The sequence below is a fragment of the Streptomyces sp. NPDC001027 genome (assembly GCF_040299045.1).
GTDB lineage: Bacteria > Actinomycetota > Actinomycetes > Streptomycetales > Streptomycetaceae > Streptomyces.
Genome location: NZ_JBEPBI010000021.1, coordinates 1 through 56,284, shown reverse-complemented (window position 1 = coordinate 56,284; position 56,284 = coordinate 1). Strand labels below are relative to the sequence as shown.

Below are 56,284 nucleotides of genomic sequence, written 5' to 3'. Positions count from 1 at the left end.
TGCGGCACGGGCGTCGTGCCGGATGTCAGAACAGTCGCAGCTTGTCGTCCTCGATGCCGCGCATCGCGTTGTAGTCGAGGACCGTGCAGCCGATGCCGCGGTCCGTGGCGAGGACGCGGGCCTGGGGCTTGATCTCCTGGGCGGCGAAGACGCCGCGGACCGGGGCGAGATGCGGGTCGCGGTTCAACAGCTCGAGATAACGGGTGAGTTGCTCGACGCCGTCGATCTCGCCGCGACGCTTGATCTCCACCGCGACGGTCTGCCCGTCCGCGTCCCGGCACAGGATGTCGACCGGACCGATGGCCGTCATGTACTCGCGGCGGATGAGGGTGTAGCCCTCGCCGAGGGTCTCGATGCGGTCCGCGAGCAGTTCCTGCAGGTGCGCTTCCACGCCGTCCTTGATCAGGCCGGGATCGACGCCCAGTTCGTGCGACGAGTCGTGGAGGATCTCCTCCATCGTGATGATGAGCTTCTCACCGCCCTTGTTGACGACGGTCCAGACGCCCGCCACGCCGTCGGAGTCCCCCGCGTCCTCCTTCAGAGTGCAGGGCGGCGACATCCAGTTGAGGGGCTTGTACGCCCGGTCGTCCGCGTGGATGGAGACGCTGCCGTCCGCCTTCACCAGGATGAGACGGGGGGCGGAGGGGAGGTGGGCGGTGAGCCGGCCGGCGTAGTCGACGGAGCACCGGGCGATGACGAGACGCATGGTCGGCAACGCTATCCGACGCCCCGCGTCGCCCGCGATCCGCCCGCCCCGTCTCGCCGCCACGCGCGCAACGGGCGACCCTTGGGCCCCGCCCCTTTTGATCAGGAAAACCTCTGTTCGACAGTGGCCGATTGTGTGCCCAACAGGGGTTCCCTATGTGCTCATTCTCCTGGTGCGGTCACCGTCCGTTGCCTACCGTAGTGAACGGGAGGTCGCGATGCGTGTACTCAGCGTGTGCGGTATTTCGGCATGGCGGACTCCCTTTCCCTGTCCGTCAACCCTCGTCCTACTCGGGGGTGCGAGAGGAGTACCCATGTCGCTCGACGTCTCACCGGCCCTACTCGATCAGGCCGAGCGAGGCGAGGTCGACGAAGCAGAATTCGTCGACTGCGTCCGGACCTCCCTGCCCTACGCATGGGAGATGGTCAGCTCCCTGGTGGCCCAGCTGAAGGTGGACGGCGGAGACTTCGCCGACAACCAGACGCCCCCGCCGGACGAGCAGGCACGCGGGCAGCTGCTGCGCGCGCTCGCGAGTGACGCCATACGCGGCGCGCTGCAGCGGCACTTCGGTGTGCGGCTCGCCTTCCAGAACTGTCACCGGGTGGCGGTGTTCCCGTTGGACTCGGCTGTCGACGAGAAGCTCGACCGCTTCACCTCGATCCGCAGCCAGGTGCTCAACCAGTCCCCGGAGTTCCGGGACTGCTGACGGCGAGACGATGTCGCTTGCCGCTCCTGACGCGGGAGGTCTCCGGCGTTGCGGGAGCATCACGGGAGCGGCAGGCTCCGCGGCCGGCTGGGCCGCTCACCGGAGGTGGGGGAGCACCTCCGAGCCCAGCCGCCGTACGTTGTCCTCGGTGGCCGCCAGGTCGCCGGAGCCCTCGACGAGCAGGGCGAAGCGCGAGATGCCCGTCCGCTCGCTGGTGGCCGCGAGGCGGTCGGCGCAGAGCCTCGGGGAGCCCACCGGGTGCAGCCCGCAGAGCAGTTCGGTGTACGCCACCGGGTCCCGCATGGAGCGGGGCCGTCCGTCCACCGTGACATGGGCGTCGAGTCCCTGCTTCAGCCAGCCCGGCATGGCCTTCACCAGGGTCTCCACCGCGTCCGTGCGTCGGTCCGCGATCTGGCAGACGCCCGCCGAGACGTGCGCCGCGCCGCGGATCTCGTCCTCCGAGCGCCCCGCCGCACGGGCCGACCGTCGCCACTGGGCGACCATCTCGGCCTTCTCCTCGTCCCCGACGTGCATGCCGAGCAGCATCGGCAGGCCGCGTTCGGCGGCCAGCCGCACGCTCGCCGGGGAGGTGCAGGCGACGACGACCTCCGGCCCCGCCGCCTCCGTCAGGGCCTCCGACGGCCGGGGCACGACGGGGACTTCACGGAACCGGAAGCGCTCGCCGTCGGCGCCCACCGAGGGTTCGCGCAGCCAGCGCACCAGCAGATCGAGTGATTCCGGGAACCCCTTCTCGTACGCCTCCAGGCCGGAGCCGAACACCTCGAGGTCGACCCACGGCCCGCCGCGGCCCACGCCCAGGGAGAACCGGCCGCCGCTGGCCACGTGCAGCAGCGCGGCCTGTTCGCCGAGGGCCACGGGATGGACGGTGGGCAGTACGCTGACCGCTGTGCCCACCCTGATGCGGCGGGTGCGGCCCAGCAGCAGAGCGGCGAGCGTGACGGCCGACGGGCACGTGCCGTACGGCACGAAGTGGTGCTCGGCCAGCCAGACCGAGTCGAGCCCCGCCTCCTCGGCGACCTCGGCCGAGCGGACCGCGCGGTGCAGCGCCTCGCCCTGACCCTGGCCCGGGAACTGGGCCCCCAACACAAAACTTCCAACGCGCATGGACTTTCCTGCTTCCTTGGCTCCGACCCGGAGCTCCCCCACACGGCATAACCGTCCGACACGTGCCGAGGACACGGCCTGGCGGAGAGATTTGCGGATTGTCTGCCGAATGCGGGTTCCGGGAAGGGGTCTGCGGGTCCGCCGCCCCACGGGTGCCCGGGCTCGCGCCGCGTACGCTGGAGAAGGCCCTGCCCCCTGTATAGCCCCGTGAGGTGTCCTGTGTCCCCGCGTCGCAACCGACCCAAGGATGAGGGCTCGTCGGGCCGGAGCGCCGAGGACGACCGCGCGAGCCGCTACGGCGGCTGGGAGTCGGCGCAGGACTGGCACGGCGAGCAGTGGAGCGTACGGCATGTGGCCGGGGCGAGCGCCCAGGGCAAGACGTACCGGTGCCCCGGCTGCGACCAGTTGATCCCCGGCGGCGTCCCGCACGTGGTGGCCTGGCCCGAGCACGCGGGCGTCGACGACCGGCGGCACTGGCACAAGGCGTGCTGGAACGCACGGGACCGCCGCACCCCGGGGATGCAGCGGTCCCGTAACGCACCCAGGTTCTGACCCGGGCTTTTTCCGTGTCCGTGGACGCGACGGCCTACACGTCCCGCTGCTCCAGCAGCGCGAAGGCGGCGCCGAGCACGACGGCGGCCATGCCCAGCGCGATCCACAGCGGGTCCCAGCCGGTCGGCCCGGTGTCGCTGAGCGATGCCGCGTAGAAGACGCCGAGCTGGCTGGGGATCGAGTACTCGAAGAGGGCCTGGCGCAGGTCCTCCAGCGAGGACGAGAACATGAAGATCGCGATGACCAGCGGGGCCAGCAACAGACCGATCATGATGGTGATGGCGCCCGCCGAGTGCCGGATGATCGAGCCGACGGCCAGCGAGACCAGCCCGAGCAGGGCCATGTAGAGGGACACGCCCACGGTGGCCTTCAGCCACTCCTCGCCGCTCGGCGAGCGGGCTTCGGACAGCATCGCCACGTGCGCCATGGCCACGAGGCCCGTGGACACGAGCGTCACCGTGAAGGCGACGACGAAGAACACGATCGCCTTCGCCGCCAGCACCCTGCCGCGCGAGGGGCAGGCCACCATGGTGGTGCGGATCATGCCGGTGCCGTACTCGGAGGCGGTGGTCAGCACGCCGAGCGTGATGACGCACATGCTGCCCAGCAGCAGTCCGAAGAAGCCGAACGACAGGGCGGTGTTGCCCGCGAGGTCCTGCTCGGTGGCGTTCGCGGAGACGATCGCTCCGGCCAGCAGCCCGATGCCGACGACGAGCAGCACGTACACGCCGAGCGTCCACATGGTGGAGCGCACCGACCGGATCTTGGTCCACTCCGAGGCGATGGCGTGCCCGAGGTGCGTGCGCACGACCGGGATGGGCGAGGTGTAGACGGGGCCGGCCGCGGTGTACGAGGCGCCGGGCGCCGTCTGCCAGGCGGGTGCGGCCTGCGGCGACGGGGGCTGCGGGGTGCTCATCGGGCGTCCTCGGACTCGGTCGGGGCGTCGGCGTTGGGGGCGGGGGCCGGCGCGGCTTCGGGCGCCGGTGCGGACGGCGCCGCGGGCGCGGGCGGAGCGGCCGGGGCCTGTGCCGCCGGGGCCTGTGCTGTCGGGGCCTGGGCGGGCGGCTGCGCATACGGGTTGGCGACGCCCGGGCCGGGAGCCGCGCCGGGCGCTCCCGGAGCGCCGTACGCCCCGTACGAGGCCGCCAGAGGCGCCTGGGCCGGCTGGCCGGGCGCGTAGCCCGCTTGCGGGGGCGGCGGGGCGTACCAGCCCGGCTGGCCCTGGCCCGGCACCGGCATCGGCGGCTGCGCGCCGGGCGGCAGCTGCTGCTGCAGGCCGGCCTTCTGGTCGATGGTCGACCGGTAGTCCACGGCGCCCTGCGTCATCCGCATGTACGCCTCCTCCAGGGAGGCCTGGTGCGGGGACAGCTCCCACAGCCGGACGTCGCTGTCGTGGGCGATGTCGCTGATCCGCGGCAACGGCAGTCCTGTCACCCGCAGCGCGCCGTCCTGCTCGGGCAGGACGTGGCCGCCCGCCTCGGTGAGCGCCGAGGCCAGCTTCTCCCGCAGCTGCGGCTCGGTGTGCGGGGTGCGCACGCGCGCGAAGTCGGCGGAATTGGCCGAGATGAAGTCCGTCACGCTCATGTCGGAGAGCAGCTGGCCGCGCCCGATGACGATCAGGTGGTCGGCCGTCAGCGCCATCTCGCTCATCAGATGGGACGAGACGAACACCGTGCGGCCCTCGGCGGCCAGCGCCTTCATCAGGTTGCGCACCCAGAGGATGCCCTCGGGGTCGAGGCCGTTGACCGGCTCGTCGAAGAGCAGCACCTGGGGGTCGCCGAGCAGGGCGGCCGCGATGCCCAGCCGCTGGCCCATGCCCAGGGAGAAGCCCTTGGAGCGCTTGCGGGCCACGTCCTGGAGGCCGACCACGCCGAGCACCTCGTCGACCCGTCGGGCCGGGATGCCGGACAGCTGGGCCAGGCTCAGCAGATGGTTGCGGGCGTGCCGGCCGCCGTGCACCGCCTTGGCGTCCAGCAGGGCGCCCACCTGGCGGGCGGCGTTGGGCAGCCGACGGTACGGGTAGCCGCCGATCGTCACCGAGCCGGCCGTCGGGTTGTCCAGTCCCAGGATCATCCGCATGGTCGTGGACTTGCCCGAGCCGTTCGGTCCGAGGAAGCCCGTGACCGCCCCAGGACGGACCTGGAAGGAAAGGTTGTACACAGCGGTCTTGTCGCCGTAGCGCTTGGTCAGGCCGACTGCTTCGATCATGCTCCGCACCCATCGAAAGGATCAGGACAGCAGGGCATACGCCCCCGTAAGGGTTAGGAGACTATCCGGGCGCTGACGGTTCCGCTCAAATGAAAGCAAAGCCCAAGGCGTCACGCGTCGCGTTTCTTCAGCAGGAGATAGCCGCCGGCGAGCGCCGCCGCCGTCCACAGCGCCATGATCGCGAACCCGCCCCAGGGCCCGTACGGGGTGTCGTCGTCGATCCGGGTGACCACCTGCATCACCCTGCTGCCCGCCTGGTCGGGCAGGTACCGGCCGATCTTCTTCGTGGCGGAGACGTTGCCGAGGATGTTGGAGATCAGGAAGAAGAACGGCATCAGGATGCCGAGCGACAGCATCGGCGAGCGCAGCATCGTGGCCACGCCCATCGAGAACACGGCGATGAGCGTCATGTACAGGCCGCCGCCGATCACCGCCCGCAGGACCCCGCTGTCCTCGAGCGACGCCCGGTGGGAGCCCAGCATCGCCTGCCCCAGGAAGAACGTGACGAAGCTGGTCACGAGCCCCACGGCCAGCGAGAGCCCGGTGGCCACCGCGATCTTGCTGAACAGGAAGGAGCCGCGCTGCGGCACGGCGGCCAGCGAGGTGCGGATCATGCCGGTGCTGTACTCGTTCGACACCACCAGCACGCCGAACACGATCATCGCGAGCTGACCCAGGGTCATACCGGCGAAGCTGACGAAGGTGGGGTCGAAGGACAGCCGGTCGTTGCGGCTCATGTTGTCGAACTCGTGGTTCGACAGCGCCGAGATCAGCACGCCGAGGGCGACGGTGACCACCACCGCGAGGGAGAGTGTCCACACCGTGGACGCAACCGACCGGATCTTGGTCCATTCGGACCGGATGACCTGGGTCGCCGCCATCGTCAGCTCCTCGTCCAGTCGTCGCCCCACTGATGCCGGGGCGCCACGGCGGGCTCACCCGCCGGCACGTCCAGGGGCATGTCCATCGGCACGTCCGTGTGCGCGTGGTACTCCACCGACTCCGCGGTGAGCTGCATGAACGCCTCCTCCAGGGAGGCCCTCTGGGGGCTCAGCTCATGCAGCACGATCTGGTGCCGCGCCGCCAGCTCGCCGATGTGCTCGGGCTTTCCGTCGTCGACCTCCAGCACCCCGCCGCCGGTCTCGACGACCGTCGTCCCGGCGTCGTGCAGCACATCGAGCAGCCGCTCGCGCTGCGGGGTGCGGACACGGACGTAACTGCGCGAGTTCTGCGCGATGAAGTCGGCCATGGAGGTGTCCGCGAGCAGCCGGCCCTGTCCGATGACGACGAGATGGTCCGCGGTGAGAGCCATCTCGCTCATCAGGTGGGAGGAGACGAACACCGTCCGCCCCTGCGAGGCCAGGGATTTCATCAGGGTGCGGATCCAGTGGATGCCCTCGGGGTCCAGGCCGTTGACCGGCTCGTCGAACATCAGGATCCCCGGGTCCCCGAGGAGCGCGCCCGCGATGCCCAGCCGCTGGCCCATGCCCAGCGAGAACCCCTTGGCCTTCTTCCGCGCCACCGAGGTGAGCCCGACCGTGTCCAGCACCTCGTGCACCCGGCTCCGCGGGATGCCGTTGCTCTGCGCCAGACACAGCAGATGGTTGAAGGCACTGCGTCCGCCGTGCATGGCCTTGGCGTCCAGCAGGGCGCCGATACGGGTGAGGGGGTCCTTGAGCCGGTCGTAGTGCTGCCCGTCGATGCGGACGTCCCCGGCGGTCGGCCGGTCGAGACCGAGCATCATCCGCATGGTGGTGGACTTCCCCGCGCCGTTGGGACCGAGGAAGCCCGTGACGATGCCCGCTCTGACGGTGAAACTGAGGTTGTTCACCGCCACCGTGTCGCCGTACCGCTTGGTCAGTCCCGACAGCTCGATCATGCGGCCACGCTAAGACGCGGCAAAGCCCCCTGCCACCGGAAGTGGCAGAGGGCTCGACCGATGCCCTTCGCGGTCCCCGTGCCCGCGGACCTTACCGGGACTGCTGCGCCGGGACCCCGCGCGAGATCGGCTCGTCGTCCGTGGACGGCGCACCGGCCGCGGCCACCGCCGCGCCGGTCAGCGTGGCGAGCATCTCGCGGACGTTCGTCAGCTGGGCGTTGATGCTGTCGCGGCGGTTGGTGAGCGCCGCCAGCTCGCGCTCGGACTCGGAACGGATCCGGTCCGCCTTGGCGTTCGCGTCGGCCACGATGTCCTCGGCCTGGCGCTGCGCCGTCTCGACGGTCTGACGGGCACGACGCTCGGCGTCGGTCCGCAGCTTCTCCGCCTCCAGACGCAGCTGCTCCGCGCGGTGCTCGATCTCCGCGAGACGCTTCTCCGCCTTCTGCTGACGGGACGCCAGGTCGCGCTCCGACTGCTCGCGGCGCTTGGCCAGGTTGGTCTCGAAGTCGGCGGCGGCCTGCGCGGCCTTCGCGCGGGTCTCCTCGAAGAGGGCGTCCGCCTCCTCACGCTTCGACTGCGCGTCCTTCTGCGCCTCGGAACGCAGCTGCGACGCGTCGCTCTTGGCCTTCTCGACGATCCGGACGCCCTCGTCCTCCGCCTTGGCCTTGCGCTCCGCAGCGAACGATTCTGCATCGTTGCGGACCTGCTGAGCGGCCGACTCGGCGAGCTCCCGGTGCTGCTCGGCCGCGCGACGGGCCTCCTCGCGCAGGTCCTTGGCCTCTTCCTCGGCGAGGCGGAGGATCTTCTCGACACGCGCGCCGAGACCGGCGTACGACGGCTCCGCGTCGCTTACCTGGGCCTGGGCGTTCTGCGTCTCGAGGTGGAGCTCCTCGATGCGCTTTTCCAGAGCAGTGATACGAGCCAGAGCGCTGTCACGGTCGGAGACGAGCTTCGAGATGCGTTCGTCCACCTGAGCGCGGTCGTACCCACGCCGCACAAGCTCGAAGCCGTAGGGGGAAGTGTCGCTCATGGGGTTCCTGTCGAATGAGACCGGTGAGGTGATAGGTGGAATCCTAGGGGCCTGAGCGGTGTGTCATCGAGCGTATGCGTGTTTGATCTGGAGAATGACACCCCTTTTGGGTGGCTGAGCGGCACAGCCCTTGCCAAAGGTCCGGTCAAACGCCCCAGACTTTAACCCAATCCACACATTCCGCTAGCCGTCCGAGGGCTTCCCACCCGATCGGGGAGCTCCGATGGCAGCGCCCGCCTTGACGCCCCCGTCCTTGCTCCCGGGCGGCGCCTCGAAGGACTCCAGCGCCTCCAGCACGTCCTGGACCCGGGAGATCTCGGCGTTGATGTCCTCACGCCGGCGCACCAGGACCTCGAGCTCCCGCTTGCCCTCCTCGACCGTGCGCCGCGCCTCGCGGATCGCCTCGGCCTTGAGCTCCTCGGCCTCCCGCACCAGCGCCGACTTCTTCTGCTCGGCCTCCTTGAGGAGTCCCTCCGCCTTCTTCACGGCGGCGATACGGACCTTGCCGGCCTCGGAGTTGGCGTCCGACACCAGCTCCCTCGCCTTGGCCTGCGCCTTCGCGAGCTGCTCCTCGGCCGCCTTGATGAGCGCGTCACAGCGGTCGCCGGTCGACTTCATCGTCTCGGCGGCCTCGCGGCGGGCCCGCTCGTGCAGCGACTCGATCTCGCTGGTGATGCGGTCGCGCAGCTCCTCGGCCCGCTCCCTTATGGCCGTCGCGTCGCGCCGGGCCCCGATGAGCAGCTCGTCCGCGTCCGTACGGGCCTTCTCCACCCGGGAGTTGCCCTCCACCGTCGCCTCGGAGACCAGCCGGTCGGCCTCGCTGCGGGCCGCGCCGACCATCGAGTCGGCCTGCGCCTCCGCGTCCGCGGTGGTCTTCTGCGCCTGCGTCTGCGCCTCGGCGATCAGCTTGTCCGCCTCGGCCGCGGTCTCCGTGATGAGGGTGTCGACCTGCTCGGCCGCCTCGGAGCGCCGCTTGTTGGCCTCCTTGCGGGCCTCGTCCAGCGTCGAGTCGGCCTCCTCGCGGGCCACGCTCATCAGACGGTCGGCCTCCGCGGCCGCCTCCGTCCTGACGCGCTCCGCCTCGGCCCGGACCCGCTCGGCGTGCTGCTGCGCGGACCCCACGGTCTCGGCGGCCTCGGCGCGCAGCCGCTCCGCGTCCCCCGACGCGTCCGAGATCAGCTTCTCGGCCTGGGCGACCGACTCGGCGCGCAGCCGCTCGGCCTCCGCGATCGTCTCCGACTGCAGCCGCTCGGCCTCGGCGATGGTCTCCGTCTGGAGCCGCTCCGCCTCGTTGCGGGCCTCGGTGATGAGAGTGTCGGCCTGCGTCGCCGCGTCCGAGCGGATGCGGTTGGCGTCGTCGCGGGCGTCGGCGCGGGTGCGCGACGCGTCCTGCTCGGCCTGGGCGATGGTGTCCGACGACTCGGTGCGCACCCGCTGGGCGTGCGCGGACGCCTCCGAGCGCAGCCGCTCCGCCTCGGTGATGGCCTCGCCTACGGTCTGCTCGGCCAGCGCCTGCGCCGCCTGCGCGGCCTCGCTCGCCTCCCGCCGGACCCGGCCCGCGTCCTCGGCGGCCCGCTCCCGCTCGGCGTAGGCGTCGGAGCGGACCCGGTCCGCCTCCTCCTCGGCCTCGCGCCGGACCCGGTCCGCCGCGTGCTCGGCGGCCGAGCGCAGCCCGGTGATCTCCTCCTGCGCCTGCTCGTGCAGCCCGGCCACGGAGTCGCGTACCTGCTGCGCGTGCTGCTCGGCCGCCGACACCATCTCGGTGGCCCGCCGGTCCGCCTCCTCGACCAGCCGGACGGCCTCGGTCTGCGCCTCCTCCACGCGCTTGCGCGCCGAGGCCAGCAGCTCCTCGCTCTGCTCGCGGGCCCGCTCGCGCTCCTGGCCGGCCTCCTGGCGTGCGGAGCCGAGCAGCTCCTCGGCCTCGCGCCGACGCCGCAGGGCCTCCTCCTGGGCGGCGGCCAGCGTCTCGGACGCCTCGTCGGCCAGCCGCTCGGCCGCGGCCTGCGCCTCCGCGCGGACCCGGTCGGCGGTGTCCTGCGCCTCGGTCTTGAGCCGTTCCGCCTCGGCGGCGGCGTCGGAACGCAGTCGGACGGCGACGGCCTCGCCCTCGGCGCGCGAAGCGGACGCGTCGGCGGCGGCCTCGTTGCGCAGCCGCTCGGCCTCGGCGTCGGCCTGCTGCTGCAGGCTGCGGATCCGCTCGGCGGCCTCGGAGCGCAGCCGCTCGGTCTCCTCGACGGCCTCGCGGCGGATCCGCGCGGCCTCCTCGCGGGCGTCGGTGAGCGCCTGCTCGGCGGAGGCCAGCCGGCTCTCCGTCTCCGCCTGCAGCCGGGTCAGCTCCTCGGCTGCCTCCGTCCGCCGGGCCTCTATGCCGCGCTCGGTCTCCTCGCGCAGCTCGCGCGCGGCCTGCTCGGCGTTCGAGGTGATGGTCTCGGCGAGCTCCACCGCCTCCTCGCGGGAGCGCTCGGCCTCCGCGCGGGTGCGCTCCAGGGTCTCCGCGGCCTGCCGGCGCAGCGCCGTGGCGCGCTCGATGGCCTCGGTGCGCACCTTCTCGCTGTCCGCGGTGGCCTTCTGCCGCAGCTCGTCCGCGTCGGCCTTCGCCTTGGACAGCAGCTCCTCGGCGGTCCTGGCCGCCTCCTCGATCTGCTGGACGGCCTCCTTGCGGGCCTCCGCGCGGATCTTCTCGCCCTCGGCGACGGCGTCGGCGCGCAGCTGCTCGGCCTCGCCGCGCAGGCGACGGGCCTCCTCCTGCAGCTCGACCGTCTTGGCGCGGTACTCCTTGGTGTCGTCCTTCGCCGAGCCCTTGAGCTCCTCGGCGATGTCGTGCGCCTCGGCGCGCAGCCGGTCCGCCTCGGTCTCCGCCTCGCGGCGGATCCGCTCGGCCTCCTCGGCGGCGGCCCTGGTGGTGCGCTGGGCGTCCTCCTGGGCCTTGATGAGGACGTCCTCGGCGGTCTTCGCCGCCTTCGACAGCTGGGTCGCGCTCTCCTCGGCGGTGAGCGTGCGGGCCTTCTCGGAGGCCTCCGCGACGATCTTCTCGGCCTCGGCGCGGGCGTCGGCGACGAGCTGCTCGGCGTCCGCCTTGGTGGTCTCGGCCTCCTTGGTGGCCTCGCTGACCAGCCGGGCGACCTGCTCCTTCGCGGTGCGGGTGCGCTGCTCGTTGGCCGACTCGGCGCCCGCGAGCGCCTTCGACGCGGTCTCCTTGGCCTCGGCGAGCACCTTGTCGGCCTCGGCCTGCGCCTTGCGCAGCGCCTCCTCGGCCTCGGACATGCGCTGCTCGGCGGCGCGGCTGAGCTCGCCGGCCTGCCGACGGGCGGCGTCGGACTCGGTGACGGTGGAGGTGCGCAGCTGTTCCGCGTGGTCGCTGGCCTCCTGGGCCTGCGTGGACGCGGCGTTCAGCAGCCGCTCGGCGTCGGCACGGGCCCGCAGCAGCAGCTGCTCGGCCTCGGCGCGGGCCGACTCGGCGTCGGCCTGGAGCCGCTGGCGGGCCTCCGTCGCCACCCGTTCGGCCTCGGCGCGGGCGGCCGTCAGGGCCTGCTCGGCCTCGGCCCGCGACTCGTCGAGCAGCCGGCGGGCCTGCGCCTCGGTACGGGCGCGCAGCTGTTCGGCCCACGCCACGTTCTCGTTGACGTGCGACTCGACGTTCTGCCGGCGCTCGGCGAGTTCCTGGTCGAGCTGCTGGCGGCGGGTGACGGCCTCCTGGTGGAGCTCCGCCTGGAGGCGGGCCGCCTGCTCGGCGTGCTCCTGGAGGATCCGCTGGGTCTGCGCCCGGGTCTGGCTCAGCTCCCGTTCGGCGTCCTGCCGCAGCTGGTCCGCCTGCATCTGCGCGTTGCGCAGCAACTGCTCGGCCTGGTAGCCGAGATCGCCGCCGTCGAAGGCGGGCCGGGACATGATGGTGCGCCGCGCCTCGTGCAACTTGGCGCGCAGCACCTCGACCTGGTAGCCGAGGTCCTCGGCATGCTGGATCGCCTTTTCCCGCTCGGTCTTCAGCCGCTTCATCTCGGCTTCGAACCGAGTCAGGTGGTCGACGTCAGCCGCCGGCTCCCGCTCCTGGCTCTCATAGCCCCGCACTGCGCGGTCCCATCCGTCCCTGGTCGCAAGCTTCCCGAACGAGCTCCGTCCATCCGCCGGACGGGGCCCCCGGGGAATGGTGTCAGATCAACGACGGAGCATGGGCTGCTGCCCCGACGCTCGTCCCCCGAAACCCGGACCCCGGCTGCGTCCCGCCGCTCACGGCAGGACCGGGTCGCCCCGGTGTGAGCGGCGACCGAGCCCAACCCTACCGGCCCATATGTACGGGGGTCAGTGCTCAGGTGACTCAACAGGGGCCGATGTGACCAGTTCTGTCAGCACTCCGTGGCAATCCTTGGGGTGCAGGAAGGTGATTCGTGACCCCATGGAGCCGCGTCGGGGCTCTTCGTACAGAACGCGTACGCCCTTGGATCGGATGTCCGCGGCCTCGCCGTCGACGTCCGACGTACCGAAAGCGATGTGGTGGACGCCCTCGCCGTTCTTGTCGAGCCACTTGGCGACGGTCGAGTCGGGGCGGGTCGGCTCCAGAAGCTGCAGGTAGGAGGCGCCGCCGTCGGAGGTGTCGTTGATCTTGAGCATGGCCTCGCGCACGCCCTGCTCCTCGTTGACCTCGGAGTGGAACACCTCGAAGCCGTATGTGGAACGGTAGAACTCGACGGTCGCGTCGAGGTCGTGGCAGGCGATCCCGATGTGGTCGATTCGCGTCAGCATGGTGCTAGTGCAGCGCGACCGAGGTGGTTACGCAACGTGCGCGCGATCACACTGACGGCCCGATGACGGCACGGAGTGCCACTCAGTACATTCGAAGTAAACCCTCGTTCACTCCTCGGCCTGTGCGGGCCGGTAAGGGGAATCGCAGCTCATGACTGACTCGACTGGCTCCAACGGCACGACCTCGGTGATCGTCGCGGGCGCGCGTACGCCCATGGGACGGCTGCTGGGCTCCCTCAAGTCCTTCTCCGGAGCCGACCTCGGCGGCTTCGCGATCAAGGCCGCCCTCGACCGCGCGGGCATCGGCGGCGACCAGGTGCAGTACGTGATCATGGGCCAGGTGCTGCAGGCCGGGGCGGGGCAGATCCCGGCCCGTCAGGCCGCGGTCAAGGCCGGCATCCCGATGAACGTGCCGGCGCTCACGATCAACAAGGTGTGTCTCTCGGGCCTGGACGCGATCGCGCTCGCGGACCAGCTGATCCGCGCCGGCGAGTTCGACGTCGTCGTGGCCGGCGGCCAGGAGTCCATGACCAACGCCCCGCACCTGCTGCCGAAGTCCCGCGAGGGCTTCAAGTACGGGGCGATCGAGATGCTCGACGCGATGGCGCACGACGGTCTCACCGACGCCTTCGAGAACATCGCGATGGGCGAGTCCACCGAGAAGCACAACACGCGCCTCGGCATCGCCCGCCCGGAGCAGGACGAGATCGCCGCGCTGTCGCACCAGCGTGCGGCCGCCGCCCAGAAGAACGGCGTCTTCGAGGCGGAGATCACCCCGGTCGAGATCCCGCAGCGCAAGGGCGAGCCGGTCGTCTTCAGCAAGGACGAGGGCATCCGCGCCGACACGACCGCGGAGTCCCTCGGCAAGCTCCGTCCGGCCTTCGCCAAGGACGGCACGATCACCGCGGGCTCGTCGTCGCAGATCTCCGACGGCGCGGCGGCCGTGGTCGTGATGAGCAAGGCCAAGGCGCAGGAGCTCGGCCTGGAGTGGATCGCGGAGATCGGCGCCCACGGCAACGTGGCCGGGCCGGACAACTCGCTGCAGTCCCAGCCCTCCAACGCCATCGCGCACGCCCTGCAGAAGGAGGGCCTGCAGGTCTCCGACCTCGACCTCGTCGAGATCAACGAGGCCTTCGCGGCCGTCGCGGTCCAGTCAATGAAGGACCTCGGCGTGTCCACGGAAAAGGTGAACGTCAACGGCGGCGCCATCGCCCTCGGCCACCCGATCGGCATGTCCGGCGCCCGGCTGGTGCTGCACCTGGCGCTGGAGCTCAAGCGGCGCGGCGGCGGCGTCGGCGCGGCGGCGCTGTGCGGCGGCGGCGGGCAGGGCGACGCGCTGATCGTGCGGGTGCCCAAGGCCTGAGACGCGTCGTGCGACGTCACTCGCTGAACGCAACCGAACGGATCTGAACGGAGCTGTGATGCAGGACGTCTCCTCGCTGGTCGCCCAGGCCAGGGAAGGCCGCCCCCGGGCCGTGGCCCGGCTGATCTCCCTCGTGGAGGGGGCGTCCCCGCAGCTCAGGGAGGTCATGGCGGCCCTGGCGCCGCTCACCGGCAACGCGTACGTGGTGGGACTGACGGGATCGCCGGGCGTGGGCAAGTCCACCTCGACGTCCGCGCTGGTCACCGCCTACCGCAGGCAGGGCAGGCGGGTCGGGGTGCTGGCCGTCGACCCGTCGTCCCCGTTCTCCGGGGGCGCGCTGCTCGGCGACCGGGTCCGGATGTCCGACCACGCCTCCGACCCCGGCGTCTACATCCGCTCCATGGCCACCCGCGGCCACCTCGGCGGCCTCGCCTGGTCGGCGCCGCAGGCGATCCGGGTGCTCGACGCGGCCGGCTGCGACGTGATCCTGGTCGAGACCGTCGGCGTCGGCCAGTCGGAGGTCGAGATCGCCTCCCAGGCGGACACCAGCGTGGTCCTGCTGGCCCCCGGGATGGGCGACGGCATCCAGGCGGCCAAGGCCGGCATCCTGGAGATCGGCGACGTCTACGTCGTCAACAAGGCCGACCGGGACGGCGCCGACGCCACCGCCCGCGAACTGAACCACATGCTCGGCCTCGGGGAGGCCCGCGGCCCCGGGGACTGGCGGCCGCCGATCGTGAAGACCGTGGCCGCGCGCGCCGAAGGCGTCGACGAGGTCGTCGAGGCGCTGGAGAAGCACCGGGCGTGGATGGAGGAGCACGGCGTCCTCGCCGAGCGCCGCCGCGCCCGCGCCGCCCGCGAGGTCGAGACGATCGCCGTCACGGCCCTGCGCGAACGCATCGGCGACCTCCACGGCGACCGTCGGCTGAGCAGCCTGGCGGACCGCATCGTCACCGGCGAGCTCGACCCCTACCGGGCCGCCGACGAACTCGTGGAGGGCCTGACGAAGGGCTGAGCCGGGCCGAGGGCACGCCGGGGAAAACGGCGTGCGGGGCGTGCGCGACCGCTGATACGTTCGTTCTCGTGTTTCTCCTCTTGGCATAGGGACCGCCCAGGTCCGTGATCGGTGAGCGGCAGCAGGCCGGACCGGTCACGGCGATCCGGCGTCCCCTTTTCCGCGCTGCCTCGAGTCGAGGACTCCCTCATGTCCGCTTCACCCTCCGTGCGGCCCTCGTACGCCGCCGTCCTGCGGGTCCCGCATGCCCGCCGCACCTTCGCCGCCGCTCTGACCGGCCGGTTGTCCTACGCGGTCGTCCCGCTGTCCGTGATGCTCGCCGTGACCGGGTCCTCGGGCTCGTACGCGGTGGCCGGCGCCGTGATGGCGCTGTTCGGGGCCACCGCCGTCTTCCTGTCGCCCGCGCGGGCGGCCCTCGTCGACCGCCACGGGCCGCGCCGGACGCTCGCGCCGATGACGGCCGGGCACACTGCGCTGCTCGGTCTGCTGGCCGCGGCGGTCTCCCGGCCGGACGCCGCTCCGGCGCCGGTGCTCGGCGCCCTCGCCGCGGCCGCCGGAGCCTGTGTGCCGCCGCTGGGGCCGACCATGCGGGCCGTGTGGACCCGGCTCGCCCCCGACCGGGCCCTGCTCCAGCGCGCCTACAGCCTCGACGGCGTCGCCGAGGAGCTGCTGTTCGTGACCGGACCGCTGCTGGTCGGCGTTCTGGTCGGCTTCGCGCCGCCGGCCGCCGGGATCGTGGCCGGTGCGGCCCTGATGGCCGTGGGCACGGCCGGGTTTCTGTCGTCCCCCGCGCTGGCGGCGGCGCCGGCCGGGGCCGTCGCCGTGCGGCGGGGCGGCGTCGGGCTGCGCGGCCTCGGGCGGCCCGTGGCCGCCGTCGCCGGCGTCGGGCTGGCGCTGGGCGTCGTCGACCTGCTGGTCGTGGCGTTCTCGGAACGGCACGGACACGGCTCCGGCGGGGCGGCCGTGGCCTGGGTGCTGGCGGCGCTGTCGGCCGGCAGCGCGGTCGGCGGGCTGCTCAACGGCGCCGTCTCCTGGCGGACGCCGGCCCCGGGCCGGCTGCCGTGGCTCACGGCCGGCCTCGGACTGGCGCTGTGCGGCGCGGCCCTCGCGCCGGGGCTCGGCGCCCTGGCCGCGGCGGTCGCGATCGCCGGGTTCTTCGTGTCGCCGGCGCTCACCACGGCCTACCTCGTCGCCGACGAGGTCGCGGCTCCCGAGGCCCGGGTGCGGGCGGGGGCGTGGATCAACACGGCCGTCAACGCGGGCTGCACGGCGGGCACGGCGGTCGCCGGGGCGCTGGCCGGGCGGCTTCCGGTGGCGGCGTGCTTCGCGCTGACCGGGGCGGCGGTGCTCGCGACGGCGGCGCTCGTCGCGGGCGCGTCGGGGCGGCGCACGCCGGGCGAGGGAACGCCCGGGACAGACGCCGAGAGGGACGCCGGGGAGACAGGCACGGGGAGGAAGGGCACGCCCGCGAGGGACACGAGCCCTCTCGTGCCCCTCGCCTGAGCCGTCGGGCGGCGGTCAGTCGTCGAGGTCCCGCGTGACCTTGCCGGTGCGCGCGTCCACCAGCCATTCGCCGTGCCCGGCGGTGTCCACGCTCCAGACGCCGGCGCCCTGGTCGTCGTCCAGGTCGACGTCGGTCACCGTGCCCTTCGCGGCGACGGCGCGGACGGCCGCACGGGCGTCCACGGTCGTGGCCTTCAGGGCGGCGAGGTCCTCGCGGTCGTCGTCGCCGTCACGGTCACCGTCGTCGTCGGTGTCGCGGCGGGCGCCGAGGACCTCGCCGGTGTCCGGGGAGACGGTGACGGCGTACTCGGCGCCGTCCGCCTTCACGACGTCCACCTGCCAGGTCCCGGCGTCGGGGCCGTCGTCCTCGCGGTCGGCGGAGAGCGCGACGCCCGGCGTGTGGGCCAGCGCCGCTGCGATCGCCTCCGCCGCGCCGGTCTTCGCCGCGGTCCCCGAGGCGGTAGTCGCCGTGTCCGCGTGGCCGGCCCGCGCCGCCGTCCGCGCCTCGGGGGCCGGCGCCTGCGCCGCGCCGGTGGACGTGTCGCCGTCGGTGAAGGCGACCGCGGCGCCTCCGCCGATCAGGACGGACGCGGCGACGACGGCGGTGACGAGCGTGCGCTTCATGGGGCTTCCTCCGTGTTCAGGGGCTTTCGCTGACGACGAGGACCACGCTGCCCGATCGGAGCTGAAGCCCCGCTGAAGTCACCTGAAGGGCGCTTCAGCTTCGGTTTGACACCCTGAGCCCATGCGTCCGCCCGTCATCCGCCATCTCTGCGCCCCGGCCGCCGCGCGCCGCCCGTTCCGGATCCTGATCGTCGAGGACGAACGCCGGCTGGCCCTGTCGCTGGCCGGCGGCCTCACCGCCGAGGGCTACGCCGTGGACGTCGTACACGACGGTCTCGAGGGGCTGCGCCGGGCGGGTGAATCGCCGTACGACCTGCTGCTCCTCGACATCATGCTGCCCGGCATGAACGGCTACCGGGTCTGCTCCGCCCTGCGCGCCGCCGGTCACGACGTGCCGATCCTCATGCTCACCGCCAAGGACGGCGAGTACGACGAGGCGGAGGGCCTGGACACGGGCGCGGACGACTACCTGACCAAGCCCTTCTCGTACGTCGTCCTCGTCGCGCGGGTGAAGGCGCTGCTGCGCCGGCGGGGCCGGGACGGCGGCGCCCCGCCCGTGCTGCGGCTGGGCGGGCTGACCGTGGACACCGCCGCCCGTCGGGTCTTCGTCGCGGGCGAGGAGATCGTCCTCACCGCCAAGGAGTTCGCCGTCCTGGAGCACCTCGCGACCCGGGCCGGCGAGGTGGTGTCCAAGGCCGACGTCCTCGAGCACGTCTGGGACTTCGCCTACGACGGCGACCCCAACATCGTCGAGGTCTACGTCAGCGCGCTGCGCCGCAAACTGGGCGCCGGGCTCATCCGGACCGTGCGCGGCGCCGGGTACCGGCTGGAGCGGCCGGAGCCGGCGGAGCGACCGGAGGCCGCGCGATGAGCCGCAGGTGGGGCTCGGTGCGGGCGCGCGCGACGCTCGGCGCCGTCCTCGTGGTCGCCGTCGCCCTTCTCGCGGCCGGCGCCGCCGTGCTGCTGTCGCTGCGCTCGCAACTGCTCGACCAGGCCGACGCGCAGGCGGAGCGCACCGCGCGCGAGGCAGCCGCCCAGCTGTCCGTCGGGACGCCGTACGACAGGCTCTCCTCCCTGGACGACGACGACCGGCCGGTGCGGATCGCCGACGCCGCCGGCCGGCAGGTCGCCGCGTCCGAGGATCTGGAGGCGATCAGCGGGACGCCCGCCGCGGACCCCGCCGACGACGCCGACGACGTCCTCGCTCCCGGGGAGATCGAGGAGGAGCCCCGCTTCGGCGAGGGCTCCGCCACCGTCGACGGCGACACGGCCGACTACCGGTTCGCCGCCCTGCGCGTCCAGGACCCGGGCCGGGGCCCGCTGACCGTGTACGCCGGCGCCCCGCTGTCCGTCGAACGCGACGCCGTGCGCACCGCGCTGACGGTCATGCTGATCGGCTTCCCGTTGCTGCTGGCCGTCGTGGCGGGCGTGACCTGGCTGGTCACCCGGCGGGCGCTGCGGCCGGTCGAGGGGATCCGGCGGGAGATGGCGGCGATCACCGCCTCCGCCGACCTGGGCCGCCGGGTGCCCGAGCCGGACACCCACGACGAGGTCGCCCGGCTCGCCCGGACGACCAACGAGACGCTCGCCGCGCTGCAGAGCTCGGTGGAGCGGCAGCGCCGGTTCGTCGCCGACGCCTCCCACGAGCTGCGCAGCCCGATCGCCTCGCTGCGCACCCAGCTGGAGGTGGGCGCGGCGCACCCCGGCCTGCTGGACGTGGCGGGCGCGGTCGAGGACACCGTACGGCTGCAGCGGCTGGCCGCCGACCTGCTGCTGCTCGCCCGGCTGGACGCGGGGGAGGAGCCCGTGCGGGGGCGGGTCGACCTGGCGGCGCTGGCACGGGAGGGGGCCGCCGGGCGTCCGGCGGTGACGGTGGCCGCGGCGGCGGCGGGCGCGGCCGCCACGGTGGCCGGATCGCGGGGGCAGTTGGGCAGGGTGCTGGCCAATCTGCTCGACAACGCGCAGCGGCACGCCCGGACAGAGGTCGCGGTGTGCGTGCGGCGGTCGGGGGACCGGGTCGTCGTCGAGGTGGCCGACGACGGGGAAGGGGTGCCCGAGGCCGACCGGGAGCGGATCTTCGAGCGGTTCGTCCGGCTGGACGACGCGCGCAGCCGGGACGACGGCGGCGCGGGCCTCGGTCTCGCGATCGCCCGGGACGTGGCGGCGCGGCACGGCGGCACGCTCACGGCCGGTGAGACGCCGGCAGGCGGAGCCCTCTTCGAACTCCGCCTGCCCGCCGTCACCGCGTAGGGGGCGCTACAGCCTTCCCCGCCGGCCGCGGAGGTTCTCCGCGACGGGCTTCAGGGCCTTGGAGAGTTCCGCCAGGGCCTCGGGGGACAGGAGATCGATGAAGTGCCGCCGCACGGAGTCCACGTGGTGCGGCGCGACCTTCTGCATGGTCTCCATGCCGTGCTCGGTCAGGACCGCGTACAGGCCGCGGCGGTCGGACTCGCAGTTCTCCCGGCGCACCAGATCGGCGTTCTCCATACGGGTGATCTGGTGCGAGAGGCGGCTCTTGGACTGGAGGGTGGCGGCCGCGAGATCGCTCATTCGCATCCGCACGCCCTCCGACTCGGAGAGGTTCACCAGGATCTCGTAGTCGTTCATGGTCAGTCCGAACGGCTGAAGATCCTTCTCGAGCTGGTACGTCAACAGCCTGTTGACCTCCAGATGGGTGCGCCAGGCGCACTGCTCCGCTTGGGTCAGCCAGCGCGTGGCCGTTTCGGTCTCCATAAATGAAGTCTACCTAAAATGTTGAAAGGCGAACTAGTACGGGCGGTGTGACGGTGCGCACGCGTTCGATGTCACACTCCGCAGACTACCGCTCACAGCCCGAAGCGACGCTGGAGGTCCCCCAGCTGTCCGGGAAGGCGCGGTGCGCCGGACGGCGCGCCGTGGCCCCCGTGCCCACCTGGGACGCCGCCCGAACCGGGCACTCCCGGCTCGGGCGGAACCGCTCCCGTCGCCTGCTCGGCCATCAGGGTCTCGGTCGACTGCAGCAGCACCGTCCCGGCGCCGACGAACTCGAACTGGTGCTCCTCCCCGGAGGCGCCGCCGAGGCCCGTCAGAGCACGTAGACCGCCCATCACGCCGGTCATGTACCCGTGGTCGTAGTGATGGCACGGGGAGGGGCAGTCGGCCCAGCCGACGAGTGCCTGAGGGTCCACCCGGAGCGGCGGCTCCATGAACACCACCGGGCCGTTGGACGCGGCCACGAACTTTCCGGTTCCGATCAGCGTGAGGAATCCCGGCACGATCGACTGCTTGAGCGACAGACTTGGCTGAAAAGCGAGCAGATTGCCGGAGCGAATGGTCAGGTTGCCGTCTTCGAGGTCATAGGAATTCACGTCGAAGGCCCGGTCGGCGAGCAGCATCTTGCCCGAGCCCTCCGCCACGACCCAGTCGCTCGCGTGCAGAGGCGAATGGAAGGAAGTGCGCACCAGACGGTCCAGCCGACCGTGTCCGACGCCGTTGAAGTCGATCGACCCGTAGTAGGCGATCATCTTCCCCTTCTGGAGGAACCACTGGCTCCCCTTGAGCTCCACGCAGAAGGTGTAGCTGTTCACGTTGTCGTCGACCGGCAGGGTCATGGGGTCGTGCACCGTCGGGCCGCCGCCCGGAGCCCCGTACATGCTCACAGCTTCTCCTCCGACGCCTGGACGAACACCGCACCGCTGCCGCTCAGCTCGAGCTGGAAGCCCTCGCCGGAGCCGCGGCCCACCATGTCCCGCCAGCCGAGCGCCGTCGACAGCTTGTTGCGGACGTCGCCGTGGTGGGCGACGTAGGCCTGCGGGTCGACGTGCACCGGGCGCTGCGGGGTGATCGGGACCTCGAACACCCCGCCGTGGGCCATCACGGCGACGGCCCCGTGGCCCTTGAGAGTGGTGGTGAACAGGCCCTGTCCGCTGATCTGGCCGCGGACCATGCCCATGACGCCGCCCTGCGAGCCCAGGAACATGGTGCCCTGCTGGAGGGTGCCCTCGAAGGCGAGCAGGCGGTCCGCCTCGACGCACAGCGTGTCGCCGCTGAGCCTGATCACCTGGACATGGTGCCCGCCGTGCCCGAAGAGGACCGTGCCGTTGCCCTCGACGGTCATCAGCGGCGTGTCCTCGTTCGCGAGCCGCCGGCCGATCATGGACATCACCCCGCCCTGCCCGCCCTGGACGTTGGGGGTGAAGGACACCTCGCCGCGGTAGGCCAGCATGGCCCCGCGCTGACTGAAGAGCCGGGCGCCGGGGACGACGGTCGCCTCGATCATCTTGGAGTTGATCTCACGGAAGGTCATCTCACACGTCCCCCGCGATCGTGTTGCGCTCGCTCGGCTGGACGTACACCAGGCCGTCCCCCTCGAAGCGGATCTGGAAGGCCTCGCCGCCGCCTTCGCCCAGGAACGTGCGGAACGTCACCCCCGACTGGAAGGACTGCCGGACGTTTCCCTGGTGCGCGACATAGGCGCCGGGGTCGACGGTGAGCGGGTACTGCGGGCTGACGCGCAGCACCACGGCCGGCCCGTCCGACGTGATCGCCGCCTGGCCGGTGCCCTCGACGGTCGTCGTGAACAGCCCGTTGCCCTGGGTCGCGCCGCGCACCCCGGTGAAGCTGGTGCCGGTGCGCAGGCCGGCGTCGGTCGCGAGCAGATTGCTCGACTCGACGAACAGCTTGTCGCCCCGGAGCTGCACGAGGTTGATCTCGGAGGCGCGGTCGGCGAACCAGCAGGTGCCCTGCCCCCTCACCTCCATCACGGTCATCTGCTCGCCGGTGAGCCGCCGGGTCACCATGCCCCGGATGCCCTCGCCGCCGCCGCTGAGCTTCTTGAAGGCCATCTGCCCGTCGTACGCGACCATCGAGCCGTTCTTCGCCTTCACGGCGTCGCCGGTCATGTCGACGGCCAGCACCTTGCTGCCTTGGAGTCGAAACATCGCCACGGGGCGAAGGTATCGGCCGGACGGGTGCGCCGAACAGCACCCGGAGGTGGAGCAAGACCCTGAACGCACCCTTAGGGGGAGCGTTTGTCACAATGGACGAACGCTTGTGCGTGCATTCACAATCTCCCTGCCCCCGCCGTACCCCCACCCGAAGGTGACCCGTGGACCTGAAGACCGCCTCCGCCCTCCGCCGCCTGCGCCTGGTCTCCGCCCCGGAGGCCGTGTCGTTCCTCCTGCTGCTGGTCTGCTCGGTGCTGAAGCGGACCACCGACTTCGACGCCGTGCCCGTGATGGGCTGGGTCCACGCCGTGCTCTTCCTGCTGTACCTGCTCTTCTGGGCCGACGCCTGGAACCGCACGAAGTGGTCCCTGAAGACCGCGGCCCTCTACTTCGTCCTCGCGGTCCTGCCGACCGGCGGCTTCTTCGCCGAGCGCCGGCTGCGCCGCGAGTCGGTGGACGCGGTCATCGCCTCCCGCGCCCGCAAGGAAGGCGTCGTGAACGCATGATCGTCGCCTTCTCCATCACTCCCCTGGGTGTCGGCGAGGACGTCGGCGAGTACGTGGCCGACGCCGTTCGGGTGGTTCGCGCATCCGGCCTGCCGAACCGCACCGACGCCATGTTCACCTCCGTCGAGGGCGAATGGGACGAGGTGATGGACGTCGTCCGGCGGGCCGTCGCCGCCGTCGAGGCGCGCGCCCCGCGCGTCTCCCTCGTCCTCAAGGCCGACATCCGCCCCGGCGTGACGGACGGGCTCACCTCGAAGGTGGCGACCGTGGAGCGGCATCTCGCGCCGTGACCGCCCCGGACGCCCGTCCGGTCAGTCCCCCGAACGGGTGCGGACCGGCGGGGGTCCGGCCCGCGCCGCGTGACTAATGTCTCCCGGGTCGATCATGTTCCGCGCGTCGGCGCGGCGCCGAAGGGGGAGTGTGCGGTGGCAGGGCGGCGCGGGCCGGACCATCCCGGCAGGGCGATCACGGCGTTCCTCCTGGCGGTGACGCTGGCGGCGCTCTGCGTGGGCCAGACGCCCAGGACGCTCGCCTGCCCGCTCGCCCGGGGCGAGCTCACCGTCGACGACCTGCCCGCCGGCTCCTCCGTGCTCGACTGCCCCGCGGTCGGCCGCGTGGTCACCCACGACGGCGCGGGTCTGGCGGTGCCCGCGCCCGGCACCACGGTCAGCGTCGACGCCGTCACCGCGGACGGCTCGGCGCACGGGTTCGCCCTCACCGTCGCCGCCGACGGCACCGTCTCCTACGCCTACGAGGCCGCCCATGCCACGGCCGGCCGTGGCGGCCGCGCAGACGCCCCCGCCCCCTGCGCCGACGCCGCCTACGTCACCGCGGGCCGCAAGGAGTACGGCACGTACGAGTGGTACCTCGGCGACGGCCGCCTGCCGGCCGGGATCTCCCGGGCCGACGCCCGGCGGGCCTTCGAGGAGGCCGTCGGCGCCATCACCGCCAGCCGCAACGACTGCGGTCTCGACGACCGGGTCGCCGCGAGGGCCCGCCATGTGTCGACCACCTCCAGCAAGGCCGACATCGACCGGGAGACCCGCTGCATGAGCCCCGACGGCCTGAGCGTCTGGGACATGGGCGACCTCGGCGCCGACGCCGTCGCCACCACGTGCTCCTGGAGCCGCCCGGCGCCCGGCGGGGGACCGGAGGAACTGATCGAGGCCGACGTCCGCTTCAACGCCCACGACTACGCGTTCACCGTCGACCCCTCCGGAGCCTGCACGCGCGCGTACGACCTCCGCAGCGTCGCCACGCACGAGGCCGGGCACGTCTTCGGCCTCGGCCACGCCGGCGCCGGACACGAGAACCTCACCATGTTCGCGAGCTCGTTCGCCTGCTCCACGAGCGCCCGCACCCTCGGCAAGGGCGACGTCCTCGGTCTGCGCAGCCTCTACTGAGCGTCGCCCGACACCAGCGCGATGCCCAGCGGCGTCCGCTCGTAGAGCACCTGGTGGCCGTAGCGGCGGGACACCAGCAGCCCCGCCTCGCGCAGCACGCCCAGATGCGCGGACACCGACGACGGGGCGAGGCCGAGGCGGTGCGCCAGGGCCGAGGTGCTCGCCGGGTCGTCGAGCGCGCCGAGCACGGCGGCCCGGCCCCGGCCGAGCAGCCGCACCAGCGCGTCGGGGAGGCGCTGGGCGCGGTCGGCCGGGTCGCTCCACAGGCCCGCGATGCCCCGCGCCGGGTAGACCAGCGTGGGCTGCCAGGGCGGGTCGAAGCCGCTCACCACGTCCGGCCACGAGAACACGCTCGGCATCAGCACGAGCCCCCGGCCGCCGAGACGCCGCTCGTGCTCGCCGTTCGAGGCGACGGTCAGGGTGCCGGCCCGCCAGCCGCACCGGCGGTTGATCTCCGGCAGCAGCCCGCCCAGGCCCACCTCGGCCAGCCGGCGGGAGTGGAAGGCGACGTCCGCCTCCAGCAGTGCGCGCAGCCGGGGCCAGTCCGGCGCGAGCAGGGTGCGCCAGACCTCCTCCAGCACGTCGGCGAGTTCCCGGATCATCGCTTCCGGATCCGCCAGCCAGGCCCGCCCCTGCGGCGAGTCCAGCGCGCCGGGGGTGTCCGCCAGCGAACGGGCGGTGTCCTCGCGGGCGGCTCGCGGGTCCGCGGCCCGCACGGCGGCGATCTCCTCCTCGAAGCCGGCCGCGGGGCCCAGGGGCGGCGGGCACAGCCAGTCGGGGGAGTGGCCCCGGCGCGGCATGACCAGCCACAGACCGGTCAGGTCGAGCGTCCCGGCCGCCGTGCGGATCCGGCGCAGCCAGGGCGTGTGGTAGCCGTGCCGGTCGGGCCGCTTGAGCGTGCGCGCGGCCTCCTGCGTCTCCCACAGCGGGGACACGGCGAAGCGGCAGCGCAGGAAGTCCTCCTCCCCGAAGTGCAGACGCGAGGACACGCGCCCCTCCTCCCACCCGTGCGGCGAACATTCGGCCCAGGCCGAAACTCTAGGACGTGCGCCCGCGGCCCAGCACGCTGCCCTGCATGTCAGACGTCACGACGGCCGCCGCAGAGGCCCCGCCCGCCGGATACCTCCGGGTGTTCGCCGTCCGCGAGTTCCGGGCCGTCTTCGCCGCCCACCTGCTGTCCATGCTCGGCGTCATCGTCGCCGAGATCGCCCTCTCCGTCCTGGTCTACGACCTGACGGGCTCGCCCCTGCTGAGCGCCCTGGCCTGGGCCCTCGGCTTCCTGCCCTACGTCGTCGGCGGCACCCTGCTCGCCGGGGTCGCCGACCGCTTCCCGGCCCGGCGCGTCCTCGTCGGCTGCGACCTGGTGTGCGCGGCGTGCGTGCTGCCCATGACGGCTCCGGGCGCGCATCTCGCCGTCCTGCTCGCCCTGCGCTGCTGCCTCGCTGTGGTCTCACCGGTCTTCGCGGGCACCCGCATGGCGACCCTCGCGGACATCCTGGGCGACGGCGACCTGTTCGTCCTCGGCCGCTCCCTGCTGCGCATCACCGCGCAGAGCGCCCTGCTGGTCGGCTTCGGCCTCGGCGGCGTGCTGCTCACGGTCGCCTCCCCGCGCCAGGCACTCCTCCTCACCGTCGCCACCTTCCTCGCCTCCGCCGCGCTGCTGCGTCTGGGCACCCGCCGCCGCCCGGCCCGGGCGCGGACCGGCGGGGCGCTGGTCGCCGACTCCCTCAGAGGGGCCCGGCAGGTCCTCGCCGACCGGCGCACCCGGGCGCTGCTGCTGCTCTTCTGGGCGCCGCCGACGTTCGCCGTCGCTCCCGAGGCGCTGTCCGCGCCGTACGCGGACGACCTCGGGGCCGGCTCCGTGGGCCTCGGGCTGCTGATGTGCGCGCTGCCGGTCGGCACGGTCGCGGGCGAGCTGTACGCCGGGGCCCGGCTGCGGCCCGCGACCCGCGAGCGGATCGCCCTCCCGCTCGCCTGCGTCAGCCTGCTGCCCTACCTCGGCTACGCCTTCCGCCCCGGCCTCGCCGTCTCGCTGCTTCTGCTGGTCGTCGCGGGGGCCGGGTCGGCGTACACCCTCGGCCTGGACCAGTGGATCGTCCGGGACGTCCCGGTGGAGCTGCGCGGCCGGGCCATGACGCTGCTCACCGCCGGGCTGATGACCTTCCAGGGCGTCGGCATGGCCCTGGCGGGGGTCGCCGCCGAGGTGGCGGGGGTGGCGTGGACCGTCACGGGGGCGGGTCTCCTGGGGGCCCTGGCTTGCCTCCTCACCGCCCGGGAGGTCCGCAAGACCGAAACGCGAGACGGGGCTGACCACGATGTGACCGGCCGGTAAGGTCTGGAGGCGTGCCGAAACCGCTCAGTCTCGCCTTCGACCCCATCGCCCGCGCCGACGAGCTCTGGAAGCAGCGCTGGGGGAGCGTGCCGTCCATGGCCGCGATCACCTCGATCATGCGCGCGCACCAGATCCTGCTCGCCGAGGTGGACGCCGTGGTCAAGCCCTACGGCCTGACGTTCGCGCGCTACGAGGCGCTGGTGCTGCTCACCTTCTCCAAGGAGGGCGAGCTGACCATGTCGAAGATCGGCGAGCGGCTGCAGGTGCACCCCACCTCGGTGACGAACACCGTGGACCGCCTGGTGAGGTCCGGTCTGGTGGACAAGCGCCCCAACCCCAACGACGGCCGCGGCACGCTCGCCGTGATCACCGGGAAGGGCCGTGAGGTCGTGGAGGCGGCCACCCGCGACCTGATGGCCATGGACTTCGGGCTCGGGGTGTACGACGCGGAGGAGTGCGGGGAGATCTTCGCGATGCTGCGGCCGCTGCGGGTCGCCGCGCACGACTTCGACGAGGACTGAGCCGCCGCCCGGGGACGCCCCGCGACCGGGAGCGGAGCGGACGCGCCGGGAGCGCCGACCCGGGGCAAGATCTCCCGGAACGGGTCGTTACGCTCGTCGGCATGAAGAAGAGCGTGCTGACCCGCTACCGCGTCCTGGCCTATGTCACCGGTGTGCTGCTGGTCCTGCTGTGCCTGGGCGTCATCGCCAAGTACATCCTGGACGTCGACGGGGCCGCGGACTTCACCCGCGTCGTCGGATTCGCGCACGGCTGGCTCTACGTTCTCTACCTCGTCTTCGCCTTCGACCTGGGCTCCAAGGCGAAGTGGCCGGTCGGCAAGCTGCTGTGGGTGCTGCTGGCCGGGACCGTCCCGACGGCCGCCTTCTTCGTGGAGCGCAGGATCAGCCGCGAGCTGGCCCCGGCGGCCGCGTTCGAGGACGCGGCGGTCATCAAGGCGTAGCCGGTATTCGGCATCCGGCGGCGTGGCTCTCCGCCGCCGGACCGGTCTGCCGTCTCCCGCCGCACCGGTCTCCGGTCGCGCGCGGGCGCGGCGAGGCGTGTGCGGCAGGCCGGGCCGCCCGGAAGCACCGATCACCGGAGTCCCTGCCTGCAGCTGTCGACATTTACTTGGACGTCCTAGTAAATTCGAAGCATGGACGCTGACGTCATCGAGGAGGGCCGCCGTCGCTGGCAGGCCCGGTACGACGCTTCGCGCAAGCGTGAGGCCGACTTCACCACGCTCTCGGGAGACCCGGTGGAGCCGGTGTACGGGCCGCGGGCCGGTGACGCCTACGACGGCTTCGAGCGCATCGGCTGGCCGGGGGAGTACCCCTTCACGCGCGGCCTGTATCCGACCGGCTACCGCGGGCGCACCTGGACCATCCGGCAGTTCGCCGGGTTCGGCAACGCCGAGCAGACCAACGAGCGCTACAAGATGATCCTGGCCAACGGCGGCGGAGGCCTCTCCGTCGCCTTCGACATGCCGACCCTCATGGGCCGCGACTCCGACGACCGGCGCTCGCTGGGCGAGGTCGGGCACTGCGGCGTCGCCATCGACTCGGCCGCCGACATGGAGGTCCTGTTCAAGGACATCCCGCTGGGCGAGGTCACCACGTCGATGACGATCAGCGGGCCCGCCGTGCCCGTCTTCTGCATGTACCTGGTCGCCGCCGAACGCCAGGGCGTCGACCCCGGGGTCCTCAACGGCACGCTCCAGACGGACATCTTCAAGGAGTACATCGCCCAGAAGGAGTGGCTCTTCCCGCCCGAGCCGCACCTGCGCCTGATCGGCGACCTCATGGAGTACTGCGCGGCCGGCATCCCCGCCTACAAGCCGCTGTCCGTCTCCGGCTACCACATCCGCGAGGCCGGCGCGACGGCGGCGCAGGAGCTCGCCTACACCCTGGCGGACGGCTTCGGGTACGTGGAGCTGGGACTCAGCCGTGGGCTCGACGTCGACGTGTTCGCGCCCGGACTGTCCTTCTTCTTCGACGCGCACGTCGACTTCTTCGAGGAGATCGCCAAGTTCCGCGCGGCGCGCAGGATCTGGGCGCGCTGGATGCGGGACGTCTACGGGGCCAGGAGCGAGAAGGCCCAGTGGCTGCGCTTCCACACCCAGACCGCCGGCGTCTCGCTGACCGCCCAGCAGCCGTACAACAACGTGGTGCGCACGGCCGTCGAGGCCCTGGCGGCGGTGCTCGGCGGCACCAACTCGCTGCACACCAACGCCCTCGACGAGACCCTCGCGCTGCCGAGCGAGCAGGCCGCCGAGATCGCGCTGCGCACCCAGCAGGTGCTCATGGAGGAGACCGGCGTCGCCAACGTGGCCGACCCGCTGGGCGGTTCGTGGTTCGTCGAGCAGTTGACGGACCGGATCGAGGCCGACGCGGAGAAGATCTTCGAGCAGATCAGGGAACGCGGGCTGCGCGCGCACCCCGACGGCCGGCACCCCATCGGCCCCATCACCTCCGGCATCCTGCGCGGGATCGAGGACGGCTGGTTCACCGGCGAGATCGCGGAGTCCGCGTTCCGCTACCAGCAGGCCCTGGAGAAGGGCGACAAGAGGGTCGTCGGCGTCAACGCGCACACCGGGTCGGTGACCGGGGACCTGGAGATCCTGCGGGTCAGCCACGAGGTGGAGCGGGAGCAGGTGCGGGTCCTGGGGGCGCGCAGGACCGCCCGGGACGAGCAGGCCGTGCGCAGTGCCCTCGCGGCGATGCTGACGGCCGCCCGCGACGGGGCCAACATGATCGGCCCCATGCTGGACGCAGTGCGGGCCGAGGCCACGCTGGGCGAGATCTGCGACGTCCTGCGGGACGAGTGGGGCGTGTACACGGAGCCGCCCGGCTTCTGAGCCCCCGCGAGACGCCCGCGAGACGACGGGGCGGCGCCGGACCGTTCGACGGCCCGGTCCCGCCCCGCTCCCGTGTCCCGGGCGCGAAGGCGTCGGCCAGGTCCCCGGCCCGGGGCCTAGGTCTGCCCGGAGGGCGGCGTCAGGCCCAGCAGCAGGACCCGGGTGAAGGCGTGCACCCATTCCTCGTCCGCCGGTTCCGCGCTGACCAGCGTGCGGTGCACCACCGCTCCCGCCACCACGTCGAAGATGAGGTCGACGGTGCGCGCGGCCTCGGCCGGGTCGGACTCCGTGGGGAGTTCGCCGCGCGCCTGGGCCCGGGCGCGGCCCTCCAGGACCAGGCCCTTCTGCGGCTCGACGATGGAGGCGCGGATGCGCTCGCGCAGAGCGTCGTCGCGGGTGGACTCGGCGACGACCGCCATCAGGCCGTTCTTGGCCTCCGGTTGCGCGAGGATCGCCGCGAACTGCAGGACCACGCCCTCGATGTCCGCGGCGAGGCTGCCGCGGTCGGGGAGTTCGAGCGCGTCGAACAGCTCCGCGACCGCGTCGACGACCAGTTCGTTCTTGCCGGCCCAGCGGCGGTAGAGCGTCGTCTTGGCGACGCCGGCACGGGTCGCCACGTCGCCCAGGGTCAGTCTCGACCAGCCCAGCTCGACCAGCGCCGCACGCGTCGCGGCCAGGATCGCGGCGTCCGCGGCGGCGCTGCGCGGGCGGCCCGTACGGACGGCGGGCGTGCGGCTCTGCATTCTCCGACCATAACCGCAGGTTTTTCCGCTGCGTCCGTGAGGCAGATCACTGGGAGGCGCTTGGTGCGAGAGCACTCGACACCATTACGCTACGACTCGTAGCGAAAGCTCGCGACGGACGTACGCGAGCCGGACCCGGCACGGCGCGGGGTGGGGACCCGAGCGCCCGTGCCCGGGATGTTCGGGAGTATTCGGATCGCTTTTCACGCAGACGCGCGGACGGGGGAGGATAGACGCATGCAGCCACGGAACATGTCCATGAGCGGAGTCGTCGACCTCGCCGCGGTGAAGGCGGCCCAGGAGGCCAAGGCCAAGGCGGAACAGACGCGCGCCGAAGCGGCACGGCAGGGCGGCACGGGAGCCGTCTCCCCGGCCGACCTCGTGATCGACGTCGACGAGGCGGGATTCGAGCAGGAGGTCCTGCAGCGGTCCGCCGAGGTGCCCGTCGTCATCGACTTCTGGGCCGAGTGGTGCCAGCCGTGCAAACAGCTGAGCCCGGTCCTGGAGCGTCTCGCCCTCGAGTACGACGGCCGCTTCCTGCTCGCCAAGATCGACGTCGACGCCAACCAGATGCTGATGCAGCAGTTCGGGGTGCAGGGCATTCCGGCTGTGTTCGCCGTCGTCGCCGGGCAGGCGCTGCCGCTCTTCCAGGGCGCGGCCGGCGAGGCGCAGATCCGCCAGACCCTCGACCAGCTGGTGCAGGTCGCCGAGCAGCGGTTCGGGCTGACCGGCCTGACCGTCGACCCCGACGCCGGGCCGGGCGAGGCCCAGGCGGCCCCCGCCGAGCCCGTCGGACCGTACGACGCGCTCCTCGAAGCCGCCGTGCAGGCGCTGGACGGGGGCGACTTCGGCGGCGCGGTGCAGGCCTACAAGAACGTCCTGGCCGACGACCCCGCAAACCCCGAGGCCCGACTCGGTCTCGCTCAGGCCGAGTTGCTCCAGCGGGTCGGCGACATGGATCCGCAGCGGGTGCGCGCTGACGCGGCCGAGCGTCCCACCGACGTCGCGGCCCAGATCGCCGCGGCCGACCTGGACCTGGTGGGCGGTCATGTCGAGGACGCCTTCGGCAGGCTCATCGACACCGTGCGTCGCACGGCCGGCGACGACCGGGACGCCGCGCGGGTGAGGCTGCTCGAACTGTTCGACGTGGTCGGCCCCGACGACCCGCGGGTGGCGGCGGCACGGCGGGCGCTGGCGCGCGCGTTGTTCTGACCCCGTCCGGCCCCGGTTCTGACCAGTCGCTAAACGTCGGGGCCGGTGGTGTCGGAGTGAAAATTTCGTCGAAGTGGTTCCCCAGCGGCCGCGCTTTACCAAATCTTGGTAATCGCGGCCGCTGTTACTAGGAGTAAGACCAGGCCGTCGGTCTGTCGGTTTCTGTCCATCGGTCAACAGTTTTGTCCTGGGCATGAAAGACACCCTGCGTCGCCGGTCGAGACCTGTGGGTCGTTGTTCGGTTATCCGGCCGTTACTAGCCAGTAACGAACCCCCTTGTGCGGGCGGCGAGAATGCACCACGATCGGCCACGCTCGGTCCAATCCCGTACCCCGACAGCCGGTTGGGCGGACGGGTTCTCCTGGGTCCCCACCGAGCAGGGCCGACGACAGTGACGTCGGCCCTCGGACAGGGGGGTCTTCGCCGAGGCGAAGCCTGTCCGGCAAGGTTGTGCGTGATGCGTGTCAGGCGCGACCAGTGGTTGTCGCTCGGGGGTGATCGCCGGTGATTCGGTGCGCGGTTCGCGCCTCCGGAACAGGCGCTCCCCTTCCCGAGGACGTAGCACTTCTCCCATCCCTGGCCGGCTGACTCGCCCTCATCGGAGGCGAGCCGGAGCCAGGAGATGTACGTCCGAGAAGGAGGAAATATGGAGTCCCAGGTGCGTGGCGGGACCAGATGGAAGCGCTTCGCTGTGGTCATGGTGCCCAGCGTCGCCGCTACGGCGTGCATAGGTGTCGCCCTCGCGCAGGGTGCACTGGCCGCGTCGTTCAGTGTTTCGGGGCAGTCGTTCAAGGTCACCGCCGACAAGCTCGTCGGTACCGGCTTCGCGCAGTACGGAGCCATCGACTCGGGGTACAACCTCGACGGCAGCAAGACTGCTCACGCGGTCGCGGTCTCGTCCTTCACCAAGGCCGAGATCACGAACATGTGCCAGTCCGTGGTCACGCCGAACATCCCGCTGCTCGGCTCGGTGAGCCTGACGCTGAAGGCGGGCGGCGGCGGCAAGCCGGTCGAGGCCGACAACCTCTACATCGACGTCGAGGACCTCAGCGCCGACGCGACGTTCGAGAACATCCGGATCGGCGTCGCCGGCAAGGACCTCAAGGGTCCCGGCATCAAGAGCGGTGACGCCGCCAACCCGTTCGGCTTCGGTCAGGACGCCGAGAAGGCCACCCTGACCGACGTGAAGCAGACGGCGTGGGCCACCACCGCCGGAACCTTCAAGCTCAGCGGCCTGAAGATGTCGCTGTCGTCGGGTGTCAAGGAGTGCTACTAAGCACTCTCTGACGGGCGGGGGAGCCGATGGCGCCCCCGCCCGTCCAGTCTGAAGCCCGGGGCTTCACCAGTCGTACGACTCACCACCACAGCAAAGCCGCACCAGGGAGCTGTTTTCCATGAGCGCCGAGACCCCTGACGCCCCCGGCCAGTTCACCCGCCGGAGGCAGCAGTTCCGCGCCTGGCGGGGCACCAGGCCGTTCTGGGCGGGCCTGTTCGTCCTTATCGCCGGCTTCCCCATCGCCTACTTCCCCTACGCCCACCTCCAGGTGGGCCATCTGACCTTGGCGATGGCGACCACGGCGGGCGCGGGGTCGCTGATCATCGGCGTCCTGCTCGGCGTTCTGGGCATCAGTCTGTGGTTCCAGAAGCACGTCCAGGTCTTCGCGGGCGTCGCGGCGATCCTGCTCGGCCTGGTGTCCATCCCGGTGTCCAACCTCGGCGGCTTCCTCATCGGCTTCCTCTTCGCGCTGATCGGCGGAGCGATGGCCGTGTCGTGGGCTCCCGGCGCGCCGCCCGCGCCCGCTCCGGGCCCGGAGACGTCCGCCGACGCCGGAGGCGCTCCCGAGGGCGCGTTCCCCGAGGGCCCCGCGAAGACGGGCGACCTCACCGAGAACCCGTACAGCACGGGCCCGGACCGGACCGGCGGGCCGTCCTTCACGAAGGACGCCGACGGCCCGGGCGAGCCGAACGACCTGCACGACCTGCACGATCTGTCAGGAACGAGCCCGGCGAACGGGGCGAACGGGAGGCACAGTGCCGGCTGACGAGGTTTCCACCGGGAGCGATGTGGACGCTGCCCGCGTGAGAAGCACCGGGCCGCGGCACGCGGCACCCAAGAAGCCGCTGTTCACCAGGTTCCACATGCCGGCGGGCAAGGCGATAGCCCTGGCGGCCATGCCGACGGCGGTTCTGATGGGCATGGGCTTCACGCCCACCCTCGCCAACGCCGAGGGCCAGCCGGCGTCCAAGAGCCTCACGATCGACGAGTACAAGGACTGCGTGGCGGCCCTCGCGAAGACGGACGCCGCTGCCTCGCCGTCCGCCTCCGCCGGCGAGTCCGCCGACGACGCCAAGGGCGACACGAAGGACGACGCCAAGGACGACTCGAAGGACGACGCCAAGGACTCCTCGGGCGGCTCCAAGGGCGGCTCGGACGACTCCAAGGGCACGGCGGGCGACTCGGGCAAGGGCGGCTCCGCCTCGTCGGATTCAGGTTCCGACGACGCGGCGAAGCCCTCCCCGTCGGCCTCCTCCGCCCCCGAGAAGTCCGCGACGTCCGCCGACACCACGCCGACGACCCCGGACCCCGAGACGGGCAAGAACGTCCTGGAGACCATCGGCGACGCCATCACGGACCTGTTCGACGGCGACAAGGACGCCGACGAGGCGACCGGGGCGAGCCCCTCGCCGTCGGCCTCCGCCCCGGCCGGTGACGCGGCGTCGGGCTCAGGCTCCTCGGACGCCTCCGGCTCCGGCTCGTCCGGCGACTCGTCGTCCGGCAAGACCTCCTCCGGCAAGACGTCCTCGGGGAAGACCTCCTCGGGCACGTCCAAGGACACCGCCGACGCCGTTGCCGACAAGGCGAAGGACACCGCCGAGGACGCCGCCGACAAGGCCGGGAAGACGGCGAAGGACGCCAAGGACACCGCCGCCGACGCCACGGCCTCGCCGAGCGCCTCCAAGGACGCCGTGACGGACGCCGAGGACTGCCCCGCCGCCACCGAGGACGAGGGCGGGATCGACAACGGCAAGATCGCGCTGCCCGACGACCCCTGGTTCCTGAACGCCAGCTCGCTGCTGCTCAAGGGCGCCGACTACCAGGGCGTCGTGAAGGTGAAGACGGCCAACGGCACGGTCAAGGAAGTGCTGAAGTACGTCATCTCCGGCGGCACCGACATCGGCGACCTGCACCAGACGGTGAAGGACAAGCAGTCCGGCAAGACGTACCACGTGCAGGCCGGCAAGGGCACGACGTCCACCATCCGCGACGGCGACACGATCATGTACACGGAGAGCATCTCCGGGAACCTGTTCGGCCTGATACCGGTGACGTTCAGCCCGAAGAGCCCGCCGCCGCTGAACATCCCGCTGATCTACTTCACCAACGCCAAGGTCCAGCAGGCCGGCCAGTTCGGCGGCACGCTGCACGTGCCCGGACTGCACCAGTTCACGACCGCCGGCTGAGCCGAGCGCCGCGCGAGCCCACCAGCCCGTCCGGGAGCCGCACAACGCCTGAGGGCGCCCCCTGTGTCACAGGAGGCGCCCTCAGGCGCGTACAGGCCCGTCAGGGGCCGCTGTTCGCTCAGTCGCGGGAGCCGCCGCCGAGGTGGTGGACCCGGAGCATGTTGGTGGTGCCGGGGACGCCGGGGGGCGAGCCGGCGGTGATGATGACGACGTCGCCCGGGTTGAAGCGGTTGATCTTGGCGATCTGCTGGTCGACCATGTCCACCATCTCGTCCGTGGTGTTCACGAACGGCACGATGTGCGACTCGACGCCCCAGCTGAGCGCCAGCTGGTTGCGGGTGTCCTCGTCGGTGGTGAAGGCGATGATCGGCTGGGACGCGCGGTAGCGCGAGAGCCGGCGGGCGGTGTCGCCGGACTGGGTGAACGCCACCAGGCCCCGGCCGCCGAGGAAGTCGGAGATCTCGCACGCGGCGCGCGCGATCGAACCGCCCTGCGTGCGCGGCTTCTTGCCCGGCACGAGCGGCTGCAGACCCTTGCTGAGCAGCTCCTGCTCGGCCGCGGTCACGATCTTCGACATCGTCTTCACGGTCTCGATCGGATACGCGCCCACGCTCGACTCGGCCGACAGCATGACCGCGTCCGCGCCGTCCAGGATCGCGTTGGCCACGTCGGAGGCCTCGGCGCGGGTCGGCCGCGAGTTGGTGATCATCGACTCCATCATCTGGGTCGCCACGATCACCGGCTTGGCGTTGCGCCGGCACAGCTCGATCAGGCGCTTCTGCACCATGGGGACCCGCTCGAGCGGGTACTCGACGGCGAGGTCGCCGCGGGCGACCATCACACCGTCGAACGCCATCACGACGTCCTCCATGTTCTCCACCGCCTGCGGCTTCTCCACCTTGGCGATGACGGGGACCCGGCGGCCCTCCTCGTCCATGACCCGGTGGACGTCGGCGACGTCCTTGGCGTCCCGGACGAAGGACAGCGCGACCAGGTCCGCGCCCATGCGCAGCGCGAACCGCAGGTCCTCGATGTCCTTCTCGCTCAGTGCGGGCACGTTGACGGCCGTGCCGGGCAGGTTGATGCCCTTGTGGTCGGAGATGACCCCGCCCTCGATGACGATCGTCCGCACCCGCGGGCCCTCGACGTCGAGGACCTTGAGCTCGACGTTGCCGTCGTTGATGAGGACCTGGTCGCCGCGCGAGACGTCGCCGGGCAGGCCCTTGTAGGTCGTGCCGCAGATCGTCTTGTCGCCGGGGACGTCGTCGGTGGTGATGGTGAACTCGTCACCGCGCACCAGCTCGACCGGGCCCTCGGCGAAGGTCTCGAGGCGGATCTTGGGGCCCTGGAGGTCGGCGAGGACGCCGATGGCCCGGCCGGTCTCCTTGGCGGCGGCACGGACACGGTCGTACCGGCCCTGGTGCTCGGCGTGGGAGCCGTGGCTGAAGTTGAAACGGGCCACGTTCATGCCGGCCTCGATCAGCGACACGAGCATTTCGTGGGAGTCGACCGCGGGGCCGAGAGTACAGACGATTTTCGAACGGCGCATGGGGCGATCCTATCGGTTTGTTTCGCAACGGAATATTCCGTCTGACGGAAGAACAAATGAGAAGGAGTGTGCTCAGTTGCTTTCCTGCTCAGTTGCACATGACAGAGTCACAAATGATTACCGCTTCACCAGTGCGTAGGTCTGTGTCGCGATCTCCAGTTCCTCGTCCGTCGGCACCACGGCGACCGCCACCCGCGCGCCGGCGGGCGAGATCAGCCGCGGCTCGTCACCGCGCACCGCGTTCAGCGCGTCGTCCACCGCCAGGCCCAGGGAGCCCAGACCCGCGAGCGCCGCCTCGCGCACCGGAGCCGCGTTCTCCCCGACCCCGGCGGTGAACGCCACCGCGTCCACATGCCCGAGCACGGCGTAATAAGCCCCGATGTACTTCTTCAGCCGGTGAATGTAGATGTCGAACGCGAGCTTCGCCCGCTCGTCGCCCTCGTCGACCCGCCGACGGATCTCCCGCATGTCGTTGTCCCCGCAGAGCCCGACCAGACCGCTCTTCTTGTTGAGAAGAGCATCGATTTCGTCGATGGACATATTGCCGACACGAGCCAAATGGAAGATGACGGCAGGGTCGACGTCTCCCGAGCGCGTACCCATGACGAGGCCCTCCAAGGGCGTCAGCCCCATCGAGGTGTCCACGCACCGGCCCCTCTCGACGGCCGACGCCGACGCCCCGTTGCCGAGGTGCAGCACGATGACGTTCACCTCCTCGGGGGACCTGCCCAGCAGCTTCGCCGTCGCCCGGGAGACGTACGCGTGCGACGTCCCGTGGAAGCCGTAGCGCCGCACCCGGTGCGCGTCCGCCGTCTCGACGTCGATCGCGTAGCGGGCCGCCGACTCCGGCATCGTCGTGTGGAAGGCGGTGTCGAACACGGCCACCTGCGGCAGGTCGGGCCGCAGGGCCGTCGCCGTGCGGATGCCGGTCAGGCTCGCCGGGTTGTGCAGCGGCGCGACCGGGATCAGCCGCTCGATCTCGGCGAGCACCGCGTCGTCGACCACGGTCGGCCGGGTGAAGTGCCGCCCGCCGTGCACGACCCGGTGCCCGATCGCGGCGAGCTCGGGGGAGTCCAGACCGAGACCGTCCCCGGCCAGCTCCTCGGCGACGGCCTTCAGGGCCGCGTCGTGGTCGGCGAACGGCCCGCTCCGCTCACGGGTCGCCCCGCCGGCGGCCAGCGGGGAGTGCCTGAGCCGGGAGGTCCGCTCGCCGATGCGCTCGACGAGCCCGCTCGCCAGCCGGCTGCTGTCCCGCATGTCGAGCAGCTGGTACTTCACCGACGAGGAGCCGGAGTTGAGGACGAGGACACGGGTCGCGCTCACAGGTCGGTCGCCTTCTCGCTGGAGGTCCGGTCGGAGTCCCGGCCGGTCTGGGACGGGATCTGGGCCTGGATCGCCGTGATGGCGACGGTGTTGACGATGTCCTGGACGAGAGCGCCCCGGGACAGGTCGTTCACCGGCTTGCGCAGCCCCTGCAGCACCGGCCCCACCGCGATCGCGCCGGCCGAACGCTGCACCGCCTTGTAGGTGTTGTTGCCGGTGTTGAGGTCCGGGAAGATCAACACGCTGGCCTGGCCCGCGACTTCGGAGCCCGGCAGCTTGGTGGCGGCGACGGTCGGCTCGACGGCGGCGTCGTACTGGATCGGCCCCTCGATCTTCAGGTCGGGACGCCGCCCGCGTACCAGCTCCGTCGCCTCCCGCACCTTGTCGACGTCCGCGCCCGAGCCGGACGTGCCGGTGGAGTACGACAGCATCGCGATCCGCGGCTCCACGCCGAACTGCGCGGCCGTGGCGGCCGCCTGGACGGCGATGTCGGCGAGCTGCTCGGCGTCCGGGTCCGGGTTCACCGCGCAGTCGCCGTAGACCAGCACCTTGTCGGCGAGGCACATGAAGAACACCGACGACACGATGTCGGCGTCCGGCTTGGTCTTGATGATCTCGAACGCCGGCCGGATGGTGGCCGCCGTCGAGTGCACGGACCCGGAGACCATGCCGTCGGCGAGGCCCTCCTGCACCATGAGGGTGCCGAAGTAGTTCACGTCGGAGACCACGTCGTAGGCCAGCTCGACGGTGACGCCCCGGTGGGCCCGCAGCGCGGCGTACTTCTCGGCGAAGGCGTCGCGCAGCTCGCTGGTCGCCGGGTCGACGAGCCGGCAGTCGCCGAGGTCGATGCCCAGGTCGGCGGCCTTCTTGCGGATCTGGTCCACCGGTCCGAGCAGGGTGAGGTCGCACACGCCGCGGCGCAGCAGCACCTCGGCCGCGTGCAGCACCCGCTCCTCGGTCCCCTCCGGCAGCACGACCCGGCGCTTGTCGGAGCGGGCCTGTTCGAGGAGCTTGTGCTCGAACATCATCGGCGTGACGCGGTCGGTGCTGGGCGCGGAGACGCGCCGCAGCAGATCACCCGTGTCCACGTGCCGCTCGAACAGCCCCAGCGCGGTCTCCGCCTTGCGCGGCGTGGCCGCGTTCAGCTTGCCCTCCAGGGAGAACAGCTGCTCGGCGGTGAGGAAGCTGTTGCCGGGCACCGACACGACCGGAGTGCCGGGGGCGAGGCGGGCGGCGAGCGTCAGGATCTCCTGGGTCGGCACCTCGCCCAGGGTGAGCAGCACACCGGCGATCGGCGGGGTGCCGGCGCTGTGCGCGGCCAGCGAACCGATCACCAGGTCCGCACGGTCGCCCGGCGTGACGACCAGACAGCCCGGGGTCAGCGCCTCGAGGAAGTTCGGCAGCATCGCCCCGCCGAAGACGAAGTCGAGGGCGTCGCGGGCCAGCCCGGAGTCGTCGCCCAGCAGCACCCGCGCGCCGAGGGCGTGGCTGATCTGCGAGACCGTCGGCGCGGACAGCGCGGGCTCGTCGGGCAGCGCGTAACAGGGCACGGGCACCCGGGCGGCCAGCCGCGAGGCGATCTCCTCCCGGTCCTCCCGGGCGACCCGGTTGGTCACCATGGCGAGGACGTCGCAACCGAGGCCCTGGTACGCCCGGTAGGCGTTGCGGGTCTCGGCGAGCACGGACTCCACCGTCTGCTTGCGGCCGCCGACGACCGGGATCACGGACGCGCCGAACTCGTTGGCGAGGCGCGCGTTGAGGGCGAGTTCGTCCGGGAACTGGGTGTCGGCGTAGTCGGTGCCCAGCACGAGGACGACGTCGTAGTCGCGGGCGACGCGGTGGAAGCGCTCCACGAGCGTCGAGACCAGTTCGTCCGCGCCCTGTTCCGCCTGCAGGGCGGACGCCTCGTGGTAGTCCATGCCGTAGACCGTGGCCGGATCCTGCGCCAACCGGTAGCGCGCACGCAGCAGTTCGAAGAGCCGGTCGGGCCCGTCGTGGACGAGGGGACGGAACACGCCCACCCGGTCGACCTGCCGGGTCAGGAGCTCCATGACCCCCAGTTCGACGACCTGGCGGCCGTCGCCGCGGTCGATGCCGGTCACGTACACGCTGCGGGTCACGCCAGCTCTCCGTTTCGTTCCGGGGTACTCGTTCCGGGGTACTTGGTCCGGGCCGCCCTGCTCCGGGCCGCCCTGCTCCGGGGCCGTCTGTTCCAGGGCGTCTGTTCCGGGACACAAAAATCGCCCACCTAGGTGAGCAGATCCCTCTTGACAATACCCCTGGCCGTGGTTAAGGCGCCCGTCAAGAGACAGCGTGCTGGGCGGCGTGAAACAATCGGGTCCGGCTCACCGGCAACGACAGCGAGCAGGAGACACAGCACGATGCGCATCGGAGTCCTCACGGCAGGCGGCGACTGCCCCGGCCTGAACGCAGTGATCCGGTCGGTCGTGCACCGGGCCGTCGACCATTACGGCGACGAGGTCATCGGCTTCGAGGACGGTTACGCCGGGCTCCTCGACGGCCGCTACCGGGGGCTCGACCTCAACGCGGTGAGCGGCATCCTGGCCCGCGGCGGCACCATCCTCGGCTCCTCCCGCCTGGAGCGCGACCGGCTGCGCGAGGCCTGCGAGAGCGCCTCCGACATGATCCACGACTTCGGCATCGACGCGCTCATCCCGATCGGCGGCGAGGGCACGCTGACGGCGGCGCGGATGCTGTCCGACGCCGGGCTGCCGGTGGTGGGCGTGCCCAAGACGATCGACAACGACATCTCCTCCACCGACCGCACCTTCGGCTTCGACACGGCGGTCGGGGTCGCCACCGAGGCGATGGACCGGCTGAAGACCACCGCCGAGTCCCACCAGCGGGTCATGGTCGTCGAGGTCATGGGCCGCCACGCGGGCTGGATCGCGCTGGAGTCCGGGATGGCGGCGGGCGCGCACGGCATCTGCCTGCCCGAACGGCCCTTCGACCCGGCCGACCTGGTGAAGATGGTCGAGGAGCGCTTCGCACGCGGCAAGAAGTTCGCGGTGATCTGCGTCGCCGAGGGCGCGCACCCCGCCGACGGCACCATGGACTACAGCAAGGGCGCGATCGACCAGTTCGGCCACGAGCGCTTCCAGGGCATCGGCACGGCGCTGGCCTACGAGCTCGAGCGGCGGCTCGGCAAGGAGGCCCGCCCGGTGATCCTCGGCCACGTCCAGCGCGGCGGCGTCCCGACGGCCTACGACCGCGTCCTCGCGACCCGCTTCGGCTGGCACGCGGTGGAGGCGGCGCACCGCGGCCAGTTCGGGCGGATGACGGCGCTGCGCGGCACGGACGTGGTGATGGTGCCGCTGGCCGAGGCGGTCACCGAGCTGAAGACGGTCCCCGCGGACCGGATCGTCGAGGCCGAGTCGGTCTTCTAGGACGGACCCCGGGCTGCCCCCCGCCGCCGGGCGGCCCGATGGTTTCCGGCCGTCCGCCTCCTCAGGCTCCGGCGGTCCGGCTCGCGACGCCGGTCCAGAAGCGGTCGACGATCCGGTCGAGGAAGTCCCGGCCGGCGTCGCTCGCCTCGCCGGCCGCGCCGCCCCCGCCCCAGCTCAGGGTGGCGACCATCCGGCCCTGGTAGTCCCGGTGCAGCTCCCGCAGCGCGGCCTCCAGCAGCCGCCGGTCCAGGGGCACGATCCGCTCCACCGGCTTCACACAGGCCTGCCAGCGCGTGCGGACCGCGGAGCGCAGCAGGTCGGCGAGCGCGTCCTCGCGGCCGGTGACCGTCACCAGGTCGGGCAGCGAGAGGCCGAGCAGTCGGGCGAGCTCGGCGCACTGCCGGTCCGTGCCGCTCCACTGACCGCTCTCCTCCATGCGCAGGTACTCCGGGAGCTCGTGCCCCACCGCCCGCGCGACGTCCTCGGCGGCCAGACGCCGCGCGACGCGGTGTTCGCGCAGGGTGCGCGGCGGCCCGATCAGCTCGGCCGGCGAGCACCACAGCACCCCCGACAGCGCGGTGAGCTCGGCGTACGCAGGGGTGAGCGCCCCGCGTTCCCAGGCGCTGACCAGCGCCCCCGTGGCGTGCGGGAGGTCGTAGGAGGCGCGCAGGCCGTGCGCGACGTGCTCGGGCGTCATGCCGAGCGCGGCGCGCAGCCGGCGGGCGGCGGGCGCGTCGAAGGGAGGACCTGGCTGACTGCGGTCGGCACGGGCCGGGGGTCTGGGCACGGGGACAAGCTAGGGCGTGGGACCGGCGCTGACTACGGGGCGTTCGGACACAGTCACCGCTTGGCGAAAACCACGACCCGCGCCCCGGCGCCCCTCGGACAGACACCCCTCCCAGACCCCCCCGCCGAACCCCGGGCGGCCTGTTCGCCGGACGGCCGCTCGCCGAACCCCGGGCGACTGGCTCGCCGGGGCGTCGCGGGGGCTCGCTGGTCAGCGGCCCTTCGCCGCTCCTCTCACCCACCGGTACACCAGCTCGGGGCGTCCCACCTGGCCGTACAGCGGCTTGCGCTCGGCCCGGCCAGACTCCACCAGATGCTCCAGATACCGCCGGGCCGTGATCCGGGAGATGCCCACCGCCTCGGCCACGCCGGCCGCCGTCAGCCCCTCCCGCGACTCCCGCACCGTCGACGTGACGCGCTCCAGGGTCGGGGCGCTCAGGCCCTTGGGTAGGGCCGCCGGACCGGGGGCGCGCAGGGCGGCCAGCGCCCGGTCGACCTCGTCCTGACCGCTGGCCTCGCCCGCCGCGCCGCGGAACTCGGCGTACCGGACCAGCCGGTCCCGCAGGGTCGCGAACGTGAACGGCTTCAGCACGTACTGGACGACGCCCAGCGAGACGCCCTCCCGCACCACGGTGAGGTCCCGCGCCGACGTCACCGCGATCACGTCGGCGTGGTACCCCGCCGCCCGCAGCGAGCGGGCCAGCTGCAGCCCGTGCGCGTCGGGCAGGTGCAGGTCCAGCAGGAGCAGGTCCACCGGCGTGCGGTCCAGCAGCCGCCGGGCCTCCGCCCCGGTGTGCGCCTTCCCCACGGCGACGAACCCCGGCACCCGTCCGACGTACATGACGTGGGCGTCCGCGGCGACCGGGTCGTCCTCCACGACCAGCACTCTGATCGGTTCCTCGCTCATCCTCTGCCTCCCGATCCCGACACGGATCCGGAGGTACCGGATGCGGCCTTCGTGTGCAACGGCAGGCGCACCGCGAACTCGGCCCCGCCGCCCGCCGCCTCCGTCACCGACAGCGTTCCCTCGTGCCGCTGCACGGCCTGCCGGACCAGTGCGAGACCGAGGCCCCGCCCGCCCGGCCCGGCCGGTTTCGTGGAGAAGCCGCGCTCGAAGACCTGGGAGGCGTGCGCGGGGTCCACGCCCGACCCCGTGTCGGCGACCCGGAGCAGCAGCTCCGATCCCTCCGTGGACGCCGTCACCGTGACCTTCGCCCGGACGCTGCCCTGGGCCGCGTCCACCGCGTTGTCGATGAGGTTGCCGAGGATCGTCACCAGGTCGCGGGCGGGCAGGGTCTCGGGCAGCAGACCGTCGTCCAGGGTGCTCTCCTGCGAGACCACCAGCTCCACGCCCCGCTCGTTCGCCTGTGCCGTCTTCCCCAGCAGCAGGGCCGCCAGGACCGGCTCGCTGACGGCGGCGACCACCTGGTCCGTCAGGGCCTGCGCCAGCTCCAGTTCCGCCGTCGCGAAGTCCACGGCCTCCTCGGCGCGGCCCAGCTCGATCAGCGAGACGACGGTGTGGAGACGGTTGGCCGCCTCGTGGGCCTGCGAGCGCAGAGCCTGGGTGAATCCGCGTTCTGAGTCCAACTCGCCCATCAGAGACTGGAGTTCCGTGACGTCGCGCAGGGTCGCCACCGTCCCGCGCCGTTCGCCGCCGGACACCGGGGAGGTGTTCACCACCAGCACCCGGTCCGCCGTCAGATGCACCTCGTCCACCCGCGGCTCCGAGGCGAGCAGCGCGCCCGTCAGCGGGGCCGGCAGGCCGAGTTCCGCCACCGACGCGCCGACCACGTCCCCCGAGACGCCCAGCAGTTCGCGGCCCCCGTCGTTGATCAGGGCCACCTTGTACTGTCCGTCCAGCATCAGCAGCCCCTCGCGGACCGCGTGCAGCGCGGCCTGGTGGTAGTCGTGCATGCGGCTCAGCTCGGTCGCGTTCATACCGTGGGTGTGGCGGCGCAGGGACGCGTTGATGACGTACGTGCCGATCGCGCCGAGTGTGAGCGCGCCGACCGCCCACGCGAACAGGGCCGTCACCTGGTCCTGCACCCGCGCGCTGATCGCCTCGACCCGGATGCCGGCGCTGACCAGGCCGATGATCCGCTTGTCGTCGTCCCTGATGGGGGTCACCGCGCGGACGGACGAGCCGAGGGTGCCGGTGTAGGTCTCGGTGAACGTGTGTCCCGCCAGCGCCTTCGCCGTGTTGCCGCGGAAGCGCTGGCCGATCTGGTCCACGTCCGGGTGGGTCCAGCGGATGCCGTGGGTGTTCATGATCGTCACGAAGTCGACGTCGGTGTCGAGCATGACGCGGTGGGCGTAGGGCTGGAGCTCGGCCGTGGGATTCGCGGTGTGGATCGCCGCCCGGACCGAGGGGGAGTCGGCCACCGAGCGGGCCACCGCCGTGGCCTGGCGGCCCGCGGCCTCCTCGGCCTGCCGGCCGTCGTTGACGTACGTGAACAGCGCGTATCCCGCGACGACGACCGCTATCAGCACCGCCTGCATGGCGAACAGCTGGCCGGCCAGGCTGCGGGGGCGGGGGAGGGCGGGGAGGCGCATGTCGTCAGTGTGCCCCCGAGGTCAATCGTGAACTAAATGAACGGAAGGGTGACCGCCCTCACAGCCGCACGGGATAGTCACGGCATCCCCCACAACTCCCCGGACGTGAGCCGCACGCCGGTGATGCCGACGAAGACGTCAAGGAGGGCAGCCGTGGCCGCCAGCAGCACCCCCGATACGGCACCTGCCGCACCCGCCGTGAAGCGGGACCGCACCCACTACCTGTACATCGCGGTGATCGTCGCGGTCGCCATCGGCATCGCCGTCGGCCTCGCCGCCCCCGACTTCGCCGTCGAGCTGAAGCCCATCGGCACCGGCTTCGTGAACCTGATCAAGATGATGATCTCGCCGATCATCTTCTGCACGATCGTTCTCGGCATCGGGTCCGTACGGCAGGCCGCCAAGGTCGGCAAGGTCGGCGGCATCGCGCTCGGCTACTTCGTGGTCATGTCGCTCGTGGCGCTCACCATCGGCCTGGTCGTCGGCAACATCCTGGAGCCCGGCAGCGGCCTCCACATCACCGACGCCGTGAAGGAGACCGGCCAGGCGCAGGTCTCGGCCGAGGCCAAGGACACCACCGAGTTCCTGCTCGGCATCATCCCCACCACGATCCTCTCCGCGTTCACCCAGCCGGACGTCCTGCAGACCCTGCTCGTCGCGCTGCTCTGCGGTTTCGCCCTGCAGGGCATGGGCAAGGCGGGCCGGCCGATCCTGCGCGGCGTCGAGCACATCCAGCGGCTCGTCTTCCGCATCCTCGCGATGGTCATGTGGGTCGCCCCCGTCGGCGCGTTCGGCGCGATGGCCGCGGTCGTCGGCTCGGCGGGCGTGGACGCGCTCAAGAGCCTCGCCGTCCTGATGCTCGGCTTCTACACCACGTGCTTCCTGTTCGTCTTCCTCGTGCTGGGCGCGCTGCTGAGGATCTTCACAGGCCTGAACATCCTGACGTTCTTCAAGTACCTCGCCCGTGAGTTCCTGCTGATCCTGTCCACCTCCTCCTCCGAGTCCGCGCTGCCGCGCCTCATCGCGAAGATGGAGCACCTGGGCGTCAGCAAGCCCGTCGTCGGCATCACCGTCCCGACCGGCTACTCCTTCAACCTCGACGGCACCATGATCTACATGACCATGGCGTCCCTGTTCATCGCCGACGCGATGGGCACGCCGATGTCGATCGGCGAGCAGATCCCGCTGCTGCTCTTCCTGTTCGTCGCCTCCAAGGGCGCGGCCGGAGTGACCGGCGCGGGCATGGCGACCCTGGCCGGCGGTCTGCAGTCGCACAAGCCCGCCCTGGTGGACGGCATGGGCCTCATCGTCGGCATCGACCGCTTCATGAGCGAGGCCCGCGCCCTCACCAACTTCGCGGGCAACGCCGTCGCCACGGTCCTCATCGGCACCTGGACCAAGGAGATCGACAAGGAGCGCGTCCAGCTGGTGCTGGCTGGCGGGCTGCCGTTCGACGAGAAGACCCTGCTCGACCACGACGACCTCGACGACGACGTCGCCGCGGCGGACCTGCCCGAGCAGCGCGAAGAGGGCGAGAAGGAACTCGCCAAGGCCTGAGCGGCCCACAGACTCCGGGTGTCCGGCCCCGCCTGAACCGGGGCCGGACACCCGGCCATCTCCCCATCTCCCCACCGCCCCACCGCCCTCACCGGGCCCACCGTCTCCGGGCGGCCGAGCACTCCCCCGTGGCTCGGTCGCCCGGTTTTTGCGTTCTCCCGCTCGTCCCCGGCGCTCCGCACCCCCGAGCCGGGCGGACCCCCGAGCCGGGTGGGTCGTCGAGGGCACCGCCTAGGCCGCCCGCCGCTCCCGCCGCCCCCGGCGCACCGCCTCGTCCAGGCGGCGCAGGGCGTCCGTCTCCAGCAGCAGGTCGGCCGCCGCGGCCGAGGCGCGTATCGTCTCCGGGCGGCTCGCGCCCGGGATCGGGACGACGGTGGGGGAGCGGGCCAGCAGCCAGGCGAGGCAGACCTGCTGAGGGCTCACCCCGTACGCGCGGGCGACCTCGTGGAACGCGCCGAAGCGCGGCTCGCCGCCCGCCGGGGACGGTCCGTCCAGGGAGCTGCGGGAGATGCCGCCCAGCGGGCTCCACGGGAGGAACGCCAGCCCCAGTTCGGCCGCCAGCAGAAGCTCGGGCTCGCTGTCGCCGACGGCCGGGGAGAAACGGTTCTGGACCGACACGAGCCGGTCGCCGAGGATCGCGCCGGCCCGGCGGATCTGGTCCGCGTCCGTGTTGGAGACGCCGGCCAGCCGGATCTTCCCCTCGTCGAGGAGGTCGCGCAGAGCGCCCACGGACTCCTCGAAGGGGACCGACGGGTCCGGCTTGTGCAGCTGGTAGAGGCCGATCGCCTCCACGCCGAGCCGCCGCAGGGAGCCTTCCGCTGCGGCCTTCAGATGGCGGGGGTCGCCGTTCACCGTCCAGTCCGCCTCCCCGCCCGGTCTGCCCCGGCCGCCCTTCGTCGCCACGAGCACGCCGTCCGGGTCACCGCCGTAGGACGCGAGGGCGCGGGCCAGCAGGCGTTCGTTGTGCCCGGGCTCCCCGCCCGGCAGGTGATAGGAGTCGGCCGTGTCCAGCAGGGTGACGCCGGCGTCCAGCGCGGCGTGCACCGTGGCCAGGGCGCGGGCCTCGTCGGGGCGGCCCTCGACGGACAGCGGCATCGCGCCGAGCCCGATCGCGCTCACCCGCTGGTCTCCGAGCAGGCGCTGACGCACGTCAGTTCACCGTCCCCAGGGTCTCGGCCACCGCGCGCGGCAGCCACTGCCGGGCGTCGCCGAACACGAACCCGAGCCCGGCGGCGCGGGAGTTGTCCATGGCGTAGCCGCGGCGGAAGGCGAACGGCGACACCGCGCCGACCTCGGCCGCCCGGAACACGGTCCTGCCCTGCTGAACCTGCGCGGCCACCGCCTCGCACAGCTCCCGCGTCGTCAACGTGCCGTGCGAGGCGGCGTTGACCGGGCCGGTGAAGTCCTCGCCCACCGCCCAGAACAGGAAGTCGGCGATCTCCTCGACGTGGATGTAGGTCGCCGGCCGGTTCACCGTCGGCACGGTGATCGGGTCGCCGGCGCGCAGCCGGGAGGCGTAGTGCTGGAGCCGTCCCGTGAAGTCGTCGTCGCCGCCCAGGACGTGCGCGACGCGGACGGCCGTCCAGGGGAGGTCCGCGCCGGCCGCGAAGACCGCCTCCGCCTGCCGCTTGCCCTCGCCGTAATGGGACTCGGCGAACTCGGCGTCCTCCCAGGGCAGTTCGATGTCCACCCGCACGCCCAGCAGGTCGACGGCCTCCTCCGGCACGAGCGCCGCGGAGTCCTCGTACTCGTACACCTCGACCGTCGACGTCATCACATAGCGGCGGGTGCGGCCGGTGAACACCCTGCGGGCGACGGCCGCCTGGCGCGGGGTGTAGCAGACCTGGTCCACGACGACGTCGAAGGACCGGGTCCCGAGCGCCGCGTTGAGCGCGTCCTCGTCGTCGCGGTCGGCGACCAGGTGGACCGCGCCCGGGGGCGGCGGCGACGATCCGCGGTTCAGCACCGTCACCCGGTCCCCGGCGGCCAGCAGCCGGGCGATCAGCCGCTTGCCGAAATAGCGGTTCCCGCCGATCACCAGCACTTCTCGTGTCTTTACCGCGTGCGCCTTTTCCATGACCATGATTCTTCCTGCGTACTGGCACGTGATGAAGGGCTGACCATGGGAGTTCCGGCCGCTGTACCGAAAGAACACCGGCGGATACGCTCCGCCGCCGTCGAAACCCCGGTGGCCTTCGACGCGGTGGACCGGCAGATCCTCGAGCTGCTCCAGACCGACGGCCGGATCAAGCTCAGCGAGCTGGGTCGCCGGGTGCGGCTGAGCCCCGCGGCGGTGACGGAGCGGGTGCGGCGGCTGGAGAGCGCGGGGGTGATCAGCGGCTACGGGGCCCACGTCGTCCCGGCCCGGCTCGGCTACGGCATCCAGGCGTTCGTCCGGGTCGATCCGCACGGCGGCTACAACCTGAAGCATCCGCGGACGCTGGAGCTGATCGCCCGCCCCGAGATCATCGAGGTGCACCACGTCGTGGGCGAGGACTGCTGGATCCTCAAGACCGCGGTGCGGGACACCGTCCACCTGGAGGAGGTTCTCGAAGCCGTCTCCGCGCTGGGCCGCACGACGACGTCGATCGTGCTCACCTCGCCGGTGGTGCGCAGACCGCTCTTGCCCTGACGTCGGCGTCAAGGCTTACGGTCGTGGACATGCGCATCGGAGAGCTGGCCGCGCGGGCCGGGACGACGACCCGGACGCTGCGGTACTACGAGTCGCGTGGGCTGCTGCCCGCGCGGCGCGGCGACAACGGGTACCGGACGTACGACGAGAGCGATCTGCGGCTCCTGCGGCAGATCAGGACGCTCCAGGACTTCGGGTTCGACCTGGAGGAGACCCGGCCCTTCGTGGAGTGTCTGCGGGCCGGGCACCCGCAGGGCGACTCGTGTCCGGCGTCCCTGGTGGTCTACCGCCGCAAGCTCGACGAGCTGGACGCGCTCATCGGCGAGCTGCGGGCGGTCCGCGAGACGGTCGCCGGACAGCTCGCGCGGGCCGAGCGGGCGCGGGACGAGCTGGCGGCCGAGGCGCTGGTTCCGGGCGGCCCGGAGCCTGAGTGCGAACTGGGAGGACGGAAACGGTGATCAAGGCGGACGGCGTGACCGAGGTGACGGACGACGATTTCGCGGCGGAGGTGCTGGCGGCGGAACTGCCGGTGCTGGTGCAGTTCACGGCCGAGTGGTGCGGTCCGTGCCGGCAGCTGGGCCCCGTGCTGGGCAGCATCGCGGCGGAGGAGGGCGAGCGGCTGAAGGTCGTCCAGCTGGACGTGGACCGCAATCCGCGCACCGCGATCGCCTACCACGTGCTGTCGACGCCCACCCTCATGGTGTTCCGCGGCGGTGAGCCCGTGCGGTCGATGGTGGGGGCCAGGCCCCGACGCCGGCTGCTGGAGGAAATCGCCGACGTGATCTGATCCGAGCGGAACCGGCGTCGCATACGAAGAAATCCCCCGGGCAATTGTGCCCGGGGGATTTCTCGGCGTATATTGAGTGATTCGCGACTTCATTTGAACGGAGTCGTAATGCGGTTCACTGAAGGCATCATATCCGGGCGGGAGCTGAATTGTCAAACGCCGATTTTGAATTGCAGCGCGAGCAGGAATTCATCGACGATCTGTACGCGCGCGTGGACGCCCTGCGCGGCGACGCCGAGGTCTCCGTCACGGACGCGCTCGCCCAGGGCGACACCCCCATGCAGGCCCGGCTCGAGCGGGACATCCTCGTCGCCGAGCGCTCGGGACTGCTCGCCGCGCTGAACGCGGTCGACGGCTCCCTGTGCTTCGGCCGGGTCGACCTCGCCTCCGGAGTCCACCACCACATCGGCCGCATCGGCCTGCGCGCCGACGACGCCGAACGCACTCCGGTCCTGATCGACTGGCGCGCCGACGTCGCCCGCCCCTTCTACCTCGCCACCGGCCACACCCCGATGGGGCTGCGCAGACGTCGGCACCTCACGAGCGAGGGCCGCCGGGTCACCGCCCTGCACGACGAGATCCTCGACATCGGCGACCCCACCCGCACCGGTCACGAGGACCCGACCGGGGACGCCGTCCTGCTCGCGGCGCTCGACTCGGCGCGCACCGGCCGGATGCACGACATCGTGCAGACCATCCAGGCCGAGCAGGACGAGATCATCCGCGCCCCCCACCGAGGGGTGCTGGTGGTCGAGGGCGGTCCCGGCACCGGCAAGACGGCCGTCGCCCTGCACCGCGCCGCCTACCTCCTCTACGAGCACCGGCAGCTGCTCGCCAAGCGGGCCGTCCTGATCGTCGGCCCCAACCCCGCCTTCCTCGGCTACATCGGCGAGGTGCTGCCCGCGCTCGGCGAGACGGGCGTCCTCCTCGCGACGGTCGGCGAGCTGTTCCCCGGCGTGCGGGCGACGGCCGCCGACACCCGCGAGGCGGCCGCGGTCAAGGGCCGCGCCGACATGGCGGACGTCCTCGCCGACGTCGTACGCGACTGGCAGGCGCTGCCCGACCCGGTGATCGCGATCGAGCACGACCGCGAGATCCTCATGCTCGACGACGGCCTCGTGCGGGTGGCCCGCGAACGCACCCGGGCCGCCGGGCTGCCGCACAACGCGGCCCGCGAGCACTTCGAGGGCCACATCCTCAACACGCTCACGGACATGGTCGCCGAGCGCCTCGGCACCGACCCCTTCGACGGCGACAACCTCCTCGACCCGAGCGACGTCAGCCAGATCCGCGACGAGCTCGCCGAGAACCCCGAGGTGTGGGCCGCCGTCGACCAGCTGTGGCCGCGGCTGACCCCCCAGCGCCTGGTGGCGGACTTCCTCGCCGACCCGGTGGGCTACGTCTCCGACGACGACGCGGCCGTCATCCGCCGCCCCGTGACCCGCGCCTGGACGGTGGCCGACGTGCCGCTCCTCGACGAGGCGGCCGAACTGCTCGGCGAGGACGACCGGGTGACCCGGGCCCGGGCGGAACGGGAACGCGAGACGCAGATCGCCTACGCGCAGGGCGTCCTGGACGTCTCGTACGCCTCCCGCACCTACGAGTTCGACGACAAGGAGGAGGAGGACTCCGAGGTCCTGTCCGCCCACGACATCATCGACGCCGAGCGCTTCGCCGAGCGGCACGAGGAGGACGACCACCGCAGCGCCGCCGAACGCGCGGCGGCCGACCGCACCTGGGCGTTCGGCCACATCATCGTCGACGAGGCGCAGGAGCTGTCGCCGATGGCGTGGCGGCTGCTCATGCGGCGCTGCCCGACCCGCTCGATGACGCTGGTCGGCGACCCCGCGCAGACCGCCGAGGCGGCCGGCGTCGGCTCGTGGGCGGACATCCTCGAGCCCTATGTGCAGGACCGCTGGGAGCACACCCGCCTCGGCGTCAACTACCGCACCCCGGCCGAGATCATGGAGGTGGCGGCGGCCGTCGTGCGCGCCGAGCACCCGGACTTCGCGCCGCCGAGCTCGGTCCGGTCCACCGGCGTGCGGCCCTGGGCGCGCGCGGCCGACGACCTGGCGGACGCGGTGGCCGAGGCGGCCCGGGAGCTGACGCCCGCCGAGGGCCGGCTCGCGGTCATCGCGCCGCGCGGCCTGCACCGACGGCTCGCGGCACGGCTGGACGGCGTGACCGCGGGCGCGGAGCCGGACCTCACACGGACCGTCGTCCTGCTGGACCCGCGCCAGTCCAAGGGGCTCGAGTTCGACTCCGTCCTCGTGGTGGAGCCGTCCCGGTACGGCACCAGCGACCTGTACGTGGCGCTGACCCGTGCCACGCAGCGGCTCGGCGTGGTGCACAGCCGCCCCCTGCCGAAGGCGCTCGCCGAGGCGTTCGCAGCGCCCGCGACCAGCACGGCGTGACGCTCCCCGGCCCGCTTCGCCTTCGGCCCGGACCCGGACCCGGACCCGGCGCCGGGGCGGCGCGGTGCGCGTGCGGGCGGGAGGACCCGCCCGCACGCCGCCGCCCCGCCCCGGCGCCGGCTCAGGCGGGCCGCAGCCACACCGTCGCCAGCGGGGGCAGCGTCAGCCGGACGCTCGCGGGCCGGCCGTGCGAGCCCTGCGGCTCCGGCTTGACCGGGTCGGGGCGGCCGACGCCGCTGCCTCCGTACCGCTCGGCGTCGGTGTTGAGGGCCTCGTGCCAGGCCGGGACGTCGTCCGGGACGCCCAGCCGGTAGTCGTGGCGGACGACGGGGGACAGGTTGGAGACGGACAGCAGCGGCGAGCCCTCGGCATCGCGCCGCAGAAAGGCGAAGACGTTGTCCTCGGCCGCGTCCCCGACCACCCACTCGAAGCCCGCCGGGTCGGTGTCCCGCTGCCACAGCGCGGGGACCGCCCGGTAGACGGCGTTGAGATCGCGCACCAGGTCCCGCACCCCCCGGTGGTCGGCCTCCGCCCCGTACGCCGGATCCAGCAGCCACCAGTCGGGCCCGTGCGCCTCGGACCACTCCGCGCCCTGTGCGAACTCCTGCCCCATGAAGAGGAGTTGCTTGCCGGGATGGGCCCACATGAACGCCAGGTACGCCCGCAGGTCGGCGCGCTGCCGCCACCAGTCGCCCGGCATCTTCGACACCAGCGACCGCTTGCCGTGCACGACCTCGTCGTGGGAGATCGGCAGCACGTAGTTCTCGCTGTACGCGTACACCATCGAGAACGTCATCTCGTGGTGGTGGTACTTGCGGTGCACCGGCTCATGGCTCATGTACGCCAGCGAGTCGTGCATCCACCCCATGTTCCACTTCAGCCCGAAACCGAGCCCGCCGAAGCCGCTGGGACCCGAGTGGTGGGTGGCTCGAGTCACCCCGTCCCAGGCGGTGGACTCCTCGGCGATCGTCACCACGCCCGGGTTGCGGCGGTACACCGTCGCGTTCATCTCCTGGAGGAAGGCCACCGCGTCCAGGTTCTCCCGGCCGCCGTGCTCGTTCGGCGTCCACTGGCCGGCCTCGCGCGAGTAGTCCAGGTAGAGCATGGAGGCGACGGCGTCCACCCGCAGGCCGTCGATGTGGAACTCCTCGCACCAGTAGGCGGCGTTCGCCACCAGGAAGTTGCGCACCTCGCGCCGACCGAAGTCGAACTCCAGCGTCCCCCAGTCGGGATGGGCGGCGCGCAACGGGTCCGCGTGCTCGTACAGCGGCCGCCCGTCGAACTCCGCCAGAGCCCACTCGTCACGCGGGAAGTGCGCCGGCACCCAGTCCATCAGGACCCCGACGCCGGCCCGGTGCAGCGCGTCCACCAGGTGCCTGAAGTCGTCCGGCGTGCCGAGCCGGGCGGTGGGCGCGTAGAAGCCGGTGACCTGATAGCCCCAGGACCCGCCGAAGGGATGCTCGGCGACCGGCATCAGCTCGACGTGCGTGAAGCCGAGGTCGCGCACATAGGCGGGCAGCTGCTCGGCGAGCTGTCGGTACGTCAGACCCGGTCGCCACGACGCCAGATGAAGCTCGTACACGGAGAACGGGGCCTCGTGCACGGGTATCTCCGCCCGCCGGGCCAGCCACTCGGCGTCGCCCCACTCGTACCGTGAGGCGTCCACGACCGACGAGGTGGCCGGAGGGACCTCCGTACGCCGCGCCATCGGGTCGGCGCGCAGGGTGTGCGACCCGTCGGGGCGGGTGATGTCGAACTTGTACAGCGCGCCCTCGCCGACCCCGGGCAGGAACAGCTCCCACACCCCCGACGACCCGAGGGACCGCATCGGACACCCGGTGGCGTCCCAGTAGTTGAACGTGCCCGCCAGCCGGACGCCGCGCGCGTTCGGGGCCCACACGGCGAAGCCCGTGCCGCCCACGCCCTGGTGGGTCCTCGGGTGCGCGCCGAGCACCGTCCACAGCTGCTCGTGCCGGCCCTCGCCGATCAGATGCAGGTCCAGCTCGCCGAGGGTGGGCCGGAAGCGGTAGGCGTCCTCGGTCTCCAGGGTCGTGTCCTCGTACGTCACGAGCAGCCGGTACTCCGGCGGCCGGGTGAGCGGCAGCAGACGGGAGAAGAAGCCGTCGCCGTCGTCGTGGAGCACGGCGCGCAGCTCGCCGGCGACCACCTCCACCGACCGCGCGTACGGACGCAGCACCCGGAACACCACCCCGCCCGGCGCGGGGTGCGCGCCCAGCACGGAGTGCGGGTCGTGATGCGTGCCCGCCAGCAGACGCGCGCGGTCGGCGGCGTCCGGTGCGCTCCGGAACTCCGCGACCGCCTCCGGCGAGGGGCCCGCCTCCCCCGCAGAGGGCGTCGCCTCCGGCAGGGGGTCCGCCTGCGGTGAGGGGTCCGCCTCTGGCGAGGGGTCGCCCTGCGCTGAGCTGGTCGCCTGCGGCGGGGGGTCCGCCTGGGCGAAGGGGGGCGTCCGGGGTGAGACGCCCGTCTCCGGTGCGTCGTCCGGCGGCGGCGCGGCGGGGGGCTTGCGGTTGTGCGGGGCGGCCTTCTCGACCTTCTTCGGGGTCACGTGCGGAGCCTCCTCAAGGCAGGTCGGGGGGTGCGGCGAGGCGTCGTATCGCGGACAGCGGCACGGGGAGCCAGTCCGGCCGGTGCCGGGCCTCGTAGACGACCTCGTAGATCGCCTTGTCCGTCTCGTAGGCCCGCAGCAGCACGGGGTCGGTCCGCGGGTCGACGTCCGCCGCCTCCGCGTACCCGGAGCAGTAGGCCGCCCGGCAGGCGTGCGCCCAGCCCGGGGCCGGCGGGTCGGCGGAGTGGGCCGCGTAGTCGAAGGAGCGCAGCATGCCCGCCACGTCCCGCACCGCCGGCTGAGGCATCCGGCGCTCGCCCAGCGGCCTCGCCGGCTCGCCCTCGAAGTCGATCAGCGACCACTCGCCCGAGGCGGCGCGCAGCACCTGCCCGAGGTGCAGGTCGCCGTGGACGCGCTGGGCGGTCCAGGTGCGGCCCTCGGCCGCGAGGTCGGCCAGCGCGGTGAAGGCGGTGCGCAGTGCGGGCGCGTACGGACGCAGCGCGGGCACCGCCTGTGCGGCCGCGTCCAGCCGCTCGGTCATGCCGTGCACCGTCGGCCCCATCTGCGCCTGCCCCAGCGTCGCCGTGGGCAGCGCCCGGGCCAGCGCCCCGTGCACCTCGGCCGTCGCCCGGCCCAGCGCCCGCGCCTCGGCGGCGAAGTCCTCGCCCTTGGCGAGTTCCCGCAGCGCCAGCTCCCAGCCGTCCGCCGCGCCCTGCACATACGGCTGGAGCACGGCCAGGACGTACGACTCGTCCTCGCTCCCGTCGCCGCCGAGGTCCGCGTGCATCCACGCGGTCGGCGCGGGCACCCGGGGGCAGCCCTCGCGGGCCAGCGCCAGCGGCAGCTCGAGGTCCGGGTTGACGCCGGGCACGACCCGGCGCAACAGCTTCAGAATGAACGTATCTCCATAGATCACGGACGAGTTCGACTGCTCGCCCGTCAGCCGGCGCGGGACCAGTCCCGACCGGATCTCCTGTTCCGGGTCGCGCTCGCAGCGCAGCGCGCCGATCCGCGCCCCGGTGCGCAGCGCCTCCAGCAGCATCTCGGCGGGCCGGGTGTCGTACAGCGCGTCGAAGACGGTCCGCCCGGCCAGCGGCCCCTGCGCCACGTGCCCGATCAGCGCGGGGGCCAGCCGGGGCGGCAGGGCCTCGCGGACGCCGATCAGCAGCTGATAGCAGTCGCCCGGCGACGTGCCCTGCCGGGCGCGCACCAGCAGGTGGTACAGCCCGAGCCTGGCCCCGGCCGGCAGCAGTTCGGTGGCCGCCACCAGGGAGAATCCGGTGACCGGACGCCCCTTGCCGGCGAACCAGCGCTGCCGGGGCAGCCACTCGCGCAGCAGGGGGTCCAGTGACGCGAGGAGGCCGGGGCTCGTCTTGCCGGAGAGCGTGACTGTTTCCGCCATTGCGTCACATTCCTTTCCCCGGGGGGTCGGGGTGTTACTGATGCGTGCCCCGGGCGGGGCAGTGGAAACCGCCCCGCCGGGGGTTCTAGACCACGTCCGTGCGGAGCCGGAACCAGTAGAAGCCGTGGCCGGCGAGGGTGAGCAGGTAGGGCAGTTCGCCGACGGGCGGGAAGCGGACGCCGCCGAAGAGCTCGACGGGGTAGCGGCCGTGGAAGCGGCTGAGGTCGAGTTCGGTGGGCTGGGCGAAGCGGGAGAAGTTGTGGACGCACAGGACGAGGTCGTCCTCGTGTTCGCGCAGGAAGGCGAGGACGGCGGGGTTGGAGGAGGGGAGCTCGGTGTAGGTGCCGAGGCCGAAGGCGGGGTTCTGTTTGCGGATCTCGATCATGCGGCGGGTCCAGTGCAGGAGCGAGGAGGGCGACGACA

Annotated in this window: 51 protein-coding genes; 24 read left to right on the top strand and 27 right to left on the bottom strand. The window is 72.3% G+C overall.

Translation table 11 applies throughout. The features are described 5' to 3' along the window. Positions 1-25: 25 nt before the first annotated feature. Entirely contained in the window at positions 26-706 is a 681-nt protein-coding gene (gene nucS / locus ABT300_RS09615; RefSeq protein WP_319281426.1) for an endonuclease NucS, read from the bottom strand. 313 nt (positions 707-1,019) lie between these two features. On the opposite strand from nucS, the gene ABT300_RS09610 reads away from it, so the two are divergent. Further along, positions 1,020-1,412, top strand: a complete 393-nt coding sequence (locus tag ABT300_RS09610; RefSeq protein WP_306949240.1) for an SCO5389 family protein — start codon at positions 1,020-1,022, stop codon at positions 1,410-1,412. 96 nt (positions 1,413-1,508) lie between these two features. On the opposite strand, the gene ABT300_RS09605 is transcribed toward ABT300_RS09610, so the two are convergent. After that, positions 1,509-2,537, bottom strand: a complete 1,029-nt coding sequence (locus ABT300_RS09605; RefSeq protein ID WP_351673717.1) for an LLM class flavin-dependent oxidoreductase — start codon at positions 2,535-2,537, stop codon at positions 1,509-1,511. Positions 2,538-2,756: 219 nt separating this feature from the next. Here ABT300_RS09605 and ABT300_RS09600 point away from each other — a divergent pair, with 219 nt between their 5' ends. Further along, positions 2,757-3,089, top strand: a complete 333-nt coding sequence (locus ABT300_RS09600; RefSeq protein WP_351673716.1) for an Rv1322 family protein — start codon at positions 2,757-2,759, stop codon at positions 3,087-3,089. 34 nt (positions 3,090-3,123) lie between these two features. Here ABT300_RS09600 and ABT300_RS09595 read toward each other — a convergent pair whose 3' ends face one another. The 7 genes from ABT300_RS09595 to mce all read right to left on the bottom strand — a co-directional run bounded on the left by ABT300_RS09595 (position 3,124) and on the right by mce (position 12,943). Then, positions 3,124-4,005: an ABC transporter permease gene (locus ABT300_RS09595; RefSeq protein ID WP_351673715.1), complete on the bottom strand. Its 882-nt coding sequence runs from the start codon at positions 4,003-4,005 to the stop codon at positions 3,124-3,126. Then, a complete protein-coding gene (locus tag ABT300_RS09590; RefSeq protein WP_351673714.1) occupies positions 4,002-5,297 on the bottom strand; it encodes an ABC transporter ATP-binding protein in 1,296 nt (431 codons plus the stop codon). The genes ABT300_RS09595 and ABT300_RS09590 overlap by 4 nt, the downstream gene beginning before the upstream one ends. A 110-nt stretch (positions 5,298-5,407) precedes the next feature. Beyond that, positions 5,408-6,178: an ABC transporter permease gene (locus tag ABT300_RS09585; RefSeq protein ID WP_351673713.1), complete on the bottom strand. Its 771-nt coding sequence runs from the start codon at positions 6,176-6,178 to the stop codon at positions 5,408-5,410. A gap of 2 nt (positions 6,179-6,180) precedes the next feature. Further along, complete coding sequence (locus ABT300_RS09580) at positions 6,181-7,176, bottom strand: ABC transporter ATP-binding protein (protein WP_351673712.1); 996 nt, start codon at positions 7,174-7,176, stop codon at positions 6,181-6,183. 91 nt (positions 7,177-7,267) lie between these two features. Beyond that, positions 7,268-8,206, bottom strand: coding sequence for a coiled-coil domain-containing protein (locus ABT300_RS09575; RefSeq protein WP_057583994.1), 939 nt, complete (start codon positions 8,204-8,206; stop codon positions 7,268-7,270). Positions 8,207-8,389: 183 nt separating this feature from the next. Continuing rightward, positions 8,390-12,271 (bottom strand): polarized growth protein Scy, encoded by a 3,882-nt coding sequence (scy, locus tag ABT300_RS09570; RefSeq protein ID WP_351673711.1) that lies wholly within the window; start codon positions 12,269-12,271, stop codon positions 8,390-8,392. 231 nt (positions 12,272-12,502) lie between these two features. Continuing rightward, complete coding sequence (gene mce / locus ABT300_RS09565) at positions 12,503-12,943, bottom strand: methylmalonyl-CoA epimerase (protein ID WP_057583989.1); 441 nt, start codon at positions 12,941-12,943, stop codon at positions 12,503-12,505. Positions 12,944-13,094: 151 nt separating this feature from the next. Between mce and ABT300_RS09560 the strand changes: the two genes are divergently transcribed. The 3 genes from ABT300_RS09560 (at position 13,095) to ABT300_RS09550 (ending at position 16,824) form a co-directional block, all read left to right on the top strand. After that, a complete protein-coding gene (locus tag ABT300_RS09560) occupies positions 13,095-14,306 on the top strand; it encodes an acetyl-CoA C-acetyltransferase (RefSeq protein WP_351673710.1) in 1,212 nt (403 codons plus the stop codon). Between the two features lie 58 nt (positions 14,307-14,364). Beyond that, the gene (gene meaB / locus ABT300_RS09555; protein ID WP_351673709.1) at positions 14,365-15,321 is read left to right on the top strand and encodes a methylmalonyl Co-A mutase-associated GTPase MeaB; all 957 of its coding nucleotides are present in this window, start codon (positions 14,365-14,367) and stop codon (positions 15,319-15,321) included. A 189-nt stretch (positions 15,322-15,510) separates the two neighbouring features. Further along, positions 15,511-16,824 (top strand): MFS transporter, encoded by a 1,314-nt coding sequence (locus ABT300_RS09550; protein ID WP_351673708.1) that lies wholly within the window; start codon positions 15,511-15,513, stop codon positions 16,822-16,824. Positions 16,825-16,839: 15 nt separating this feature from the next. Here the strand turns inward: ABT300_RS09550 and ABT300_RS09545 are convergent, their stop codons facing one another. Further along, positions 16,840-17,448: a PepSY domain-containing protein gene (locus tag ABT300_RS09545; RefSeq protein WP_351673707.1), complete on the bottom strand. Its 609-nt coding sequence runs from the start codon at positions 17,446-17,448 to the stop codon at positions 16,840-16,842. Between the two features lie 121 nt (positions 17,449-17,569). Between ABT300_RS09545 and ABT300_RS09540 the strand changes: the two genes are divergently transcribed. Further along, positions 17,570-18,319, top strand: coding sequence for a response regulator transcription factor (locus ABT300_RS09540; RefSeq protein WP_351673706.1), 750 nt, complete (start codon positions 17,570-17,572; stop codon positions 18,317-18,319). Then, on the top strand, positions 18,316-19,698 hold the full coding sequence (locus ABT300_RS09535; protein WP_351673705.1) for a sensor histidine kinase: 1,383 nt from the start codon (positions 18,316-18,318) through the stop codon (positions 19,696-19,698). Before ABT300_RS09540 ends, ABT300_RS09535 begins: the two co-directional genes overlap by 4 nt. Before the next feature lie 6 nt (positions 19,699-19,704). On the opposite strand, the gene ABT300_RS09530 is transcribed toward ABT300_RS09535, so the two are convergent. The 4 genes from ABT300_RS09530 to ABT300_RS09515 all read right to left on the bottom strand — a co-directional run bounded on the left by ABT300_RS09530 (position 19,705) and on the right by ABT300_RS09515 (position 22,367). After that, positions 19,705-20,181 carry a MarR family winged helix-turn-helix transcriptional regulator gene (locus tag ABT300_RS09530; RefSeq protein WP_319281207.1) on the bottom strand — a complete coding sequence of 159 codons (477 nt, stop codon included), beginning with the start codon at positions 20,179-20,181 and terminating at the stop codon, positions 19,705-19,707. A gap of 92 nt (positions 20,182-20,273) precedes the next feature. Then, positions 20,274-21,080, bottom strand: a complete 807-nt coding sequence (locus ABT300_RS09525) for an AIM24 family protein (RefSeq protein WP_351673726.1) — start codon at positions 21,078-21,080, stop codon at positions 20,274-20,276. Positions 21,081-21,082: 2 nt separating this feature from the next. Continuing rightward, entirely contained in the window at positions 21,083-21,733 is a 651-nt protein-coding gene (locus ABT300_RS09520) for an AIM24 family protein (RefSeq protein WP_351673704.1), read from the bottom strand. A gap of 1 nt (position 21,734) precedes the next feature. Continuing rightward, a complete protein-coding gene (locus ABT300_RS09515) occupies positions 21,735-22,367 on the bottom strand; it encodes an AIM24 family protein (RefSeq protein ID WP_057584720.1) in 633 nt (210 codons plus the stop codon). Positions 22,368-22,534: 167 nt separating this feature from the next. On the opposite strand from ABT300_RS09515, the gene ABT300_RS09510 reads away from it, so the two are divergent. From ABT300_RS09510 to ABT300_RS09500, 3 genes are all read left to right on the top strand, one after another. Beyond that, the gene (locus tag ABT300_RS09510) at positions 22,535-22,879 is read left to right on the top strand and encodes a DUF3817 domain-containing protein (RefSeq protein WP_319192558.1); all 345 of its coding nucleotides are present in this window, start codon (positions 22,535-22,537) and stop codon (positions 22,877-22,879) included. Next, the gene (locus ABT300_RS09505; protein ID WP_319281202.1) at positions 22,876-23,169 is read left to right on the top strand and encodes an MTH1187 family thiamine-binding protein; all 294 of its coding nucleotides are present in this window, start codon (positions 22,876-22,878) and stop codon (positions 23,167-23,169) included. The genes ABT300_RS09510 and ABT300_RS09505 overlap by 4 nt, the downstream gene beginning before the upstream one ends. Before the next feature lie 135 nt (positions 23,170-23,304). After that, positions 23,305-24,282 carry a matrixin family metalloprotease gene (locus tag ABT300_RS09500; RefSeq protein ID WP_351673703.1) on the top strand — a complete coding sequence of 326 codons (978 nt, stop codon included), beginning with the start codon at positions 23,305-23,307 and terminating at the stop codon, positions 24,280-24,282. Here ABT300_RS09500 and ABT300_RS09495 read toward each other — a convergent pair. After that, positions 24,276-25,271, bottom strand: a complete 996-nt coding sequence (locus ABT300_RS09495; protein WP_351673702.1) for an ArsR/SmtB family transcription factor — start codon at positions 25,269-25,271, stop codon at positions 24,276-24,278. The genes ABT300_RS09500 and ABT300_RS09495 overlap by 7 nt on opposite strands. 86 nt (positions 25,272-25,357) lie before the next feature. Between ABT300_RS09495 and ABT300_RS09490 the strand changes: the two genes are divergently transcribed. The 4 genes from ABT300_RS09490 to icmA all read left to right on the top strand — a co-directional run bounded on the left by ABT300_RS09490 (position 25,358) and on the right by icmA (position 29,468). Beyond that, positions 25,358-26,614, top strand: coding sequence for an MFS transporter (locus tag ABT300_RS09490; protein WP_351673701.1), 1,257 nt, complete (start codon positions 25,358-25,360; stop codon positions 26,612-26,614). An 11-nt stretch (positions 26,615-26,625) separates the two neighbouring features. After that, positions 26,626-27,135, top strand: coding sequence for a MarR family winged helix-turn-helix transcriptional regulator (locus ABT300_RS09485; protein WP_351673700.1), 510 nt, complete (start codon positions 26,626-26,628; stop codon positions 27,133-27,135). Positions 27,136-27,236: 101 nt separating this feature from the next. Then, entirely contained in the window at positions 27,237-27,575 is a 339-nt protein-coding gene (locus ABT300_RS09480) for a DUF3817 domain-containing protein (RefSeq protein WP_057583971.1), read from the top strand. Between the two features lie 192 nt (positions 27,576-27,767). Then, on the top strand, positions 27,768-29,468 hold the full coding sequence (icmA, locus tag ABT300_RS09475; RefSeq protein ID WP_351673699.1) for a coenzyme B12-dependent isobutyryl-CoA mutase large subunit: 1,701 nt from the start codon (positions 27,768-27,770) through the stop codon (positions 29,466-29,468). Positions 29,469-29,584: 116 nt separating this feature from the next. Here the strand turns inward: icmA and ABT300_RS09470 are convergent, their stop codons facing one another. Then, positions 29,585-30,211, bottom strand: a complete 627-nt coding sequence (locus ABT300_RS09470; protein WP_351673698.1) for a TetR/AcrR family transcriptional regulator — start codon at positions 30,209-30,211, stop codon at positions 29,585-29,587. Positions 30,212-30,448: 237 nt separating this feature from the next. On the opposite strand from ABT300_RS09470, the gene ABT300_RS09465 reads away from it, so the two are divergent. The 4 genes from ABT300_RS09465 to ABT300_RS09450 all read left to right on the top strand — a co-directional run bounded on the left by ABT300_RS09465 (position 30,449) and on the right by ABT300_RS09450 (position 34,885). Further along, entirely contained in the window at positions 30,449-31,423 is a 975-nt protein-coding gene (locus ABT300_RS09465; protein WP_351673697.1) for a tetratricopeptide repeat protein, read from the top strand. A gap of 646 nt (positions 31,424-32,069) precedes the next feature. Continuing rightward, positions 32,070-32,699 (top strand): DUF6230 family protein, encoded by a 630-nt coding sequence (locus tag ABT300_RS09460; protein WP_351673696.1) that lies wholly within the window; start codon positions 32,070-32,072, stop codon positions 32,697-32,699. Between the two features lie 118 nt (positions 32,700-32,817). Continuing rightward, a complete protein-coding gene (locus tag ABT300_RS09455; RefSeq protein ID WP_351673695.1) occupies positions 32,818-33,465 on the top strand; it encodes a DUF6114 domain-containing protein in 648 nt (215 codons plus the stop codon). Next, positions 33,455-34,885, top strand: coding sequence for a hypothetical protein (locus ABT300_RS09450; protein ID WP_351673694.1), 1,431 nt, complete (start codon positions 33,455-33,457; stop codon positions 34,883-34,885). The genes ABT300_RS09455 and ABT300_RS09450 overlap by 11 nt, the downstream gene beginning before the upstream one ends. 118 nt (positions 34,886-35,003) lie before the next feature. Here ABT300_RS09450 and pyk read toward each other — a convergent pair whose 3' ends face one another. The 3 genes from pyk to pta form a co-directional block, all read right to left on the bottom strand. Further along, complete coding sequence (gene pyk, locus ABT300_RS09445; RefSeq protein WP_351673693.1) at positions 35,004-36,434, bottom strand: pyruvate kinase; 1,431 nt, start codon at positions 36,432-36,434, stop codon at positions 35,004-35,006. Positions 36,435-36,551: 117 nt separating this feature from the next. After that, positions 36,552-37,757, bottom strand: a complete 1,206-nt coding sequence (locus ABT300_RS09440) for an acetate kinase (protein ID WP_351673692.1) — start codon at positions 37,755-37,757, stop codon at positions 36,552-36,554. Beyond that, positions 37,754-39,877, bottom strand: coding sequence for a phosphate acetyltransferase (gene pta, locus ABT300_RS09435; protein ID WP_351673691.1), 2,124 nt, complete (start codon positions 39,875-39,877; stop codon positions 37,754-37,756). The genes ABT300_RS09440 and pta overlap by 4 nt, the downstream gene beginning before the upstream one ends. A gap of 261 nt (positions 39,878-40,138) precedes the next feature. On the opposite strand from pta, the gene ABT300_RS09430 reads away from it, so the two are divergent. Next, the gene (locus ABT300_RS09430; RefSeq protein WP_351673690.1) at positions 40,139-41,164 is read left to right on the top strand and encodes an ATP-dependent 6-phosphofructokinase; all 1,026 of its coding nucleotides are present in this window, start codon (positions 40,139-40,141) and stop codon (positions 41,162-41,164) included. Positions 41,165-41,225: 61 nt separating this feature from the next. On the opposite strand, the gene ABT300_RS09425 is transcribed toward ABT300_RS09430, so the two are convergent. From ABT300_RS09425 to ABT300_RS09415, 3 genes are all read right to left on the bottom strand, one after another. Continuing rightward, complete coding sequence (locus ABT300_RS09425; RefSeq protein ID WP_351673725.1) at positions 41,226-41,861, bottom strand: XRE family transcriptional regulator; 636 nt, start codon at positions 41,859-41,861, stop codon at positions 41,226-41,228. A 300-nt stretch (positions 41,862-42,161) separates the two neighbouring features. After that, positions 42,162-42,857 (bottom strand): response regulator, encoded by a 696-nt coding sequence (locus ABT300_RS09420; RefSeq protein ID WP_351673689.1) that lies wholly within the window; start codon positions 42,855-42,857, stop codon positions 42,162-42,164. Further along, positions 42,854-44,503, bottom strand: coding sequence for a sensor histidine kinase (locus ABT300_RS09415; RefSeq protein WP_351673688.1), 1,650 nt, complete (start codon positions 44,501-44,503; stop codon positions 42,854-42,856). The genes ABT300_RS09420 and ABT300_RS09415 overlap by 4 nt, the downstream gene beginning before the upstream one ends. A gap of 123 nt (positions 44,504-44,626) precedes the next feature. On the opposite strand from ABT300_RS09415, the gene ABT300_RS09410 reads away from it, so the two are divergent. Then, positions 44,627-46,060, top strand: a complete 1,434-nt coding sequence (locus tag ABT300_RS09410) for a cation:dicarboxylate symporter family transporter (RefSeq protein ID WP_351673724.1) — start codon at positions 44,627-44,629, stop codon at positions 46,058-46,060. 231 nt (positions 46,061-46,291) lie between these two features. On the opposite strand, the gene ABT300_RS09405 is transcribed toward ABT300_RS09410, so the two are convergent. Further along, positions 46,292-47,209: an aldo/keto reductase gene (locus ABT300_RS09405; protein ID WP_351673687.1), complete on the bottom strand. Its 918-nt coding sequence runs from the start codon at positions 47,207-47,209 to the stop codon at positions 46,292-46,294. Between the two features lies 1 nt (position 47,210). Beyond that, the gene (locus ABT300_RS09400) at positions 47,211-48,143 is read right to left on the bottom strand and encodes an NAD-dependent epimerase/dehydratase family protein (RefSeq protein WP_502977904.1); all 933 of its coding nucleotides are present in this window, start codon (positions 48,141-48,143) and stop codon (positions 47,211-47,213) included. Positions 48,144-48,182: 39 nt separating this feature from the next. On the opposite strand from ABT300_RS09400, the gene ABT300_RS09395 reads away from it, so the two are divergent. From ABT300_RS09395 to ABT300_RS09380, 4 genes are all read left to right on the top strand, one after another. Continuing rightward, positions 48,183-48,692, top strand: a complete 510-nt coding sequence (locus ABT300_RS09395) for an Lrp/AsnC family transcriptional regulator (RefSeq protein WP_351673685.1) — start codon at positions 48,183-48,185, stop codon at positions 48,690-48,692. A 29-nt stretch (positions 48,693-48,721) separates the two neighbouring features. Next, on the top strand, positions 48,722-49,150 hold the full coding sequence (locus tag ABT300_RS09390) for a MerR family transcriptional regulator (RefSeq protein ID WP_351673684.1): 429 nt from the start codon (positions 48,722-48,724) through the stop codon (positions 49,148-49,150). Next, positions 49,147-49,479, top strand: a complete 333-nt coding sequence (locus ABT300_RS09385; RefSeq protein WP_351673683.1) for a thioredoxin family protein — start codon at positions 49,147-49,149, stop codon at positions 49,477-49,479. Before ABT300_RS09390 ends, ABT300_RS09385 begins: the two co-directional genes overlap by 4 nt. 170 nt (positions 49,480-49,649) lie before the next feature. Then, on the top strand, positions 49,650-51,893 hold the full coding sequence (locus ABT300_RS09380) for a HelD family protein (RefSeq protein WP_351673682.1): 2,244 nt from the start codon (positions 49,650-49,652) through the stop codon (positions 51,891-51,893). Between the two features lie 121 nt (positions 51,894-52,014). Here the strand turns inward: ABT300_RS09380 and glgB are convergent, their stop codons facing one another. The 3 genes from glgB to ABT300_RS09365 form a co-directional block, all read right to left on the bottom strand. Next, positions 52,015-54,261, bottom strand: coding sequence for a 1,4-alpha-glucan branching enzyme (gene glgB, locus ABT300_RS09375; protein ID WP_502977905.1), 2,247 nt, complete (start codon positions 54,259-54,261; stop codon positions 52,015-52,017). Between the two features lie 211 nt (positions 54,262-54,472). Next, positions 54,473-55,861: a maltokinase N-terminal cap-like domain-containing protein gene (locus ABT300_RS09370; RefSeq protein ID WP_351673681.1), complete on the bottom strand. Its 1,389-nt coding sequence runs from the start codon at positions 55,859-55,861 to the stop codon at positions 54,473-54,475. An 85-nt stretch (positions 55,862-55,946) separates the two neighbouring features. Then, positions 55,947-56,284, bottom strand: a 338-nt coding sequence (locus ABT300_RS09365) for an alpha-glucosidase C-terminal domain-containing protein (RefSeq protein WP_351673680.1), incomplete at its 5' end; no start/stop codon positions are given.

What these genes read in the sequence shown, in the direction of transcription:
- ABT300_RS09505 (WP_319281202.1), top strand. Translation starts at nt 22,876, where the DNA reads ATGATCGTCGCCTTCTCCATCACTCCCCTGGGTGTCGGCGAGGACGTC.
- ABT300_RS09415 (WP_351673688.1), bottom strand. Translation starts at nt 44,503, where the DNA reads ATGCGCCTCCCCGCCCTCCCCCGCCCCCGCAGCCTGGCCGGCCAGCTG.
- ABT300_RS09425 (WP_351673725.1), bottom strand. Translation starts at nt 41,861, where the DNA reads ATGACGCCCGAGCACGTCGCGCACGGCCTGCGCGCCTCCTACGACCTC.
- mce (WP_057583989.1), bottom strand. Translation starts at nt 12,943, where the DNA reads ATGCTGACGCGAATCGACCACATCGGGATCGCCTGCCACGACCTCGAC.
- ABT300_RS09490 (WP_351673701.1), top strand. Translation starts at nt 25,358, where the DNA reads ATGTCAGACGTCACGACGGCCGCCGCAGAGGCCCCGCCCGCCGGATAC.
- ABT300_RS09470 (WP_351673698.1), bottom strand. Translation starts at nt 30,211, where the DNA reads ATGCAGAGCCGCACGCCCGCCGTCCGTACGGGCCGCCCGCGCAGCGCC.
- ABT300_RS09540 (WP_351673706.1), top strand. Translation starts at nt 17,570, where the DNA reads ATGCGTCCGCCCGTCATCCGCCATCTCTGCGCCCCGGCCGCCGCGCGC.
- ABT300_RS09370 (WP_351673681.1), bottom strand. Translation starts at nt 55,861, where the DNA reads ATGGCGGAAACAGTCACGCTCTCCGGCAAGACGAGCCCCGGCCTCCTC.
- ABT300_RS09460 (WP_351673696.1), top strand. Translation starts at nt 32,070, where the DNA reads ATGGAGTCCCAGGTGCGTGGCGGGACCAGATGGAAGCGCTTCGCTGTG.
- ABT300_RS09550 (WP_351673708.1), top strand. Translation starts at nt 15,511, where the DNA reads ATGTCCGCTTCACCCTCCGTGCGGCCCTCGTACGCCGCCGTCCTGCGG.
- ABT300_RS09595 (WP_351673715.1), bottom strand. Translation starts at nt 4,005, where the DNA reads ATGAGCACCCCGCAGCCCCCGTCGCCGCAGGCCGCACCCGCCTGGCAG.
- pyk (WP_351673693.1), bottom strand. Translation starts at nt 36,434, where the DNA reads ATGCGCCGTTCGAAAATCGTCTGTACTCTCGGCCCCGCGGTCGACTCC.
- ABT300_RS09610 (WP_306949240.1), top strand. Translation starts at nt 1,020, where the DNA reads ATGTCGCTCGACGTCTCACCGGCCCTACTCGATCAGGCCGAGCGAGGC.
- ABT300_RS09395 (WP_351673685.1), top strand. Translation starts at nt 48,183, where the DNA reads ATGGGAGTTCCGGCCGCTGTACCGAAAGAACACCGGCGGATACGCTCC.
- ABT300_RS09455 (WP_351673695.1), top strand. Translation starts at nt 32,818, where the DNA reads ATGAGCGCCGAGACCCCTGACGCCCCCGGCCAGTTCACCCGCCGGAGG.
- ABT300_RS09605 (WP_351673717.1), bottom strand. Translation starts at nt 2,537, where the DNA reads ATGCGCGTTGGAAGTTTTGTGTTGGGGGCCCAGTTCCCGGGCCAGGGT.
- ABT300_RS09465 (WP_351673697.1), top strand. Translation starts at nt 30,449, where the DNA reads ATGCAGCCACGGAACATGTCCATGAGCGGAGTCGTCGACCTCGCCGCG.
- ABT300_RS09575 (WP_057583994.1), bottom strand. Translation starts at nt 8,206, where the DNA reads ATGAGCGACACTTCCCCCTACGGCTTCGAGCTTGTGCGGCGTGGGTAC.
- ABT300_RS09515 (WP_057584720.1), bottom strand. Translation starts at nt 22,367, where the DNA reads ATGTTTCGACTCCAAGGCAGCAAGGTGCTGGCCGTCGACATGACCGGC.
- nucS (WP_319281426.1), bottom strand. Translation starts at nt 706, where the DNA reads ATGCGTCTCGTCATCGCCCGGTGCTCCGTCGACTACGCCGGCCGGCTC.
- ABT300_RS09530 (WP_319281207.1), bottom strand. Translation starts at nt 20,181, where the DNA reads ATGGAGACCGAAACGGCCACGCGCTGGCTGACCCAAGCGGAGCAGTGC.
- ABT300_RS09420 (WP_351673689.1), bottom strand. Translation starts at nt 42,857, where the DNA reads ATGAGCGAGGAACCGATCAGAGTGCTGGTCGTGGAGGACGACCCGGTC.
- ABT300_RS09480 (WP_057583971.1), top strand. Translation starts at nt 27,237, where the DNA reads ATGAAGAAGAGCGTGCTGACCCGCTACCGCGTCCTGGCCTATGTCACC.
- ABT300_RS09580 (WP_351673712.1), bottom strand. Translation starts at nt 7,176, where the DNA reads ATGATCGAGCTGTCGGGACTGACCAAGCGGTACGGCGACACGGTGGCG.
- ABT300_RS09535 (WP_351673705.1), top strand. Translation starts at nt 18,316, where the DNA reads ATGAGCCGCAGGTGGGGCTCGGTGCGGGCGCGCGCGACGCTCGGCGCC.
- ABT300_RS09430 (WP_351673690.1), top strand. Translation starts at nt 40,139, where the DNA reads ATGCGCATCGGAGTCCTCACGGCAGGCGGCGACTGCCCCGGCCTGAAC.
- ABT300_RS09545 (WP_351673707.1), bottom strand. Translation starts at nt 17,448, where the DNA reads ATGAAGCGCACGCTCGTCACCGCCGTCGTCGCCGCGTCCGTCCTGATC.
- ABT300_RS09410 (WP_351673724.1), top strand. Translation starts at nt 44,627, where the DNA reads ATGCCGACGAAGACGTCAAGGAGGGCAGCCGTGGCCGCCAGCAGCACC.
- ABT300_RS09525 (WP_351673726.1), bottom strand. Translation starts at nt 21,080, where the DNA reads ATGTACGGGGCTCCGGGCGGCGGCCCGACGGTGCACGACCCCATGACC.
- ABT300_RS09590 (WP_351673714.1), bottom strand. Translation starts at nt 5,297, where the DNA reads ATGATCGAAGCAGTCGGCCTGACCAAGCGCTACGGCGACAAGACCGCT.
- meaB (WP_351673709.1), top strand. Translation starts at nt 14,365, where the DNA reads ATGCAGGACGTCTCCTCGCTGGTCGCCCAGGCCAGGGAAGGCCGCCCC.
- ABT300_RS09520 (WP_351673704.1), bottom strand. Translation starts at nt 21,733, where the DNA reads ATGACCTTCCGTGAGATCAACTCCAAGATGATCGAGGCGACCGTCGTC.
- ABT300_RS09400 (WP_502977904.1), bottom strand. Translation starts at nt 48,143, where the DNA reads ATGGTCATGGAAAAGGCGCACGCGGTAAAGACACGAGAAGTGCTGGTG.
- ABT300_RS09585 (WP_351673713.1), bottom strand. Translation starts at nt 6,178, where the DNA reads ATGGCGGCGACCCAGGTCATCCGGTCCGAATGGACCAAGATCCGGTCG.
- icmA (WP_351673699.1), top strand. Translation starts at nt 27,768, where the DNA reads ATGGACGCTGACGTCATCGAGGAGGGCCGCCGTCGCTGGCAGGCCCGG.
- ABT300_RS09390 (WP_351673684.1), top strand. Translation starts at nt 48,722, where the DNA reads ATGCGCATCGGAGAGCTGGCCGCGCGGGCCGGGACGACGACCCGGACG.
- ABT300_RS09560 (WP_351673710.1), top strand. Translation starts at nt 13,095, where the DNA reads ATGACTGACTCGACTGGCTCCAACGGCACGACCTCGGTGATCGTCGCG.